Origin of the sequence: Pedobacter sp. P26, from assembly GCF_050632135.1 — a bacterium.
GTDB lineage: Bacteria > Bacteroidota > Bacteroidia > Sphingobacteriales > Sphingobacteriaceae > Pedobacter.
This window is the reverse complement of the sequence record NZ_CP192574.1, coordinates 2,941,248-2,998,918: the sequence shown is the minus strand read 5'-3', so window position 1 is coordinate 2,998,918 and position 57,671 is coordinate 2,941,248. Positions and strand designations below refer to the sequence as shown.

The 57,671-nt window shown below is 38.8% G+C and carries 55 protein-coding genes and 1 pseudogene (2 of these 56 cut by a window edge); 37 read left to right on the top strand and 19 right to left on the bottom strand.

Annotated elements, in window-relative coordinates:
* The 11 genes from ACQ86H_RS13985 to ACQ86H_RS13935 form a co-directional block, all read left to right on the top strand.
* Nucleotides 1-3,145 carry the 3' portion of a SusC/RagA family TonB-linked outer membrane protein gene (locus ACQ86H_RS13985; RefSeq protein WP_431295228.1) on the top strand. Its footprint begins 161 nt before the window's first position, so 3,145 of the gene's 3,306 nt are visible here — the last part of the coding sequence; the start codon falls outside the window, past its left edge; the stop codon is at nt 3,143-3,145.
* Nucleotides 3,145-5,076, top strand: a complete 1,932-nt coding sequence (locus ACQ86H_RS13980; RefSeq protein ID WP_431295227.1) for a RagB/SusD family nutrient uptake outer membrane protein — start codon at nt 3,145-3,147, stop codon at nt 5,074-5,076. The genes ACQ86H_RS13985 and ACQ86H_RS13980 overlap by 1 nt, the downstream gene beginning before the upstream one ends.
* A 17-nt stretch (nt 5,077-5,093) precedes the next feature.
* Complete coding sequence (locus ACQ86H_RS13975; RefSeq protein WP_431295226.1) at nt 5,094-6,044, top strand: DUF4959 domain-containing protein; 951 nt, start codon at nt 5,094-5,096, stop codon at nt 6,042-6,044.
* The gene (locus tag ACQ86H_RS13970; RefSeq protein WP_431295225.1) at nt 5,938-6,330 is read left to right on the top strand and encodes a DUF5000 domain-containing lipoprotein; all 393 of its coding nucleotides are present in this window, start codon (nt 5,938-5,940) and stop codon (nt 6,328-6,330) included. The genes ACQ86H_RS13975 and ACQ86H_RS13970 overlap by 107 nt, the downstream gene beginning before the upstream one ends.
* Nucleotides 6,331-6,363: 33 nt before the next feature.
* Nucleotides 6,364-7,584 (top strand): DUF4998 domain-containing protein, encoded by a 1,221-nt coding sequence (locus tag ACQ86H_RS13965; RefSeq protein WP_138821222.1) that lies wholly within the window; start codon nt 6,364-6,366, stop codon nt 7,582-7,584.
* 227 nt (nt 7,585-7,811) lie between these two features.
* Entirely contained in the window at nt 7,812-8,711 is a 900-nt protein-coding gene (locus ACQ86H_RS13960) for a glycoside hydrolase family 95 protein (protein ID WP_431295224.1), read from the top strand.
* A gap of 11 nt (nt 8,712-8,722) precedes the next feature.
* Complete coding sequence (locus ACQ86H_RS13955; protein WP_431295223.1) at nt 8,723-10,144, top strand: glycosyl hydrolase family 95 catalytic domain-containing protein; 1,422 nt, start codon at nt 8,723-8,725, stop codon at nt 10,142-10,144.
* A gap of 8 nt (nt 10,145-10,152) precedes the next feature.
* Nucleotides 10,153-12,126 (top strand): alpha-galactosidase, encoded by a 1,974-nt coding sequence (locus ACQ86H_RS13950; RefSeq protein WP_431295222.1) that lies wholly within the window; start codon nt 10,153-10,155, stop codon nt 12,124-12,126.
* A gap of 119 nt (nt 12,127-12,245) precedes the next feature.
* Complete coding sequence (locus tag ACQ86H_RS13945) at nt 12,246-12,404, top strand: hypothetical protein (RefSeq protein WP_431295221.1); 159 nt, start codon at nt 12,246-12,248, stop codon at nt 12,402-12,404.
* Nucleotides 12,367-14,454 (top strand): alpha-galactosidase, encoded by a 2,088-nt coding sequence (locus ACQ86H_RS13940; protein ID WP_431295220.1) that lies wholly within the window; start codon nt 12,367-12,369, stop codon nt 14,452-14,454. Before ACQ86H_RS13945 ends, ACQ86H_RS13940 begins: the two co-directional genes overlap by 38 nt.
* A gap of 572 nt (nt 14,455-15,026) precedes the next feature.
* Nucleotides 15,027-15,302, top strand: a complete 276-nt coding sequence (locus ACQ86H_RS13935) for a hypothetical protein (RefSeq protein ID WP_431295219.1) — start codon at nt 15,027-15,029, stop codon at nt 15,300-15,302.
* Nucleotides 15,303-15,640: 338 nt separating this feature from the next.
* Here ACQ86H_RS13935 and ACQ86H_RS13930 read toward each other — a convergent pair whose 3' ends face one another.
* The gene (locus tag ACQ86H_RS13930; protein ID WP_431295218.1) at nt 15,641-16,537 is read right to left on the bottom strand and encodes an HAD-IIA family hydrolase; all 897 of its coding nucleotides are present in this window, start codon (nt 16,535-16,537) and stop codon (nt 15,641-15,643) included.
* 188 nt (nt 16,538-16,725) lie between these two features.
* On the opposite strand from ACQ86H_RS13930, the gene ACQ86H_RS13925 reads away from it, so the two are divergent.
* A complete protein-coding gene (locus ACQ86H_RS13925; RefSeq protein WP_431295217.1) occupies nt 16,726-17,250 on the top strand; it encodes a hypothetical protein in 525 nt (174 codons plus the stop codon).
* Between the two features lie 26 nt (nt 17,251-17,276).
* Here the strand turns inward: ACQ86H_RS13925 and ACQ86H_RS13920 are convergent, their stop codons facing one another.
* The 7 genes from ACQ86H_RS13920 to ACQ86H_RS13890 all read right to left on the bottom strand — a co-directional run bounded on the left by ACQ86H_RS13920 (nt 17,277) and on the right by ACQ86H_RS13890 (nt 22,182).
* Nucleotides 17,277-18,005 carry an esterase family protein gene (locus ACQ86H_RS13920; RefSeq protein ID WP_431295216.1) on the bottom strand — a complete coding sequence of 243 codons (729 nt, stop codon included), beginning with the start codon at nt 18,003-18,005 and terminating at the stop codon, nt 17,277-17,279.
* A gap of 65 nt (nt 18,006-18,070) precedes the next feature.
* Nucleotides 18,071-18,457, bottom strand: coding sequence for a GDSL-type esterase/lipase family protein (locus tag ACQ86H_RS13915; RefSeq protein WP_431295215.1), 387 nt, complete (start codon nt 18,455-18,457; stop codon nt 18,071-18,073).
* On the bottom strand, nt 18,454-18,657 hold the full coding sequence (locus ACQ86H_RS13910) for a hypothetical protein (protein WP_431295214.1): 204 nt from the start codon (nt 18,655-18,657) through the stop codon (nt 18,454-18,456). The genes ACQ86H_RS13915 and ACQ86H_RS13910 overlap by 4 nt, the downstream gene beginning before the upstream one ends.
* A 412-nt stretch (nt 18,658-19,069) precedes the next feature.
* Entirely contained in the window at nt 19,070-19,738 is a 669-nt protein-coding gene (locus ACQ86H_RS13905; RefSeq protein ID WP_431295213.1) for a hypothetical protein, read from the bottom strand.
* 70 nt (nt 19,739-19,808) lie between these two features.
* Nucleotides 19,809-20,393: a Crp/Fnr family transcriptional regulator gene (locus ACQ86H_RS13900; RefSeq protein ID WP_431295212.1), complete on the bottom strand. Its 585-nt coding sequence runs from the start codon at nt 20,391-20,393 to the stop codon at nt 19,809-19,811.
* 206 nt (nt 20,394-20,599) lie between these two features.
* The gene (locus ACQ86H_RS13895; RefSeq protein WP_138821230.1) at nt 20,600-21,679 is read right to left on the bottom strand and encodes a fatty acid desaturase family protein; all 1,080 of its coding nucleotides are present in this window, start codon (nt 21,677-21,679) and stop codon (nt 20,600-20,602) included.
* A 332-nt stretch (nt 21,680-22,011) separates the two neighbouring features.
* On the bottom strand, nt 22,012-22,182 hold the full coding sequence (locus tag ACQ86H_RS13890) for a hypothetical protein (protein ID WP_168202429.1): 171 nt from the start codon (nt 22,180-22,182) through the stop codon (nt 22,012-22,014).
* Between the two features lie 401 nt (nt 22,183-22,583).
* Between ACQ86H_RS13890 and ACQ86H_RS13885 the strand changes: the two genes are divergently transcribed.
* From ACQ86H_RS13885 to ACQ86H_RS13825, 13 genes are all read left to right on the top strand, one after another.
* Nucleotides 22,584-25,100: a DUF7133 domain-containing protein gene (locus ACQ86H_RS13885; RefSeq protein ID WP_431295399.1), complete on the top strand. Its 2,517-nt coding sequence runs from the start codon at nt 22,584-22,586 to the stop codon at nt 25,098-25,100.
* A gap of 834 nt (nt 25,101-25,934) precedes the next feature.
* Entirely contained in the window at nt 25,935-26,747 is an 813-nt protein-coding gene (gene epsC / locus ACQ86H_RS13880) for a serine O-acetyltransferase EpsC (protein WP_431295211.1), read from the top strand.
* A gap of 11 nt (nt 26,748-26,758) precedes the next feature.
* Nucleotides 26,759-27,631, top strand: a complete 873-nt coding sequence (gene cysM, locus ACQ86H_RS13875; protein WP_138821233.1) for a cysteine synthase CysM — start codon at nt 26,759-26,761, stop codon at nt 27,629-27,631.
* Nucleotides 27,632-27,777: 146 nt separating this feature from the next.
* Entirely contained in the window at nt 27,778-29,394 is a 1,617-nt protein-coding gene (locus tag ACQ86H_RS13870; RefSeq protein ID WP_431295210.1) for a Na+/H+ antiporter, read from the top strand.
* Between the two features lie 116 nt (nt 29,395-29,510).
* Nucleotides 29,511-30,584: an ATP-binding protein gene (locus ACQ86H_RS13865; protein ID WP_431295209.1), complete on the top strand. Its 1,074-nt coding sequence runs from the start codon at nt 29,511-29,513 to the stop codon at nt 30,582-30,584.
* Complete coding sequence (locus tag ACQ86H_RS13860) at nt 30,572-30,805, top strand: hypothetical protein (protein ID WP_431295208.1); 234 nt, start codon at nt 30,572-30,574, stop codon at nt 30,803-30,805. The genes ACQ86H_RS13865 and ACQ86H_RS13860 overlap by 13 nt, the downstream gene beginning before the upstream one ends.
* A gap of 147 nt (nt 30,806-30,952) precedes the next feature.
* Entirely contained in the window at nt 30,953-31,714 is a 762-nt protein-coding gene (gene pxpB / locus ACQ86H_RS13855) for a 5-oxoprolinase subunit PxpB (RefSeq protein ID WP_138821236.1), read from the top strand.
* A complete protein-coding gene (locus ACQ86H_RS13850) occupies nt 31,695-32,708 on the top strand; it encodes a biotin-dependent carboxyltransferase family protein (protein WP_138821237.1) in 1,014 nt (337 codons plus the stop codon). Before pxpB ends, ACQ86H_RS13850 begins: the two co-directional genes overlap by 20 nt.
* The gene (locus ACQ86H_RS13845) at nt 32,689-33,450 is read left to right on the top strand and encodes a 5-oxoprolinase subunit PxpA (protein ID WP_431295207.1); all 762 of its coding nucleotides are present in this window, start codon (nt 32,689-32,691) and stop codon (nt 33,448-33,450) included. Before ACQ86H_RS13850 ends, ACQ86H_RS13845 begins: the two co-directional genes overlap by 20 nt.
* Nucleotides 33,447-34,631, top strand: coding sequence for an NRAMP family divalent metal transporter (locus tag ACQ86H_RS13840; RefSeq protein ID WP_431295206.1), 1,185 nt, complete (start codon nt 33,447-33,449; stop codon nt 34,629-34,631). Before ACQ86H_RS13845 ends, ACQ86H_RS13840 begins: the two co-directional genes overlap by 4 nt.
* A 10-nt stretch (nt 34,632-34,641) precedes the next feature.
* Nucleotides 34,642-36,888, top strand: coding sequence for a M1 family metallopeptidase (locus ACQ86H_RS13835; protein ID WP_431295205.1), 2,247 nt, complete (start codon nt 34,642-34,644; stop codon nt 36,886-36,888).
* A gap of 645 nt (nt 36,889-37,533) precedes the next feature.
* Nucleotides 37,534-38,169: a SatD family protein gene (locus ACQ86H_RS13830; RefSeq protein WP_431295204.1), complete on the top strand. Its 636-nt coding sequence runs from the start codon at nt 37,534-37,536 to the stop codon at nt 38,167-38,169.
* Nucleotides 38,166-38,540 carry a hypothetical protein gene (locus ACQ86H_RS13825; RefSeq protein WP_431295203.1) on the top strand — a complete coding sequence of 125 codons (375 nt, stop codon included), beginning with the start codon at nt 38,166-38,168 and terminating at the stop codon, nt 38,538-38,540. Before ACQ86H_RS13830 ends, ACQ86H_RS13825 begins: the two co-directional genes overlap by 4 nt.
* 393 nt (nt 38,541-38,933) lie before the next feature.
* On the opposite strand, the gene ACQ86H_RS13820 is transcribed toward ACQ86H_RS13825, so the two are convergent.
* Nucleotides 38,934-39,068 carry a hypothetical protein gene (locus ACQ86H_RS13820; protein ID WP_256377617.1) on the bottom strand — a complete coding sequence of 45 codons (135 nt, stop codon included), beginning with the start codon at nt 39,066-39,068 and terminating at the stop codon, nt 38,934-38,936.
* A 179-nt stretch (nt 39,069-39,247) separates the two neighbouring features.
* Between ACQ86H_RS13820 and ACQ86H_RS13815 the strand changes: the two genes are divergently transcribed.
* From ACQ86H_RS13815 to ACQ86H_RS13790, 6 genes and pseudogenes are all read left to right on the top strand, one after another.
* Nucleotides 39,248-40,630 carry a mercuric reductase gene (locus ACQ86H_RS13815; RefSeq protein ID WP_138821243.1) on the top strand — a complete coding sequence of 461 codons (1,383 nt, stop codon included), beginning with the start codon at nt 39,248-39,250 and terminating at the stop codon, nt 40,628-40,630.
* 1 nt (nt 40,631) lies between these two features.
* Entirely contained in the window at nt 40,632-40,964 is a 333-nt protein-coding gene (locus tag ACQ86H_RS13810; protein WP_431295202.1) for an ATP-binding cassette domain-containing protein, read from the top strand.
* Complete coding sequence (locus ACQ86H_RS13805) at nt 40,939-41,592, top strand: ATP-binding cassette domain-containing protein (RefSeq protein WP_431295201.1); 654 nt, start codon at nt 40,939-40,941, stop codon at nt 41,590-41,592. The genes ACQ86H_RS13810 and ACQ86H_RS13805 overlap by 26 nt, the downstream gene beginning before the upstream one ends.
* On the top strand, nt 41,585-43,156 hold the full coding sequence (locus ACQ86H_RS13800) for an ABC transporter permease/substrate-binding protein (RefSeq protein ID WP_431295200.1): 1,572 nt from the start codon (nt 41,585-41,587) through the stop codon (nt 43,154-43,156). Before ACQ86H_RS13805 ends, ACQ86H_RS13800 begins: the two co-directional genes overlap by 8 nt.
* Entirely contained in the window at nt 43,156-44,304 is a 1,149-nt protein-coding gene (gene egtB, locus ACQ86H_RS13795; RefSeq protein WP_431295199.1) for an ergothioneine biosynthesis protein EgtB, read from the top strand. The genes ACQ86H_RS13800 and egtB overlap by 1 nt, the downstream gene beginning before the upstream one ends.
* Nucleotides 44,305-44,311: 7 nt before the next feature.
* Nucleotides 44,312-45,285: pseudogene (locus ACQ86H_RS13790) on the top strand (L-histidine N(alpha)-methyltransferase).
* Here the strand turns inward: ACQ86H_RS13790 and ACQ86H_RS13785 are convergent.
* Complete coding sequence (locus ACQ86H_RS13785) at nt 45,282-46,355, bottom strand: aminotransferase class V-fold PLP-dependent enzyme (protein WP_138821248.1); 1,074 nt, start codon at nt 46,353-46,355, stop codon at nt 45,282-45,284. The pseudogene ACQ86H_RS13790 and the gene ACQ86H_RS13785 overlap by 4 nt on opposite strands.
* A gap of 114 nt (nt 46,356-46,469) precedes the next feature.
* Here ACQ86H_RS13785 and ACQ86H_RS13780 point away from each other — a divergent pair, with 114 nt between their 5' ends.
* Together ACQ86H_RS13780 and ACQ86H_RS13775 are read left to right on the top strand one after the other, a co-directional pair.
* Complete coding sequence (locus ACQ86H_RS13780) at nt 46,470-46,946, top strand: DinB family protein (protein WP_138821249.1); 477 nt, start codon at nt 46,470-46,472, stop codon at nt 46,944-46,946.
* 114 nt (nt 46,947-47,060) lie between these two features.
* On the top strand, nt 47,061-47,444 hold the full coding sequence (locus tag ACQ86H_RS13775) for a VOC family protein (protein ID WP_138821250.1): 384 nt from the start codon (nt 47,061-47,063) through the stop codon (nt 47,442-47,444).
* A 179-nt stretch (nt 47,445-47,623) separates the two neighbouring features.
* Here ACQ86H_RS13775 and ACQ86H_RS13770 read toward each other — a convergent pair whose 3' ends face one another.
* The 3 genes from ACQ86H_RS13770 to ACQ86H_RS13760 all read right to left on the bottom strand — a co-directional run bounded on the left by ACQ86H_RS13770 (nt 47,624) and on the right by ACQ86H_RS13760 (nt 51,327).
* On the bottom strand, nt 47,624-48,820 hold the full coding sequence (locus tag ACQ86H_RS13770) for an acetate/propionate family kinase (RefSeq protein ID WP_431295198.1): 1,197 nt from the start codon (nt 48,818-48,820) through the stop codon (nt 47,624-47,626).
* Between the two features lies 1 nt (nt 48,821).
* Nucleotides 48,822-50,789 carry a phosphate acetyltransferase gene (pta, locus tag ACQ86H_RS13765; protein WP_431295398.1) on the bottom strand — a complete coding sequence of 656 codons (1,968 nt, stop codon included), beginning with the start codon at nt 50,787-50,789 and terminating at the stop codon, nt 48,822-48,824.
* Nucleotides 50,790-51,108: 319 nt separating this feature from the next.
* Nucleotides 51,109-51,327, bottom strand: coding sequence for a DUF6965 family protein (locus ACQ86H_RS13760; RefSeq protein WP_029276033.1), 219 nt, complete (start codon nt 51,325-51,327; stop codon nt 51,109-51,111).
* Nucleotides 51,328-51,531: 204 nt separating this feature from the next.
* Between ACQ86H_RS13760 and ACQ86H_RS13755 the strand changes: the two genes are divergently transcribed.
* Nucleotides 51,532-51,795, top strand: a complete 264-nt coding sequence (locus ACQ86H_RS13755) for a hypothetical protein (protein WP_431295197.1) — start codon at nt 51,532-51,534, stop codon at nt 51,793-51,795.
* A 680-nt stretch (nt 51,796-52,475) separates the two neighbouring features.
* On the opposite strand, the gene ACQ86H_RS13750 is transcribed toward ACQ86H_RS13755, so the two are convergent.
* Entirely contained in the window at nt 52,476-53,057 is a 582-nt protein-coding gene (locus ACQ86H_RS13750; protein ID WP_431295196.1) for a DUF4142 domain-containing protein, read from the bottom strand.
* Nucleotides 53,058-53,448: 391 nt separating this feature from the next.
* Nucleotides 53,449-53,649, bottom strand: coding sequence for a hypothetical protein (locus ACQ86H_RS13745; RefSeq protein WP_121285015.1), 201 nt, complete (start codon nt 53,647-53,649; stop codon nt 53,449-53,451).
* A 235-nt stretch (nt 53,650-53,884) separates the two neighbouring features.
* Between ACQ86H_RS13745 and ACQ86H_RS13740 the strand changes: the two genes are divergently transcribed.
* The 3 genes from ACQ86H_RS13740 (at nt 53,885) to ACQ86H_RS13730 (ending at nt 55,127) form a co-directional block, all read left to right on the top strand.
* On the top strand, nt 53,885-54,196 hold the full coding sequence (locus ACQ86H_RS13740) for a Crp/Fnr family transcriptional regulator (RefSeq protein WP_431295195.1): 312 nt from the start codon (nt 53,885-53,887) through the stop codon (nt 54,194-54,196).
* A gap of 32 nt (nt 54,197-54,228) precedes the next feature.
* Entirely contained in the window at nt 54,229-54,528 is a 300-nt protein-coding gene (locus tag ACQ86H_RS13735) for a Crp/Fnr family transcriptional regulator (RefSeq protein WP_431295194.1), read from the top strand.
* Nucleotides 54,529-54,647: 119 nt separating this feature from the next.
* Nucleotides 54,648-55,127 (top strand): NTP transferase domain-containing protein, encoded by a 480-nt coding sequence (locus tag ACQ86H_RS13730; protein WP_431295193.1) that lies wholly within the window; start codon nt 54,648-54,650, stop codon nt 55,125-55,127.
* 302 nt (nt 55,128-55,429) lie between these two features.
* On the opposite strand, the gene ACQ86H_RS13725 is transcribed toward ACQ86H_RS13730, so the two are convergent.
* The 4 genes from ACQ86H_RS13725 to ACQ86H_RS13710 all read right to left on the bottom strand — a co-directional run.
* Nucleotides 55,430-56,128, bottom strand: coding sequence for a rubredoxin (locus tag ACQ86H_RS13725; RefSeq protein ID WP_431295192.1), 699 nt, complete (start codon nt 56,126-56,128; stop codon nt 55,430-55,432).
* A gap of 17 nt (nt 56,129-56,145) precedes the next feature.
* Nucleotides 56,146-56,910 (bottom strand): hypothetical protein, encoded by a 765-nt coding sequence (locus tag ACQ86H_RS13720; RefSeq protein ID WP_431295191.1) that lies wholly within the window; start codon nt 56,908-56,910, stop codon nt 56,146-56,148.
* Between the two features lie 3 nt (nt 56,911-56,913).
* Nucleotides 56,914-57,420 carry a nitrate reductase associated protein gene (locus tag ACQ86H_RS13715; RefSeq protein WP_431295190.1) on the bottom strand — a complete coding sequence of 169 codons (507 nt, stop codon included), beginning with the start codon at nt 57,418-57,420 and terminating at the stop codon, nt 56,914-56,916.
* 193 nt (nt 57,421-57,613) lie between these two features.
* Nucleotides 57,614-57,671, bottom strand: the final stretch of a protein-coding gene (locus ACQ86H_RS13710) for an FAD-dependent oxidoreductase (RefSeq protein ID WP_431295189.1). It continues 1,460 nt past the right edge of the window; only the last 58 of its 1,518 coding nucleotides appear in the window; its start codon lies beyond the right edge, outside the window — the gene reads right to left on this strand; the stop codon is at nt 57,614-57,616.

The window sequence follows — 57,671 nt, the reverse complement described above, 5'->3', positions numbered from 1 at the left end:
TACGCTAGGGGTAGGGCTGCCCGGCGTAACTGTGGCAGTAGTAAACAAGGTTAACGTAGGAACACAAACCGATAATAACGGGAAATTTGTACTTGATGTTGCGCCCGGCGAAATCCTCCGCTTTTCTTATGTAGGCTACCGCGAACAAAGGGCAACGGTTGGAGCAGGTAATATCATCAACATTAAATTAACCGAAGAAAATATGCTTTCGGAAGAGGTGGTGATTACGGCTTTGGGCCAAAAGCAACGTAAAGAGGCTTTGGTAGGTTCGGTTACCACGGTGAAAGTGGGTAACCTTAAAATTCCTTCCAGTAATTTAACCAATGCACTTTCTGGTCAGATAGCGGGTGTAATCGGTTATCAACGCAGCGGACAGCCCGGGCAGGATAACTCGCAGTTTTTTATCCGCGGGGTAACTACTTTCGGTTACAAGCAGGATCCGTTGATTTTGATCGATAACGTAGAGTTAACGAGTTCGGATCTTGCACGCCTTCAGGTAGATGATATCGAGAGTTTTTCGATACTGAAAGATGCGAGTGCTACGGCATTATATGGTGCCAGGGGCGCAAATGGGGTAATTTTAGTGGCTACCAAATCTGGTAAAGAGGGTAAAGCCAAAATCAGTTTCCGGCTGGAGAACTCTTCTTCACAATCTACCCAAAACTTAGAACTTGCCGATCCGATTACCTATATGAGGCTTTTTAATGAGGCTTCTATTGGTAGGGGAATGGATCCGATGTTTACGCCAAACCAGATCATCAACACGCAGGCAACGGTAAATAAAAGTCCGGGGTATAACGAATATGTTTACCCAGCGGTTGATTGGTTAGGCCTATTGTTTAAAAAGAGAACCAGTACGCAACGAGCCAACATGAGTGTGAGCGGTGGGGGTGGCGTGGCCAGGTATTACATTGCTGGTTCCTATAACCTTGATAATGGCGTACTTAATCAGGATGAAAAAAATAACAACGATAACAACGTAAAATTCCGCAATTACCAGTTGCGCTCTAATATCAATATCGATTTAGGCAAAACTACCGAACTGGTGGTGCGTTTATCGGGTAATTTTAGCGAATATAATGGTCCGTTGGCTACCGACGGTGGTTTTTCTACCGATCTTTATAATATTGCGGTACACACCAGTCCGGTTATTTTTCCGGCTTATTTTCCTGCCGATGCGGCCAATCAAAATGCGCAGCACATTTTGTTTGGGAACACAGGTGGCACTGGGGTAAACAGTATTTTGTATAACAACCCTTATGCGGCATTGCTCCGCGGACATAAAAATTCTACTGAATCGCGTATGTCGGCACAATTAGAGTTGAATCAAAAACTGGATTTTTTTACAGAAGGACTTTCGTTTAAATCGATTTTCAGTACCAACAGGTATTCTTACTTCGATTCGTCAATGGCCTATTCTCCATTTTACTATAACGTAGGCTCTTACGACAAAGCAAGCAATACTTATGTGTTAAACTGGTTAAACTCCGCTACCGGAGATCCATCTCAGGTTCCGAACATTGCACAGGAATATTTAAGTTATTACCCTGGCGATCCGAACATCAGCACCTTTCTTTACGGGCAGGCTTCTGTAAATTACGATCATACTTTTGGTAAGAACCATACCGTAAGTGGTGCATTAATTGGTACCGCTCAGCAAAATCTTTATAACAATGCCAAAGATCCGAAAACCAATACCCGGACTTTACAATATTCGCTCCCTTACCGGAATTTAGGCTTGGCAGGACGGTTAACTTATTCGTACAAAAGCCGTTACTTTTTAGAAACCAACTTTGGTTATAATGGCTCGGAAAGGTTTTCGGAAAACCACCGATTTGGTTTCTTCCCAACCATTGGTGCCGGATGGATTGTTTCTAACGAAGAATTCTGGACAGGTGGAATCGCCAACGTGGTTAACCGTTTAAAGCTGAGGGGAAGTTTTGGTTTAGTGGGTAATGATGCCATCGGATCACAACGCTTTTTCTACCAGTCTGACGTAAACTTAAACGGTGGTGGTAACTATGCCCAGTTTGGTTATAATGGTGGGGTTACACGTCCTGGCGTTTACATCAACAGTTACGAAAATACTGATATTACCTGGGAAACTTCGCGCCAAACCAATCTGGCTTTAGAAGCTACGCTTTTCAAAAACATGAACATTATTGCGGAGGTGTACAATAATGACCGTTACAATATTTACATGATTCGTAAAAACGTACCCAGCACGTTAGGGTTAGAGGCAATTGATCCAAACACCGGTGCACCAGATATTGGTGCGAATATTGGTAAAGCGAGATCAAGAGGTATCGATTTATCACTCGATTATAAGTTTAACGTAAATGCATTTTCTTTTGCGGTTCGTTCTAACTTAACCTTTGCCAAAAATAAATACATCAATTACGAAGAGCCACAATGGGCCGAAGCTTACCGTTATGCCACGGGGCAGCCGATCAGTAGAAACTATGGTTACATTGCTGAACGTTTGTTTGTGGATGATAAAGAGGTACAGAACTCTCCAACACAGATTTTCTCAACAGGTGGTAAACCGCCAAGGGCAGGAGATATTAAATATCGCGATTTAAATAACGATGGTAAAATTGACGATGCCGATAAAGCTTACATTGGTTTTCCTCAGTCGCCAGAAGTGGTATATGGTTTCGGTTTCAGTTCTTCGTACAAAGGTTTTGATCTTTCGGCTTTCTTTACCGGACAGGATAGGATGACTTTCTTTATCGATCCAACCAAGGTGAGTCCTTTTGTACCGAGCAATCAGCAGTATATTTATGGTAATACTCAATTGCTAAAAGATTTTGCCGATAACCACTGGTCGCCGGAAAATCAGAATTTGTATGCGCTATATCCAAGGCTTGCCGTAAATGCTACAGATCTTGAAAACAATGCACAAACCAGTACGTGGTGGATGAGAAACGGCCGTTTATTGAGGCTTAAATCAGTTGAATTTGGCTATACGCTTCCGCAGCGCATTTCGAGTAAAATCAAGCTAAATTCTTGCCGCATTTATTTAAATGGTTTAAACCTGATTACCTGGAGTCCATTTAAAATGTGGGATCCTGAGCAGGGTGGAAACGGTTTTGCCTATCCAATCCAAAAGGTATTCAATGTTGGTCTTAACGTAACCTTATAATGAAAACGATAAAAACATATTTTACATACGGCTGCATCATGGTGGTGTTATGCACTTTTATATCCTGCAAAAAGTACCTTGATATCACACCCGATAATTTGGGCACACTTGATTATGCTTTCAGGAACAGAAATGAAGCCGAAAACTATTTATACTCGTGTTATGCTTATCTGCAGCGCATGAACGATGCGGCTTCGAACCCTGGTTTTACCACTTCATCGGAGCTGATTTATTCGAACACACTTGATAATTACCTGAATTTTAATCGTACAGGTTTCAATCTGTTAAGGGGAACACAAACAGCAGCAAACCCTGGTTTAAATGCGTGGGATGGCAGCGAAGGCAGCTATAGCTTGTGGCGTTCGATCAGGATCTGTAATATCATGCTCGAAAATATTGATAAACCGATTGATTTAGGCGCAACTGAAAAACAGCGCTGGATTGCCGAAACAAAATTTTTAAAAGCTTATTATCACTATGTGCTTTTTAAAATGTACGGACCAATTCCGTTAATTAAAACCAATCTGGCCATTAATAGCAGTACCGATGAAGTGCGTGTAAAGAGGGCACCAGTTGATGAAACGGTTGATTATATTATTTCTCTATTAGACGAAGCCATCCCTAATTTACCTCCTGTAATCAGCAGTCAGGCTACCGAATTAGGCAGGATAACAAGTGTAATTGCCTTATCGGTTAAAGCTGATGTTTTGGCCACATCGGCCAGCCCGCTTTTTAATGGCAATCCTGATTATGTCAGTTTTAAAGATAAAGATGGGATAAGTCTTTTTCCGGCAGCTTTTGACGCACAAAAATGGAAAAAAGCAGCTGATGCAGCAAAAGCCGCCATTACAGCTGCAGAAAGTCAGGGTATAAAATTATACACCTTTAGTGCACCAACAACGGTAGGTAAGCTATCCGATTCGTTAAAAAGAGAATTGGATGTGCAGAATGCAGTAACCGAGAAATGGGAGCTGAATTCGGAGATCATCTGGGCTTCCAATCCGGAGTTTAGTTACCAGGGTTTTGCCACACCAAGGCTTACGCCAAAATCGGCAGTGAACAATTTTTCTAATCCTTCTACTTTTTCTGCACCGATAAGCACACAGGAGCTTTTTTATACCGTAAATGGTGTGCCGATCAGTGAGGATAAAACCTGGGATTATGCAGGCAGGAATGCCATTAAAGTGGGGGATAATGCCAGCCGCTATTATATTCAGCAAGGTTACGAAACCATAAAGGGGCATTTTGCACGCGAAACCCGCTTTTATGCCGATATTGCTTTTGATGGGAGTATCTGGTTCGGGAACGGAAGAAATAACCAGGACGATCCGGCCAATCCATTATACTATGTTTCCGCAAGGGGAACCGGTCTTGCCGCGCCGAGTGATAACATCCGATTGAACATTACAGGTTATTGGCCAAAGAAACTGGTGAGTTATGCTTCTGTTTACGATGATGGTTTTCAGCAATCGGCTTTTCGTTTACCATTGATCAGGCTTGCAGGTTTATACCTATTGTATGCTGAAGCATTAAATGAGGTAAGCGGACCCAGCGCAGAAGTGTTTACTTATATCGATAAAGTTAGGCAAAGGGCGGGTTTACAGGGTGTACAGGTATCATGGACAAACTTTTCAAAAAATCCGAATAAATTTAATTCCAAAGATGGTTTAAGGCAGATCATCCACCAGGAAAGAAGGATCGAACTGTGTTTTGAAGGCCAGAGCGGTTGGGATTTAAGAAGGTGGAAAGAACTTCAGGCGGTTTTAACCGCACCGATACAAGGTTGGAGCATCAATAATGCTGAGGCCATTAATTATTACCGTCCAACTACCCAATTTATCCCGGTTTTTGGTTTAAAAGATTATTTATGGCCAATCAGGAGTTACGATCTGGTGGTAAATCCAAACTTAGTTCAAAACCCTTATTGGTAGTTTTAAATATTAAAGATATGAAACGTATTAAAAATAGTATTTACCTCGCCCTTATCGTTTCCCTTGTAGCCAGTATTGCGGCCTGTAAAAAGATGGAAACTTATAACGATCCTGCTTCTTCAGATATGACCAAGCCTGGGGTGGTTACCAATGTTAAAGTAGATAATTTTAATGGGGGTGCTTATATTACCTATTCTCTGCCAAACTCAAAAAACCTCTTGTATGTATTGGCACAGTATAAAATAAACGGCGTAACCACACGCGAAACTAAATCGAGCTATTATTCGGATTCGATTATGGTGGATGGTTTTGCCAAAAAGCAAGGTTATGATGTTACTTTATATGCCGTAAGCAGGGCAGAGGTTAAGTCTGATCCTGTGGTGGTAAAAGTTAATCCCGATACCCCGCCTTATTTGCTGGCCAAACCGACTATTAATGCTGAAGCTGATTTTGGCGGAATCAAAATTACAGGAACAAACCCTGCTAAAAATAATCTGGGGATTATTCTTCTGGGTTTTAGCAATAATAATGTTTCGGATGTCATCGATCAGCATTATGGTAAAACGGAAATAATCAACTATTCGGTAAGGGGCTATGCGCCGGTAGCAAAGAAAATAGGCTATTATGTAACCGATAATTTTGGAAACATTTCCGATACTACTTATACAACTGTTACGCCTTTCTTTGAAACCTTATTGGATAGAAATAAATTTTTCCAGTACAGGCTTCCTACAGATGGCGTGATTGCGTATGGTTGGGATCTTCCTTATTTATGGGATGGCAAAACAGACGGTAACTCAAACGGATGGCATACGGCTCCCGGGCGGTGCAATGCCTGCAATTGCTACATTTGGTTTAGGGGTGAGTGCGAAGTTAAGCCGCTTTATTTTATGGGAAAGACCAGATGGAAGCGACAAGTTTGCCTTTGGACATGGAAACCCGAAAGTATTTTCGGTATGGGGTTCTGATGTGGATGCTCCTCGCGATGCTCAGCTTCCAATCTTGGCACCAGAAGGTACCATTATCGGCGACTGGATCAATATGGGGAACTACAATTACCCAAATCCTCCATCTGGTTTAGCGCCTGTTGCACACACTACTGCTGATAACGATTTTGTAAAGGCAGGGGTAAGTTTCAACTTTCCTTTAACCAACCCGAAAGTACGTTATGTGCGCCTATCAGTAAGCACAACATGGTCTAACGGTACCTTTGCACATGCGATGGAAATGGCCTTTTACGGCGATCCACGGTAGTTAATGATAATATAAAAAGATAAATTTTCAGATATGAAAAGTATATATAAAATTAGCGGTCTGCTGTTATTGCTGGTAACAGTAATTATCAGTTGCACCAAAGATGATCTTGCCTTTAAGGATTATTTAAAAGATGGCGAGATTGTTTATCCGGGCCGTGTAGCTAATATTGTAACCAAACCAGGTAATTTAAGAACTGCACTGTGGTGGAACCCTAGTCCGGATCCGAGTGTGAGTAAATATGTAGTGTACTGGAACAACAGTGCCGATTCGGTGGTGGTTACCTCCACAACCCATAATCCTCTGGATACCATCAAAGTAACCATTCCGAATTTGAAGGAATATACTTATACCTTTACAGTTTATTCTTATGATGCACAGGGGCATAAATCGATTCCGATAGAAGCCAGAAACGTAAGGGTTTTTGGGCCGTTATATCAATCGGGCTTATTAAACAGGCCTTACAACGCCACAAACCCTTATTTGGTGAACAGCAATGGTTCGGTACAATTAAATTTTAAAACACCAGATACCATCAATGTAAATACGGTTGTGAGGTATACCAATACAGCGGGCACAAGTGTAGACAAAATTCTTTTGCCTGCTGATACGGCCATCATACTTCCTGATTATAAAGCCGGAACCAGTATCCTCTATAAATCATCTTATATTCCGGGCAAGGGTTCTTTGGATATATTCACGGTATCTGATTTTTCTACCTTTCCGCAGATTTTTACCTATGTACTTTGCGATAGATCACTTTTTAACGAAGTGCGATTACCAGGCGATGCGCAGACTTACGAATCGGGTACCAGCATCAGTAAATTATGGGATGGAAGCGTTGGTCCGCAGGGCTACCCGAATATTTTTCATAGCGCAGGTAACAGCGGAATGCCACATGTAATTACCTTCGATTTAGGTAAAATATACACCAATTTATCCCGCATCGAAGAAACCGGAAGAGATTGTTGTAATAATCCTGATCGCTTTGAAGTTTGGGGAATAGCCGATCTAAGCAATGCAAACACCAACTTATCGGCTAGCGATAATGGTTGGCCGGCTGAAGCCACCAGCAAAGGGTGGACGCTTTTGAAAGACGTGACCAGAACGGATGATGGCAAAAATGCAATAACGGCTGAACTTGATAACGGAGGTAAACCGATTCGTTATATTCGCATCAGGATCAAACATGTAACTACCGGCGATGGCAATTATAGCAATATGAGCGAAATGAGATTCTGGAATAAGCAGTAAATGTTATTTGATTCGATTAATGTGGTTTGATAAGCCACCGGCGATCGTCATTTCGAGCAGAGTGCAGCGAAGTCGAGAGATCTACCTAGATAGATCTAAATTGACCGGATCCATTCTTTTAACCACAGATGAAAAGGATGCACACAGATATAAAATCCGTGTTTATCTGTGTCCATCTGTGGTTAATGCCTTTTTTAATTATGAGTACAACAACACACAAATGAAAAATGTATAAAAAGCAACTGATCATTATTTTACTCCTCTCGTTTTTTATAGGTGAATATACCTTTGCCCAGCAAAAACCATTGTTGCTCTGGTACGATAAACCTGCCAGAATCTGGGAAGAAACCCTTCCCTTGGGCAATGGTAAACTCGGCATGACACCAGATGGTGGCATTACCAAAGAAAATATTGTGCTGAACGATATTACCTTATGGAGCGGCGGGAAACAGGACGCCAACAATTACGAAGCCTATAAAAGTTTGCCGAAAATCAGGCAACTGATATTGGAAGGTAAAAATGACGAAGCACAGGAACTCGTAAACCGCGATTTTGTTTGCAAAGGGCAGGGATCTGGAGGGGCAACCTGGGGCAAGTACCAAACACTGGGCAATTTGCAACTTGATTATGAGTATCCAGGCGTTAAAGATGTAAAACCAGCGGTTTACAAAAGAACGCTATCGCTGGATAAGGCGGTGGCCACAACCGAATTTACGCTCAGTGGTGTAAAATACAAAAGGGAATATTTCTGCAGTTTTGATGATGACGTAAATATCATCCGAATTACTGCCGATCAGCCTAAAAAACTGAACTGCAACATATCCATCAGCAGGTCAGAAAAAGCAACATTAGCCAGTCAGGGCAATGAACTTTTGATGTTTGGTCAGCTGGATAATGGAACCGATGGAAAGGGCATGAAGTACATAAGCCGCGTAAGTACCAAACTGAAAGATGGTTCGGTTAGGAGCGAAGACAATGTCCTTAAAATAAAAGATGCTACCGAAATTATTATTTATGTAGCCGCAGAAACCGATTTTAAACATGCAGATTTCGAAGCAAGGGTGAAAAATGTGTTGCAGGAAGCAAAAAGAAAACTTATGCGGCAGAACTGGCTAAACACCGTTTAAACTTTGGCAAATTGTTTAACCGTTTAAAAATTAATTTAGGAGAAGGTGAAGCTGCTAAACAGCCAACCGACGTAAGATTGGATCATTTTTATAAAGATTACAAAAATGATGTCTCACTAAGTGCCCTGTTCTTTCAGTTTGGCCGCTATTTAAGCATCAGTAGTACCAGGGTAGGGCTTTTACCTCCAAATCTTCAGGGTTTATGGGCAAATCAGATCAATACTCCCTGGAACGGCGATTACCATTTGGATGTTAATGTGCAGATGAACCACTTTGCCATAGAGCCTGCCAATTTATCGGAATTAAATCTTCCACTAGCCGAACTGGTGAGGAATTTAACCGAACATGGTGCAAAAACCGCAAAGGCTTATTACAATGCAGATGGCTGGATAGCCCACGTCATTACCAATGTTTGGGGCTTTACCGAACCGGGTGAAAGTGCCTCCTGGGGTGCCTCAAATGCAGGTTCGGGCTGGTTATGCAGCAACCTTTGGGATCATTTCGCTTATAGCCGGGATCTAAAATACCTCAAAAGCATTTATCCCATTTTAAAAGGATCGGCTGCATTTTACCAGAGTGCTTTGATCAAAGATCCAAAAACAGGCTGGTTAGTTACCTCGCCATCCGTATCGCCAGAGAATTCTTTTTACATGCCCAACGGAAAAACCGCAAGCATTTCGATGGGACCAACCATCGATAACCAGATTGTGAGAGAACTTTTTAATAACGTAATTACTGCAGCAAAACTGCTTAAAGTTGATGTCTCGTTTAGTGCTTCGCTACAGGAAAAACTAAAATCGATTCCACCAGTGGGGGTAATCAGCAAAGACGGGCGCATACAGGAGTGGCTGGAAGATTACAAGGAAACTGATCCACAGCACCGCCACATTTCTCATCTATACGGCGTTTATCCTGCTGGTTTAATTACTCCAAATTCAACTCCTGCCTTGGCCGAAGCCGCAAAAAAAACACTCGAAGTGAGGGGAGATGATGGACCAAGTTGGTCGATTGCTTATAAACAGTTATTTTGGGCTAGGTTACAGGATGGGAACCGGGCATTTAAATTGTTCAGGGAGATTTTAAAACCCACATTGCGTACCGATATCAATTATGGAGCAGGTGGTGGTGTTTATCCGAATATGTTATCAGCCGGACCACCGTTCCAGATTGATGGCAACTTTGGTGCTGCTGCGGGCATTGCTGAAATGCTGATTCAGAGCCACGATGGTTTTATCGAACTCTTACCTGCCATTCCAGATGCATGGAAAGCTTTTGGCGAAATACAGGGCTTAAAAGCGAGGGGCAATTTTGCGGTTGATATGAACTGGAAGGATGGTAAAATTACCGCCTACAAAATTGCTTCGGCAATGCCGCAGAAGGTAAAAGTTAAAATAAACGGAAAGGTAAGCACCATAACTTCGGTTAAATTTTAGAACAATACATGATTTTTAAATTTTTATTCAAACACCGGGCACTTTTAATATTAAGTATACTGTTCTTTTCCGGCAGATCTGCTTCTGCAATCATAATCGGTTATGGTAAAACCGGAAAAATAGACTATAATCTTGAAACCGGCACTTTTAATGTGTCGGACGGGCCGAAGCAACTGTTGCTAAATGGTTTCTCACAAGCCGAGTACCAGAAAACATTGTTCAGCTCCAAAGATTATAAAGATATTACCTATAGTAAAAAGGCTATTAAAGATGGTTTTGGCAATGGATTTAAACACATTTTACTGTTAAAACAAGTTGGTTTGCCAACCATGCAACAGGTATTTTATACCTATATCCATAAAGATTATTTTATGATCAGCATTATCCTGAAAGGTGCTAATTTATCCATTAATCATATTGTTCCCATAAACGGAAACCTGATCGATCAACAACCTTCGGATACCCCAACGAGTTTATTTGTACCATTTGATAACGATACTTTCATTTCTTACAATACAGTACCCTTAATAGCTAATGTAAGCAATCCAAGTGCTGAAGTTACCGCTTTATACCATGATCAATCACGAAAAGGTTTTGTAATCGGTTCTATCGACCACACCAACTGGAAAACAGGTGTAATTACTGCAATGAATAGCGATAAAAAGATCAGTATACAGGCCATCTGTGGTTATACCGAAGAAAGTATAACCCGCGATAAAATTATACATGGTTATTTAACCGGCAATTCGGTGAGTTCTGCAAAAGTATTTTTCGGAGCTTTTGATGATTGGCGTTTGGGTATGGAAACTTATGCCAAACTGAACAGGATTTCAGAACCTCCCATGGTTTTTAAATGGAATAATGCCACACCGGTAGGCTGGAACAGCTGGGGTGCCATGCAGGAGAAAATCACACTCGAAAAAGCCAATCAGGTAAGCGATTTTTTTGCTGATAGTTTAAAAAGTTTCCGGAGTGGTGACGTCGCATTTATCGATCTCGATTCGTACTGGGATAACCTTTTAAAAGGAGGCTTAACCGGCGATTACTCCAAACTGAAAGCTTTTGCCGATCACGCCAAATCGAAGGGATTAAAACCGGGCATCTACTGGGCACCTTTTGTTGATTGGGGGTTTGCAGGCGGAGGTAACCGCAAAGCCGAAGGAACAGATTATACATTTGGAGAAATGTGGACAAAAGTTGACTCAGGCTATCATGATATTGATGGTGCAAGGGCACTAGATCCCACACACCCGGGTACGCAACAACGCATTGCAACCGTAATCAATAAGTTTAAAGAGTGTGGATTCGAAATGATTAAAATTGATTTTTTAGGTCATGCGGCGATAGAATCCGATCATTTTTACGATCCCAAAATCACCACGGGAATGCAAGCCTATAAAACCGGAATGGAGTTTCTATTAAAACAACTTGATGGTAAAATGCTGGTTTATGCGGCAATTTCACCAAGTATGGCTTCTGGCCGATATGTGCATGTCCGCCGGATTGCCTGTGATGCCTTTAAATCAATAAAAGATACCGAATATACCTTAAACAGTGTGAGCAACGGCTGGTGGCAAACTTACCTTTACGATTATATCGATGCCGACCATGTGGTATTCTCCGATCAGTCAGACGGAGAAAATAAGGCCAGACTTTTATCAGCCATTGTTACGGGCACCTGCATCACCGGCGATGATTTTTCACGTCAGGGAAAATGGACAGGCACAGCCCGGCATTTATTGAGCAATGCCGAAATCTTAAAGATTTTAGAGGATGGAAAAGCATTTGTTCCGGTAGAAGGAAACAGGGGCAAATCTGCCTCACAACTGTTTGTAAAAGAACTTAATGGAGTGAAATATCTGGCTGTATTTAATTATAGCGATGAAACCAAGGACTTCAATATCGACTTCTCCAGGATCGGTTTAAAATTAGATCAGGTGTATGGCACTGAAAATTTAATTAGTAGAAAAAAGAAGCCTTAAAAAACAACCAAATCATCAGGCTTGCAGCAAAAGACGCAGCGATCTTTAAAATTACGCTCAAACCATAAATTAATCAAACCGCTATCTATAAAACATTATCAATTACTATTGAAAGTACAATGAACAGATCACATCAAACAACAGGATACTTCAGGCATGGCGCATTGGCAATGGCAATTTCTCTTTTTGCCATGTCGAATAGCAATGCACAAACCATTATACCCATCGAAACTGCACATAATGCACTCGTTTTACAGACCGACTCAAAAAAGATGTAAACACTATATTTTTTGGAAAAAACTAGCCGATAAACAGGAATATGCTCAGGTTAATAGTCAGTACAAACAAACAGAAGATTATACCGGTCAATTAAATTCGGCTTATACGCCATCCGGAACGAGAAACCTGGTAGAACCTGCTATTAGTGTTACCCATGCCGATGGTAATAATTCCCTCGATCTGAAATATGTCGATCATACTGTTGCCGCAATCGATGACAATGTAAGTCTGTTAAAGATCAGGCTAAAAGATCCGGTGTACAATTTCGAAGTCACGCTGTTTTATAAATGTTTTTATAAACAGGATGTAATAGAGCAGTGGACGGAAATTAAACACAGCGAAAAAAGTAATGTGGTATTGCATAAATATGCTTCGGCCAACCTGCATTTAAAATCGCCACATTTTTGGCTGAACCAGTACCATGGCGATTGGGCAAAGGAAATGCAGCCCGAGCAAAGTGAAATTACCCACGGCATTAAAACTTTGGATAGCAAATTAGGTACCAGGGCCAACCTTTTTCAACCATCTGTTTTTATGATCTCAATGGATAAACCTGCAGAAGAGAACGAGGGCAATGTTTTATATGGTGCTTTGGAGTGGAGCGGTAATTTCAAGGTCGATCTGGAGCTTGATTATCAGGACAACCTGCGCATCATTGCCGGCATGAATAATTATGCTTCGCCTTACAGCTTAAAACCGGGAGAAGTTTTTGCCACTCCTGCATTTTTATATACTTTTTCTGATCAGGGAAAGGGCGATGCCAGCAGAAAATTACAGAATTGGGCACGTAATTATAAAATATTAGATGGTAAGGGCAGTAGACTGACCCTTTTGAACAATTGGGAGGCTACTTATTTCGACTTTAATGAACAGAAACTGGCAGAATTATTAAAAGATACCAAGAAACTAGGCGTCGATTTCTTTTTGTTGGATGACGGCTGGTTCGGGAATAAATACCCACGTAACGACGACCATGCGGCTTTGGGGGACTGGCAGGAAAACAAAAAGAAATTGCCAAATGGCATTGCTTCGCTGGTAAAAGAAGCCGATAATGTTGGAACCAGGTTCGGGATATGGATCGAACCAGAAATGGTGAGTCCGAAGAGCGAATTATACGAAAAACATCCCGATTGGGTGGTTAAACAGCCAAACCGTCCGGAATATTATTTCAGGAACCAGCTGGAACTTGATCTTTCGAACCCAAAAGTGCAGGATTTTGTTTTCGGAGTGGTTGACGATCTGTTTACCAAAAATCCGAAACTGGCCTATATTAAATGGGATTGTAATGCGGTAATTTATAATGCTTATTCGGCACACCAGAAAAATCAGTCGCACTTTTATATTGATTATGTAAAGGGCTTGTACAGCGTGCTGCAGCGCATCCGTGCTAAATATCCAACTGTACCGATGATGTTATGCTCGGGCGGAGGTGGCAGGGTAGATTATGCTGCATTACAGTATTTTACGGAGTTTTGGCCAAGCGATAATACCGACCCATTGGAAAGGATTTTTATGCAATGGGAATACTCTTATTTTTATCCGGCCATCAGCAGTTCTAATCATGTTACCGACTGGGGCAAACAATCCATAAAGTTCCGTACCGATGTAGCCATGATGGGTAAACTGGGTTTCGATATTGTGGTAAGCAAACTGCCTGAAAAGGAACTTCAGTTCTGTCAGGATGCAATCAAGAATTATAATGATGTGAAAGGCATTATCTGGCAAGGTGAACAATATCGTTTGGCCGACCCACGTGCAGGCAGCGTTGCCTCCATATTGTATGTAAATGAGCAGAAAACCGAAGGTGTGATCTTTAACTATCTGGTCAATTACCGTTATGGCCAAGGCAGTAAATATCCGGTAAAACTGAATGGATTGGATGCAGCTAAGAAATATCAGATTAAAGAAATTAATTTATTTCCCGGGACTAAATCACCAATTGATGGCAGCAAAATTTATACAGGCGATTTTTTAATGAAGGTTGGTTTTAATCCTAATTTAAACACCGATAGGACGAGTGTGGTGTTGAAATTTGAGGAGGTGAAATAAATTAACCCGACTCGTCATCTTGACTGTAGCGCAACGAAATGGAGAGATCTAATAATGGTTTCTCCATTTTTTTTAACCCCAAAATTCGCAGAGATGGAACGCAAAGGGAGCAAAGTTGAGTGGTGAATAAATGCGATCGTCAATCTCGCGCAGGCGGTAATATTAAAGCAACCTGCAAGTCTTACTTAAGCATTACGATTATTATTCATGAGTTTCCTTTTTTCAGAGGCATTCATGAGCACTTCGTGGTTCCCAATCAAGTTGGGTTTGACGAAACGCGTAGGATACTCCGTGTTTACCGTGCATTCTTGGCTTCTTTTTAACCACAGAGTATTCCGCTACGCTACAGCTCAGCATGACGATCGCGTGAGGTAAAGCCGTCATTGAATTAGTTCATTATCTGCTGTAGGAATAATTTGCTTCTTTAAGTCGGTCTACACTTAATATTGAATTAAAACTGCACTCTAACTTTAACAATTTCATAATGCTAGCTAATTATCTTAATAATAACATCCGTTCATATTTGTTTAAAAAAGCGAACCAAATAATAAGAAGATTTAAGCATAAATAATATGAGACTGATTTCTTGCGTGGCGCTATTAATGGTTATTCCAGCAATTGGACTTCTAACCAAAGCGAATAAATTTACAGACAAAAAAATGCCTGACATACCAGTACATGAGCAGGTTGTAAATGATTCAGCTTCATTTAGTTTATTTAATCAGGTTGGAACAAGTGCTAAGTTTAGTGGTGCCCCCGTTGTATTTGCAACCGATTATCGCTTAAGTTTTTTTAAGCCAGTATATCTCCACTCAACCCAATTATTTACAATTAGCAAAATAAAGTAATTCAGTTGCTCTAAGAGAATAAATAGAAAGTGGTTCCTGAAAGTCCTTTCGTTCACGAATAATTAGTTAAATTTTTCACTGGTTACTGGTACCGGTCAGCCATCCCTTTTAGAGGAGCTAGTATTTTAATGGCGATTTCACCTTCGATGTTGTCCTGTTGAGCTTATCGAAATACCTTAAAGAGTGTCTAAACAGTCCTTTACCCCAATACAAGTCCCCCAGGATGACATATCTATTTATAATACAAGCTCTTCGTTGAATTTATATATATTATAATTCCATTTTGATTCTTATTTAAGTTTCTAAAACGTTACAGATTAAGCACTACGAACTCACAACTACTTGCTATCCCACCATGTCAATGGAAACTTTATCTCATCAACAGAACTTGCAATCATATCTGGTTTAAAAGCATAATGTCCTAAGGTATCCTTACTTGATATGCCCGAAAGCACCAAAATGGTTTTATAACCCATCTGTACACCACCCTGTATATCAGTTTCCATGGTATCGCCAATAACAGTGGTTTCACTGGTTTCCAATCCCAGGAATTTACGTGCCGAACGCATCATCACCGGACTTGGTTTACCTGTAACAAAGGCTTTTCTACCGGTTGCTTCTTCAATCATGGCAGTAGTTGCAGCTATACCTAAATTATTCCATCCTGGTTTTTTGGGTGATGGATCTCTATTGGTTGTGATAAATTTAGCTCCCGCAAGAATCATATCAACAGCACGCTGAACCATTTCGAGCGTGAAATTCCTGCCTTCTCCCAATACCACAAATTCCGGATCGGTATTTACTAAAGTAATGCCATGATCGTGTAAACTGCTTAATAAACCACCTTCGCCCAATACATAAGCGGTACCATTCGGACTTTGATCAGACAGAAATTTTCCGGTAGCCATAGCGCTGGTATACACATGGCTTTCTTCTACCTTTATACCAAGTCCTTTTAGTTTTCGCACCACCTCTAAAGCAGTTCGTTGACTATTGTTGGTCATAAATGCGAAAGGAATATCCTCATCAATTAAATTTTTAATGAATTTATCAGCGCCAAATATCAATTCTTCCCCGCTATAAATCACCCCATCCATATCTATTAATAATCCTTGTTTCATATATTTTGTAGATTTAATCTGTTTATGTGCAAACTTAATATTTTCCTGTTCAACCAATGTTAAAATAAAGTCTTTTGAAAAGTAGTTTTTTGCCAAATTAATCCCTTTGTGCAATGTTATTAATTTAAGGATAAATCTCAAGAAGTCTTCGACTATGCTCAGACTGACGACAGCGATAATTAACTTAAGCCATTGCACATTATGTTTAAATGGTGTTTTTTCCGGTTCATTTATTTGATAAAAAATAATGCCTGAGCTGTAACATATCCTCGATTTGTGCCGTTTTCATCGAAAATCAAATCATGAAAAATGCCTTTAAAGTAACTTTCGCCTTTTTAATTGCATTAAGCATCTTGAATGCTTGTAAAAAGAAAACAGGTAACCCAATGGATTTTACCATTGACGCGCAAAATCTAACTCCCTGTACTGAAGGAAACTGCCTGTTTGAATATGTTAATTATGCAGCAACGACCGATCAGCAGATGGCACTTACAATTGGCCAACAGCGGATTTTTCTGACTACGAAGAGTAATAACTTCAGCACCACGAGGGTATCTATTCAGGCACCTATGCAGGGTGATAAATTTTTATTAACGGATGATGATATTCTCGCCGGAAAGGTAAAATATCTGTTTTCTTGCGCTTCATGTGATTATTTCAACTTAATTCCAATTGCAGGTAAGGTTAAAGGAATTAAAGTAACGAGCATTAATAGTTCAGCAGAAAAATGGCTGTTGGATGCTCATATTGTTCTAGCTGCCGAAAAATCTAAAAAACCTGTAGATACCATTCACATTAAACAATATTTTAATTTAGCTGTGAAATAAGATGAGGCGCTTGTGTAATGTGATAATTAAATGTACATAGGCGCCATTTTTCGCCAATAGTGGGGGCGGTGTGCGTTACTTTCCCAGGTATGAAACTGATTGGGTACACCTTTTTTCCATAATAAGTTACTTAAATGCTGGTTTCCACTTAAAAATGGATCTGTTTCACCTACGGCCAGAATAATTTCCATATTTCTTACTTCCGAAAGTAATTTATCATCATGAAGGTTGGCGAGGTATTGCGCCGGCATGTTAAAATATACTTTTTCATTATGGAATCCGTTCAGCAGGTCCCTGAAATCGCCTATATTATCCGTAAGATCATATCTTCCGCTAATGCCTACAGCCTTTTTAAATAACCAGGGATATTTCATGGCGAGGTTGATGGCATGGTAAGCACCCATGCTACAGCCAGCAGTTTCTACATAATTAGCATTATTCTTCTGGTAAATAAGCGGCATTACTTCTTCCAAAAGGTATTTTTCGTACTGCAAATGGCGCTCGATCCTAACGGAAGGAAATACATCATCGTTATAAAAACTTTCGCCATCAATACTATCCACACAGTAAAGCTGGAGTTCGCCATTTTCGATCTGGTGGCAAAGAGACGCGATGATTCCCCAGTTTTCATAATCGTAAAATCTCGCCATACGGGTGGGGAAAAAGATAACAGCTCTTCCGCTATGCCCGAAAATCAGCAACTCCATATCCCGTTGCAAATTATGACTAAACCACCTGTGGTATTCCCTGTTCATTTGTTTAAAAACTTTATGGAAAAATAGGGCTCCGATGTTACCAGGATATTAATTAACAGTAATGATTAGCCTAATTTTTCCTTAACCGATTCTGTCCACAGACGGTAGCCTTCTTCGCTTAAATGTAAACCATCGTAATCGTAAAGTGAAGGATTTGGATGCCCCGATTTATCTAGCATTTTCTTAAATACATCAATAAATTTCCAGTTACCATGCAGTTTAATAATTTCGCTCTCGATAAGGTTATTGGTGTACCTAAACTGATCGGCAATATGCCAGCGATGGATACTTGGTTTTAATGAAATAAAATAGCAGGGCAGGTTTCCAAACCTTATGTTAACTTTTACCATCAGTTGCTGGAAAAATATAAAGATTTCTTCAGGATTTCTACCATCACCCAAATCATTATCGCCAGCATAAACCACCAATGCTTTTGGCTTGTAATCTATCATAATCCTTTCAAAAACCATACACAGGCTGCTAAGGTAGATCCTCCAAAACCCAAATTGGTTACTCTGGTGAAATCGAAATCATCATCGAGGCTGTTCCATAAACGTATAGATGAACTTCCATAGAAAATAATCCCAGGATGTTCACGGTCTAAGCGATGCTTTCTTTCTAATTGCTTAACCTCTTCTTCGTACCAATACATATTGCTAAAGATAAAAAGATCTGACTTTTAAAGGAATGGGGGATGTGTTAAGTTTGTGTAAAGAGGGTAGATTGGTTAATCGGCTAACTGGCTCCAAGCACCGAATGACAAACGCTCAACTAAATACACTTCTCAATCGCCATAGACATAATACATTAGTCTGATCATCCTCGACCGGAGCAACTCGAAGTGGAGAGATCTATCTAGACAGATTTTGCTTCGCAGAGCCTTCGGGTTCTCGGCCGCGTTGCACTTCGCTAGAAATGACGGTAACTTGAAAGAATTTTTACGCGTTAATTAATTGCTAGCATTTATATTAACCTTTCTACATTCATTACAGCTCAGAATGACCCTTTATTCAATAATTAACAAATACTGATCATGTAATCGACTTCGGACTAAAAACTCCAGACTAGTCAATCAACTTACTGATCGAAACCAAATGGGAAAACAATACAATAGGTACAATAAGGCCAGGAAGCAAAGTAAATGGAAAGTATAATAATGCAATATTCGGCTGTGAAAAAGCTATTTGTTGTGTCGGAAATGGTGCAGATAATAAGGCTGTGCTCACGATGTTTACTAATAATAACAGGCAAATGATGTTCCATGCTAATAATACCTTTTTATTAAACACATTTTTAACATAACCAAAATAATAAACTAAGGGGGCGGTAATACCACATAAAATATCAAAATTTCTGCCTTCAAAAGTCATTACCTCTGGCACTGCTTTATGAAGGAATAACCAGTAAAGTGTCAATTCAACAGGTATTCTGATAATATGCAATGTCGTTAGTTTTCCAATATCAAGTCTCGCAATAAAGTTCTTTCCATTTTTGGTTAGAAAAGTAATAACAATAAGTATGATAGGGAGTAAAATAAGTAGTATAAATCGGGGAGGCATTAGATTTGTTACCTGATAAAAACCTGAAATGCTCAATATCGATTGAATAATCAACCATAAAGAGAATATGCTGATTAAGCCCTTTGAAAAACCAGCAGCCCTAAAAAATAATATTAAAGTAAGTAGGGCTGTTAATACGAATAAAAGGTAAAGTGATAGAGGTAAATGTTCCATGAGTGAATTGTTTACACAAAAGAACTGCTTTTAACTCGCGTAACTCTTAGCATTTGGCAAGAAATACCCATTAACGCCTTTTGGCAAAGTCTTTTCTGATCCTGCTTAGTGAAGTATCTGTTATACCCAAAAAAGAAGCAATGTTTTTTAAAGGCGCATGCTGAAAAATAACAGGATTTGATTTTAGCAATTCAATGTAGCGCTGTTCAGCCGTTTCGGTAATCATCGACAGCATTCTGCTTTTAAGTTCAGAAAAGCCTTGCACAAGTATCGATCTTCCGAAATCCCTAAACTCAGGTATAGTATGGAAAAGTTCGTTCAGTTGACTAAAAGTAATAAACCAACCCTCACATTCGCTTAATGCATGGATATTTTCTTTTGATTTACCTCGCTTAAAAAAGGACGAAACCTCGAACACCATTTGTCCAGGTGTGTAAAAATTTGTGGTTACTTCGTTACTCTCTGTATCACGTACAAATGCCCGCATATAACCTTTTTCCAGAAAAAAATACTCGTTGCATACTTTTTCTGCCAATAGTTGAAATTCACCTTTAGCTAATTTTTTATAAGTGAAGTGTTCAGCAATTTGCTGGTAGATAACTGGCGAAACGCTATAGCCCTGATTAAAAAAATCGATTAGTCTTCCTTTTGTCATTCCCGATTGCATTTAAGCGAATATAAAAATAATTAAGGTGATTGGTCATTGGTTGATCAAGGCGTCATCTAGACTGGAACGTATTGGAATGGAGAGGTCTATCTTGATAGATTTCTCGACTTCGTTGCACTTCGCTCGAAATGAAGTATTGTGGGGACCGCCACTTTCTTACTTAACAGATTTTTGACCTCGGATTAAACTCTAAATTAAACCGCCCGTCCCATCTTCTTCAATATCCGATAGTGCGAACGTAGTGCCGATAAGAAAGTCGTATTCTCATGATAGGGTAGCCCGAATTCAAGCGCCGTTTGTTTTACAATGCCAGATATTCTTCCATAATGTACATGGCATATTTTAGGAAAAAGGTGGTGTTCTATCTGTCGGTTTAATCCACCGAGAAAAAATGCTGAAATTGGCGATTGAGTTGCAAAATTAGCTGTAGTACGCATCTGGTGTTCGGCCCAGGCTTCTTCCATATTGCCTTCTGCATTGGTTGTTGGAAAAGTTGTTCCTTCTACTACATGAGCCAGTTGGAAAACCAACCCCATGGTTAAACCCTGAGCGACATGTAACACCACAAAGCCGATGGCAACCTGCCACCAGGCAAGCGGCATAATCAGTATCGGCAGACCAATAAAAATGAAGTAATAGAGAAATTTATAGAAAAACAGATTAAAGTATTCGATCTTGGGATGCTTGTTCTGGCAGGCACCCACACTCTTTTGAAAAAACTTTTTATAATCTTTACGAAACACCCAGGAAAGGGAAGCCAGACTGTATAAAGGAAAAGCATACCACTGCTGAAAACGCTGGTGTGGTTTTAATTCATCTTCATTACATATACGGATCAGCCCCGGTGCTACTTCAATATCTTCATCATGACCAGGTATATTGGTATAAGTATGGTGAACCACATTGTGGGTAATGTTCCACACATAAGGATTTGCACCTACCATATTAAACAGAAAACTGAAAAACAAATTGGTGCGTTTAGAACTCGAAAAAGAACCGTGAATGGCATCATGACAAATATTGAAACCAATAAAAGCACAGGTGGCACCGAGTAAAATGGTTAAACTGAAAAGGATTAAGCTATGGACAGGCAAAAGCAATATCGTAAAGTAAAGTGCCAAAAATATGGTAAGGAAAAGACAGGCTTTAAACCACATCAGCTTATTGCCATTTGTGCTTCTGTTGTTTTCTCTAAAGTCGTTGTTTACCCTGCGGCGCACCTCAGTGTAAAAGGAGTTTCCCGATAAAGATGGGAATTTTGCTTTTGATTTCATGATCTTGTGCTCTTATCTACCCCATGTACGAGGTCGATGCTCCAAGTTCATTAAGTTTTTTTTGTTTCCCGGAACAATTTTGTCCCGCTTCTAATACTAACGTAAATCCGCCTGTTTAGTTTTCGACGAAGGTAATAACTTTAGTTATTGATTTACCTACATAAAACGTTAAATAAAAGCCCTGTTTTGTTAAAATAGTTCATGCGCAGCGATAAAGCACTAATTTATGCCTATAGCGGAAGGTGACGGAGGGTTATGAGATTAAAATATAAGACAATATACTTTTAGCCCGCACAATTTTTGCAGGATATATAATTTAATAAAGACACAAGCTACTCGCTGTAATTCCTCTTATCAGCAGCATAAATATGGTACCAGATGTACAGAATCCATATTAACACCACTGTGCTATAAACCAATTCGGGATCAAATGAATCCTTTGTAAGTATCAACGCAATGGAGGAGATCAGGGCAGTCAGGAAGAAATAAAAAATATTTTTCATAACGTACTGATTTAATGAATGTTGTATTTAGTAAAAATAATAAAATATCTGTTGTTTACCAAATAGAAATAGCGATAATTTACTTATTTCTGAAAATTGATTGCTTTCAATCCTTTTTAGTTATTAATTTACTGGGATTATTACTGTATGACCAATTTATTTTGCATCCAGACTACTTTTATATGCAATGCTTGCTGATTCTTAAAATCTTCTAAAGAGTTCCGTCCAATTAACACAAAATTGTGGCAATTAGGAATTTATATTTTTTGTAAGTTTACCCCACACAAACTAACCAGGAACAATAACACACAAATGATTAAATTTTCTTTAAGCTTAATTTCTTTTACGCTAGTTTTTTTTGGATTAAAAAACTTTTTTAGTGAACCAGAGATACAACGTGTATCACCCCCGAGCTAACAATCACCAATTTTGCCGGACCCGATGTTACTCCTAGCCCAGCCTGTTTAGCAGTAGCACCTACCGGAGAAGTATATGTTGGTGTTGATATGATGGGCTCTTTAGGTAAAGATCCTGGTAAAGGACATATCCTTAAATTGATAGATAAGGATAACGATGGTAAAATGGACGAACATATCGATTTTGCCGAAGTGGACAATCCACGAGGCATTATTGTTCAAGGCAGCCAGGTTTATGTATTGCATACTACTTTTTCGAAAGAAACAAAACAAGCTACAGGCATGAATTTAGTTGTTTTTGAAGATAAAGACGGTGATGGAAAAGCCGATGGACCAGAAAAACCGCTTATTGAGCACATCAGTAATGCCAAATATATTCGCGAGCGCGGTACCGATCATGCCACCAATGGTATAAGAATGGGGATTGATGGATGGATTTACATCTCTGTAGGCGATTTTGGTTTTCACGATGCGGTAGACCGCTCGGGTAAAAAACTGACCATGTTAGGTGGTGGTATTTTACGTGTACGCCCGGATGGGACCGAAATGGAAATTTATACCCACGGTACGCGGAATGTTTATGATGTAGCTATTGATCCTTACATGAACGTTTTCACCAGAGAAAATACTAATGATGGTGGAGGATGGAACGTTCGCTTCTCGCACCATATACAATCTGGAGAATATGGTTACCCGGTTTTATTTCAGAATTTTACCGACGAAATTATTCCTGCATTAGCTGATTTGGGCGGAGGATCGGGTACCGGAGCATTGTTTATGGATGAACCTAGCTGGCCAGAGCAATATAATCATGTTCCGATGATGGCAGATTGGGGCAGAAGCATGCTTTATATCCACAGGGTTACAACTGACGGGCCTACTTTTACCCAAAAGGATGAAGAATTTATCAAACTTGCTCAAATTACTGATCTTGATGTAGATGGCTCAGGAAGACTATACCTGTCGGCTTGGGATGGGGCAGGGTATTCTGGCAGTCCGAATAAAGGCTACATTATTCGCGCAGTGCCCAACAATTGGACATACAAAGCTTTTCCTGATGCTAAAAAACTTTCCATTAAAAAATTAACTGAGTTACTTAAATCGAATAGTGCAGTAGGCCGTTTAACTGCTTCGCAGGAATTGGTTTCACGTAACAATAAACAGGCAATTGAAACGGCATTAAAAACTGCTTCCGATCAAAGTTTAGCGCTTGATGTTCGTATCGCTGGCCTGTATACTTATGCTCAGCTGACCAAAGAAAACGGTATTGAAACTTTAATCGGATTTACCAAAGATAACGCCTTAAAAGAGTTTGCCTTAAAAGCACTTGCCGATCGTAAAACCTACGTGAGCAAAGTGCCTGTTGAACCGTTTCTAGAAGGATTAAAAGATGCTTCACCGCGTGTTCAGGCCGCTTCGATTATTGGTTTAAACCGTTTAGGCAGACCAGAAGTTGCCAATGTGCTTTTACAAACCAAGGTGCCCGCTTCATTTACAGCGCCTGCAAAAGGTACTGAAGGTCCGCATGCTACGCCAAATGCAGCCATTATATTGCCACACCTTGCAGTACGTGCTTTAGTTGAGCTCAATGCAGTTGATGCCCTGCTCGCTGCGGTTAAAACAGAAAACTCAACGCTTGCACTTTGGGCATTGCGTTACATGCATGATGAAAAAGTGGTTAATGGCTTAATTGCTAACTACAAACAATCAACAGATGAGAAATTGAAACAGCAGATCCTGGTTACGTTAGGTCGTTTGTATAAAAAAGAAATTGCTTACGACGCGACCTGGTGGTGGGGCACAAGGCCTGATTCGCACGGTCCTTATTTTAAGGCGGTAAGTTGGGAAGGTTCACCTGCGATTGAGAAATTTTTAAAGGAAGAAGCGGCAAAAGCCGGTGCTAATGGCAAACAATTTTATGTTGATTTAAATTCGCGCCAGAGAATGGATATCGCAGAATTTGCCGAAGAAGAAAAAGTAGCTGCCACTGAAGAACCAAAAATTGATCTCGAAAAAATCAAAAATAAAAAAGGTCAGGTTGGTAAATCATCTATTGAAGATGTATTGTTGGCCATTAATAAATTGCAGGGCGATCCTTTAAAAGGAAGAAATATTTTTAACAATCAGGGTTGTATCGCCTGTCATAGTTTAAGCAAAACGGAAAAAATGAAAGGTCCGTTTATGGGACAGATCGGATCGATCATGAACCGCGAACAGATTGCAGAATCGATTTTAAAACCTAGCGCTTCTATATCGCAGGGTTTTGCCACGGTAATGATTACTGCCAAGGGGGACCGTACTTATATGGGATTTATTACCGAAGAAACGGCTGCTAAAGTAGTAATGCGTAATATTGCAGGTGAGGTGTTTACCATCAAAGCAGGTGATATTTTATCACGTAAAGAAATGGAAAACTCAATGATGCCAGAAGGTTTGGCCAACTCTTTGTCTTACGAAGAACTTGCCTCTTTGGTTACCTTTTTATCAGAACAGAAAAAATAATAAGTGTTTGCATTTCCGGTCGTAAAACCGATCGGAAATGCTTTTTTATACAATGGAGATCCTAAACTTGGTTCCTGCGAATAATAACAATTTCCCCGTTAACCAACTGGAAGATATAACTGGAAATACTTACCGACTTAAAAATCGCAATACGGTATACCAGGCCAGACTTTTTATCAAAAGTGATTTCCTCTCCGATATAAATCTTATCTAATTCTTTTATAGTCGTTTCCCCAGTAATCACCATATATTGGTAACATTGCCATTTTGGTCTTGTTTTGAGAAATTAGGTTATTCTTATTCCCTGAAGGAGTAGTCGTTGGTTCATTGGCGATTTGTTCACTAGTCATTAGTTCATTGGTCCGCTGTAGAGGGGGCCTCATCTCGACCGGAGCAACGCGAAGTGGAGAGATCTATCCAGACACATTTAGCTTCGCAGAGCCTTCTGGGTATCGACTGTATTACCGATGTAAAATCGGTACAGGTAGCAATTCTTCTCGAAATAACGGTAACCCGAGGAGATTTTCACGCGTAAATTAATCGTTGTCACTCACATTTATTGTTCAAATCAATCTACTCCAAACGATCTACCAGCCCTTCGACTCCACTCAGGATGACAAACCGAACAAATAGTTAATTATACAAATCGCTCTACACCAAACTCCCAATGCTCCAGGCTAATCAACTTCCGACTCGGGACTTTTTTGTTATTTCCCGGCAATTTTTATAATAAAACTCAACGAGTTGTTTTGGTTTAAAAAAACAAAACCTACATTAGCGATTAAATCTATATATCTAGTCGATGAGCAGATCGGCCAGGCTTGACCACCAGTTATGGATAACCATTTTTTTGAGCAAATATTTAAAAACCCACTTGAGCAGCACAATATACCGCCGAATGAAATAATATCGCAATGGGCAGAGAAACTGATCCAGGTACTTTTTCCTGAAAATGCTGCTAAGGCCTTTTCAACGGTTGAGGAAGTTAAAGAGCAGGTATCGGCTTTAGAACTCGAACTTTATGATATTATTTCGGCAAGTTGTAAATTAAGGAACAGCGAGTGTAAAAATGCAGCAGGTCAGTTTTTTGCAGAGCTGCCATCGCTTTACCGCTTATTAAATACCGATATTCTGGCTATTTATGAAGGTGATCCGGCGGCGCAGAGCAGGTTCGAAGTCATCAGGACTTATCCCGGTTTTTACGCCATCTGTTTCTACAGAATTGCCCACATGCTTTATAATTTCGGTATACCTCTTGTTCCACGAATACTGACCGAATACGCTCATTCTAAAACAGGTATTGATATCCATCCAGCAGCCAGTATTGGCGAATACTTTCATATTGATCACGGAACTGGCATTGTTATCGGAGAAACCAGTACAATAGGCCGTTATGTGAAACTTTATCAAGGGGTAACACTGGGTGCTTTGAGTGTTAAAAAAACATTGGCGGGCAGCAAACGCCATCCAACGGTAGAAGATAGGGTAGTTATCTATTCAGGTGCGACCATACTGGGCGGCGAAACCGTCATCGGGCATGATAGTATCATCGGGGGGAACGTATGGCTTACCGAAAGTATCCCTGCTTTTTCTACTGCTTATCATTCACCGATAGTTACCATTAGAAACCATAAAGACACCAATTAATATATTAAAATATGGCAGGAATAATCGATCTGATTGGAAATACACCAATGGCCGAACTTCAAAAGCTGAATATTAACCCGGCTGTAAGGGTATTTGCCAAATTAGAAGGAAATAATCCGGGCGGTAGTGTTAAAGACAGGGCGTCGCTCAACATGATCAGAAGTGCAATAGAACGCGGTGATGTAGCCCCCGGAACTAAATTGGTGGAGGCCACAAGTGGTAATACCGGAATTGCATTGGCCATGATTGCAAGTTTGTATAATTTAGAAATTGAATTGGTGATGCCGGCAAATTCTACCCGCGAGCGTAAGGTAACCATGGAAGCCTTTGGCGCAAAGGTAACTTTATTGGAAAGTATTGAAGATTGCCGCGATTATGCAGAAGAAAAAGGTTTTTCAAAAGGGTATTTTTTATTAAATCAATTTGCAAATCCAGATAATTATCTGGCTCATTATAAAACAACCGGACCAGAAATATGGAGAGATACCGAAGGGCAGATCACACATTTTGTAAGTTCTATGGGAACAACAGGCACCATTATGGGATGCTCGAGGTTTTTTAAAGAAAAAAATAAGGATATCCGGATCGTAGGCTGTCAACCTACTGAAGGGGCTTCCATTCCAGGGATCAGAAGATGGCCAACAGAATATCTTCCAAAAATATTCGAACCGGAGCGGGTTGACCGTGTGATGGACATTGCGCAGGAAGAAGCCACAATGATGTCGAGGAGATTGGCTAAAGAAGAAGGTTTATTTGCGGGCATGAGCTCGGGAGGTGCCTGTGCGGCTGCCTTGAAGCTTGCCGGTGAATTAGATCAGGGAACCATCGTTTTTATCGCATGCGACCGGGGAGATCGCTACCTGAGCAGCGATCTTTTTGGTTAAGCATAAATCATTAATGTTGCCGCGCTTTCTTTAATAAAAGTATATAACCCTTTGAGTAATGGCTTCCATCTCAAAGGGTTTTTCTATTTAATCTTAATGGTTTGGCATTCACTTCAAATTTGTATTTTAGACCAAGCCCAAAATTTATGCATCAACTCATTATACAATACGCTTTTTTACTTGCAATAATTCTTTTTGTGGTAATGCTGGCGCAAAAAATCCGCATCGCTTATCCCATTTTATTGGTCATCGCAGGTTTAGCCCTGAGTTTCTTGCCGATCCTTCAGGATATTGAAATAGAACCAGAACTCATTTTTGTAATCTTTTTACCGCCTTTATTATACGAAGCTGCCTGGAATACCTCATGGAAAGATTTTTGGAAGTGGCGCAGGGTAATCAGTAGTTTTGCTTTTCCCATTGTTATTTTTACTTCAACAGTTGTTGCCTTAATTTCCCGTAGTTTAATTCCGGGCTTTACCCTGGCCCTGGGCTTTTTGTTAGGTGGGATCATTTCTCCACCAGATGCGGTATCTGCATCGGCCATACTCAAAAATGTTAAGGTACCTAAGAGGCTCACTACTATTTTGGAGGGCGAAAGTTTATTGAATGATGCATCCAGTTTGGTTGTATTCAGGTTTGCATTGGCTGCAGTAATGACTGGAAGTTTTGTCTTTAGCAAAGCTGCCGGCAATTTTGTAGTGGTGATTGTCATGGGGATTTTGGTTGGGATCGCAGTAGCACTTGTTTTTTACGCTTTACACCGATGGTTACCCACTACTACCAATGTAGATATTATCCTTACTTTTTTAACGCCTTACGTGATGTATATGACTGCAGAGGAATTTCATTTTTCCGGCGTATTGGCTGTGGTGAGTGGAGGTTTATTTCTTTCAGCCCGTCGGGATCAAATCCTGACCCATCGAAGCCGGTTGCAAAGCATTAATGTTTGGGAAGCCGTAGCTTTTGTACTGAATGGTTTTGTTTTCTTACTCATCGGTTTAGAATTTCCCGTTATTATCAACGGTTTAGGGAAAAGCGGTCTTTTGCCTGCTATCCGTTATAGTGCCATTATTTGTTTGGTACTAATTCTGGTGCGATTGGCCAGCACCTACGGCGCTTTGTATTTTACACGTTTCATTAGCCGGTATATTACAACGGCCGATCCGAATCCAAGCTGGAAAGCACCCTTACTTTTTGGCTGGGCAGGTATGCGCGGTGTAGTATCTCTGGCTGCAGCACTTTCTATCCCTGTAGCCTTGAAATCTGGCGAAGCTTTCCCTCAGCGCAACCTGATTTTGTTCATTACCTTTAGTGTAATATTGGTAACCTTGGTGTTACAGGGTTTAACATTGCCTGCACTAATTAAATGGGTAGATATGCCAGATCCCGATTATACCGTTTCTTTTGAACAGCAAAAACAGATGGTAAGAAAGAAATTGTCCATGTTATCACTTAAAATTCTTGACGAAAAATACCATGATGCGTTAGAACATAACGATATGATCAGGTCGATCAAAATCCGTATCGAAGCCGAGATGGAATTATTGAGAGATTGGGAAAAAGAAGAGAACATTTCAAGATCTGAGGACTTTTACCACGACTACCGTATCGCATTGGAAGATATTATGTCTGAACAGCGTATTTTGTTAAAAGGGCTAAATAAAAAAGAGCAGATTAATGATGAGTTGATTAGAGAACAATTAGAACTGCTCGATCTGGAAGAAGAAAAACTTCGAAGGCATTTTAGTCAGCGGGATATATAATCAGACTTATTTTATTTCCAAAAATTGGCCATTTAATGCGATGTAGATAATTCGTTATAGCTAACATCCAAAATGATTAAAATATAATGATATATTTGCTAATTAATTTAGTAAACATGTCGGTAAAGGTTAATATCACTTCAAAGGGAATACAAAAGGTACTTAAAAACTACAATGAAAGGCAGGCCATTGCTGAGTACATCTGGAATGGTTTCGATGCTAATGCGGATACTATTCGCATAGATTATGCAGCCAATTCGCTTGGTCTTTTAGAGCAGTTAACTATTGCCGATAATGGTTATGGAATTAATTTCGACCGCTTACAACAAAAGTTCGATCCGTTTTTCGAATCTGAAAAATCTATTCAGATTATAGCGCCAAAGCATACCTCCAAAATGCATGGTCGTAATGGCGTAGGTCGGCTTACCTTTTTTACCTTTGCGCATGATGCCCTTTGGAAAACCACTTACCAATCAGAACAAGGGTTTTGTTATGGAGAAATACACATTAATACAGGTGGTTTAAACAGTTATAGCCACGATTTTTCCACCGTTCCGGGCAATACCGGCGAGACTGGAACAACTGTTTCTTTTACTAATCTGAGGATCAGTCAACAAGATATAGAAACAACAGTACTTCCTTTTTTGATAAACGAATTCTGTTGGTTTATAGAGTTGAATAAGCATAAAAATTATTCAATTATTGTAAATGGCGCAGCATTGGATTTTAGCAGCAATATTAAAAGCATAGAAGAGTTTAATCTTTTTTATCCCGATACCGCTGTTACTTTTAAGATTAAGTATGTTCATTGGAAAGAAAACCTGCACAAAGAACTCTCTAAGTACTATTTTTTGGCCGGTGGAGAAGAAATTTATAAAGATTACACTACTTTAAATAAAAAAAGCGACGATTATTTTCATAGTGTTTATATCGACAGTGATTTTTTTCGTGATTTCGATTTTAAGAGTTTCGAAAATGAAGGGCAGGTGGCCATATTTGGTGCAGCTAAATCTTCACCTGAATATAGATTTTTGATTAAATCATTAACCGAATATCTTAAAAGTAAACGTAAACCATTTTTAAAAGAATATGCCAACAGCCTGGTTGAAAGTTACGAACAAGATGAGATATTTCCGGTTTATGCCAGTGAGATAGAAAAAAGTCAAGAAAACCCGCATTGGTTAATTTAATTAAGGCATTATATGAAATAGAGCCTAAACTGTTTAGTAGCTTAAATACCGACCAGAAGAAAACCATTGTACGCCTGATCGATCTTTTAATGCGTTCTAACCTCCGTGATGAAATTTTTGAAATGTTCAATGGCATGATCGAATTAGAAACCGAAGAGCAGGATGAGTTATTACAATTGATTAAAGGCCTTGAACTAACGGAAAAATTATCAATGATTTAGTAATTTGATGCTGATAAATTCAGCTTTAGGTATCCTATTATTCAAATCTTTGCTATTTTGATAATATATTTTCATTTTTATAGCGGCAGTTTAGCTGTCAGGCCCGTATGATGAAGAATATTTATTAATAAATCTTACTGTTTTTGTATGAATGAGCAGTTAGGATATTTTGGGACAAAAATCCCCTTAAAAATTTATGGGTTGAGCGAAAAATCGGTTACAATAACATTCGGAACAGCAATTGATAACGATCTATTGAGCCTGATTAACGATTTTAATCAATTGCTTTTGCAAAATCCCTTTTCTGGTTTAATTACCACAGTTCCTGCCTATACTACCTTAACTGTTTTTTTTGATCCCCTATGTGTAATGCTGTCAGATCTTCCTGGAGAGGTTTGTTTCGAAAAGGTATCAGCACATTTAAATAAAATTGCACAAATAGAAAGAGAAAAATCGAATGCAATAGCTAGTCAACTGGTTATTCCGGTGTGTTATGGAGGCGATTTTGGCCCGGATCTTTTAACAGTGACCCGTGCCAGCAACCTTACCAAGACTGAGGTAATCGATATCCATACCGCAGGGCAATATACTATCTTTATGATCGGCTTTGTGCCAGGGTTTGCTTATATGGGCGGAATGGATACCAGATTATCAACTCCTAGAAAAGAGGTTCCTAATGCTAAAATTCCCGCCGGATCTGTAGGTATTGCAGGCAACCAAACCGGTGTTTATCCTATGGAAACACCAGGTGGATGGCAGATTATTGGAAGAACGCCATTAAAGATGTTTGATGTAAACCGGTCACAGCCATCACTTTTAAAAGGAGGTGATCGCATTACTTTTAAAGCTATTAACAGGAGTGAGTTTAATGCCTATGTTGAATATAAGTATGAAAATCAGCATCATTAAGCCGGGTTTATTAAGTACCATACAAGATATGGGACGATATCGGTATCTTTCGCAAGCTGTACCTGTTTCGGGTGCAATGGATGAATTGGCTCACCGTTTAGCCAATAAAGCTGTTGGCAATGATGATAATGATGCGACCATTGAATTTACCTATGCTGATGCTTCATTTAAAGCTGAAACACCAATTCTAATTTCATATTCCGGCGATGGCGCATTTTTAGTTTACAATAATGAGTTAATGCCTGCAGAAAAGCCGCTGTTTTTCTCAAAAGGTTCCGTTATAAAGTTGATGAATAACTCCATTGGGGTGCGTACTTATTTAGCTGTTGCCGGTGGATGGGATGTACCTGATGTAATGGAAAGCAAAAGCACTTACCTTACCGCTGCTTTTGGAGGCTTTAAAGGGAGGGCATTGCAAAAAGCAGATGTTTTAGTTAGTGGTCCCGTACTTAGCGAAATATCAAATAGAATATTGAGTCAATTGATCAAACGATCGTCAACCTATCCAAATTGGCGCATTTCGCGTGAAAGTTTACTGCCGGAGAAGAGGCAAAAGATTAGGGTTATTCTTGCTAATGAGATCAGTTGGTTCGACGCAACATCCATTATTTCGTTTTTAACCAATACCTATACTATTGATTTAAGGAGTAACCGTATGGGCTATCATTTATCTGGAAAGCCTTTGGTAAAGAAGGTTAAAAAAGAATTGCTCAGCACAGCAGTAACTCCGGGGATTATCCAGGTAACGGGGAGTGGCCATTTGGTTATACTCCTGGCCGACTGTCAAACAACAGGTGGTTATCCACGCATTGCCCATGTTGCAGCGGTCGATTTGCCTTTATGTGCCCAGCTAAAACCTGGCGATGAAATTCAGTTTTCTGAAATTTCGAGAGATGAGGCAGAAGGACTTTACCTTGAACGTGAACGTGATTTATCATTGATTACCATGGCGATAAGCCTTAAATATACTAAATATGAAGATGATCGATCTTAATTGTGATATGGGAGAAGCTTATGGAAGTTACCCCATGCCCAATGATGAAAAACTGATGGATTATATTTCATCAGCAAATATTGCCTGCGGTTTCCATGCAGGCGATCCTGCTGTAATGCAGAAAACCGTTGCTTTAGCTATCAAAAAAGGGGTGGCTATTGGAGCACATCCCGGCTTGCCCGATCTACAAGGGTTTGGGCGTAGGGAAATGAAGATTACCGCAAATGAAGCCTATCAGCTCACCTTATATCAAATTGGCGCTTTAAATGCTTTTGTAAACGCCGCTGGTGGTAAATTACATCATGTTAAACCCCATGGTGCATTGTATAACATGGCTGCAAAAGATCCAGTTTTAGCGAAAGCGATTGTTCAGGCTGTTTACGATTTTGATCCGAATTTAATCTTATATGCCCTAGCAGGAAGCAAGATGATAGTTGAAGCTGAAAAAAACGGACTTGCAACTGCATCAGAAGTTTTTGCCGACCGCAGTTATCAGGATGATGGCTTGCTTACCCCGCGCTCAGCAGATAATGCTATAGTTGCCAATAAAGAAGATGCTGTAAATCAGGTTTTGGGATTTTCTTTAAAGCAGGAAGTAAAAAGTGTAAATGGAAATCGTATTGCAGTGAGGGCGGAAACGGTTTGTTTGCATGGCGATGGCGTACAAGCTGTTGCTTTTGCTAAGCTAATAGCTGAGCGATTAAAAAATGAAGGTATAGTAATTAAAGCCCCGGCAATATGAAGCCAAAACAAAACTGGAGTGTACTTTTAGGTGCAGCTTTTTTAATGGCCTCCTCGGCAATCGGACCGGGATTTTTAACACAAACAGCCGTTTTTACCCAGCAGTTGGGTGCAAGTTTTGCATTTGTAATATTGCTATCGATCATATTAGATGCCATTGCACAGCTGAATATCTGGCGGATTATTGCCGTTGCCGATAAACCCGCTCAGGATATTGCCAACAAGGTATTCCCGGGTTTAGGTTATTTCATTTCCTTCCTGGTTTTTCTGGGTGGCCTGGCTTTTAATATTGGCAATATTGCAGGTGCAGGTTTAGGTTTAAATGTGCTTTTTGGCATAAGTGTAGGGCAGGGAGCGGTAATCAGCGCCATTATGGCTATTGGGATTTTTATCTATAAAGAAGCAGGTAAGGCCATGGATGTTTTTGCCAAAACCATGGGGTTGATTAAAATTGTACTCGCTTTAATTATAGCTTACACCAGCGCTCCGCCATTGGCAGAAGCAGCATTAAGGGCTGTGAATCCTACACAGTTTAGTTTTACCGCCGTATTAACCATAGTTGGTGGAACTGTTGGCGGTTATATTACTTTTTCCGGCGCCCATCGCTTATTGGATGCCAGAGAAACAGGAATACAGAATTTGAGCGCTGTAAATAAAGGTGCACTAAGTGCCATCGGAATCGCATCAGTGATGCGCTTATTGTTGTTTATTGCTGCCTTGGGGGTAGTGAGTAAAGGTTTTACTTTAGATCCTTCCAACCCGGCAGCATCGGTATTTAAACTGGCCAGTGGAGAAATCGGTTATAAGATTTTTGGTGTAGTGATCTGGGCGGCAGGAATATCTTCGGTAGTAGGTTCGGCTTATACTTCTATCTCGTTTATCAAAAGTTTCCATCCAATCATTTTAAAATTCAACCGGGAAATCATTATTGCCTTTATATCCATTTCCTGCATTATTTTTATCCTGATTGGTAAGCCCGTTAAAATATTACTTGCCGTTGGTGCAATCAACGGTTTTATTTTACCAATTGCCTTGGGGATAATGCTTATTGCAGCATACAGAACAAAAATAATTGCGAATTACAGGCAGCCTATCTGGTTAACGCTAACTGGCCTGGCTGTGGTAATTACCATGGTTTGGATGAGTTACGGAACCATTTTACAAATGATTAACGGAGAATAAACATTATACAATGAACAGCATCACAAAATATTTTAGCCTTTTCTTTCTTTTAAGCTCTACCTGTTATGCGCAGCAGGCAGGGCAAAAAATAGCAGTTGAGCCAGGGGTTTCTATTGCACTGGCAAATGCCCGAAGTAGCAGCATCAGTAACATTCAGTATCAGCTTCACTTTATTATTCCTGCTGAACAAACAGCTCCAATTTATTCAACAGAAAGTATTGATTTTAAGTTGACTAAATCAAATCATTTACAAATTGACTTTAAGCAAAATGCTGATCATTTGAAATCGATTACTGTTAATGGGAAAGCCATAACCATCGATTTTAAAAACGAGCATATCCTCGTAGATCAAAAGTATTTAAAACCTGGTAACAATCGTATCGAAATTGGTTTTATCGCTGGCAATGAGTCGCTGAACAGGAATAAGGATTTCTTGTATGCACTTTTTGTGCCCGATCATGCCAGAACAGTATTCCCTTGTTTTGATCAGCCCGATTTAAAGGCTAAATTTTTACTTTCGTTAACCGTTCCAACTAACTGGAAAGTAATGGGTAATGCAATTCAGAAAGATTCGATTGTGCAGGATAAAGTTACAACTTACCATTTTAAAAATTCGGATAAATTACCAACTTACTTATTTTCCTTTACGGCTGGAAAATATACTTACCTGAATAAGAAAATGAAAGACCGTGAAATGGAATTTCTTCACCGCGAAACCGATTCTGCCAAAATCAAACTTAGTGTCGATTCTATTTTCATAGCCCACCGCGAGGCCATCGATTTTCTGGAAGACTGGACCGCAATCAAATATCCCTTTCAGAAAATAGGCTTTGTCAGCATTCCTGATTTTCAGTTTGGCGGTATGGAGCACCCTGGTGAAGTGCAATATAAAGCATCATCATTGTTTTTAGATCAGGGTGCAACTAAAGATCAATTCATTTCGCGTTCCAATCTGATTTCTCATGAAACAGCACATATATGGTTTGGCGATCTGGTTACCATGAAATGGTTTAATGATGTTTGGATGAAAGAGGTATTTGCCAATTTTATGGCCGATAAAGTAACCGAAAAGCTGATGGGCAAAAGCACTTTCGACCTTAAGTTTTTACAAGATCACTATCCGGCAGCCTATGGAGTGGATAGAACATTGGGTGCTAATCCCATCCGCCAGCAATTGGATAACTTACAGGAAGCCGGATCGATGTATGGAAATATCATCTACCATAAAGCACCTATCATGATGCGTCAGTTGGAATTGTTAATGGGCAAAGTGAACTTTCAAAAAGGAATCAGGGAATACCTGAAAAAATACGCCTGTAGTAATGCTACATGGAACGATCTGATTGCCATTTTAAGCAAATACACTAAAACTGATTTGTATAGTTGGAACAAAGTTTGGGTAAATGAGGCTGGCAGACCAGCTTTTACTTATGAAATTAAATATGAAGGAGATAAAATTAGTGATTTAAGCCTAAGTCAAACCAGTGAAGTGGGTGGGCAAAGGGTATGGCCGCAATCTTTTTCGTTGAAGCTGGTTTATCCTACATATAGCAAATTTTTGACCGTTAATGCGATGGGAGCAAAAACGATTGTTGCAGAAGCAAGAGGTCTTGCAAAACCTCAATATATCTTATTTAATGCGAACGGGGCAGGCTATGGTCTCTTTCCCGTCGATAAAAGGATGGCGGCTGATGTTTATAATATTGCCGACCCTTTGGAACGGGCATCTGCTTATATCAATACTTATGAAAATATGCTTTTGGGCAAAGGTTTTAAGCCTTATGAACTCCTGGTGATATTGCTTAAAGGAATTACGGTGGAGAAAAACGAAATGAATCTGCGTTTACTTACAGGTTATATGACCAATATTTACTGGACATTCCTGAAGGCAGATAAGCGGGAATTAATTAATGTTTTGATGGAGAAAACCATTTGGAATGCCTTAACAGAAGAGCCTCTTGCAAATAATAAGAAAATACTCTTCAATGCTTACCAGAACATTTACCAAAGCCCTGAAGCAGGAAAACGTTTATATGATATCTGGCTGAAACAATCAGCGCCGGCGGGCGTGAAACTTCAGGAAGATGATTACAGTTCGCTGGCTTTAACTTTAGTGCTTAAAACCGATACGGTTAATACCATCCTGAAAGAACAGTTATCGCGGACAAAAAATGAAGACCGTAAAAACCGGTTAATTTATTTAATGCCTGCATTATCTTTAGATGTTAAGGAAAGGGATCTTTTTTTAATGGTTTAAAAGACCGGAAAAACAGACAAAAAGAAGCATGGGTAACTACGGCTTTGGCTTATCTGCATCATCCTGTCAGGCAAAAAACCTCAATTCATTACCTGAAAGAGAGCTTAGATTTATTAGTAGAAATACAGAAAACAGGAGATATATTTTTTCCGCAGTCGTGGTTAGCCGCTACCTTCTCTGGTTATAACAGCAAAGAAGCAAATGCAGTTGTTATGGACTTCTTAAAATCACATCCTGCTTACAACCCCAAATTAAAGGATAAAATTTTGCAGACCACCGATAACCTTCGACGGGCACAGAACATCATGCATTAACACCTAATTAAATAAGTTTGTTACATATAGGTTTAAGAAGAATTTATACTTTTGTCGCGAGAGCGTTAATTTAGATTGAAAGGGGTAAACATGAATTTGTTTGCCCTTTTTTTGAGGAATTAGAATTGCTTGCCATACATTAATCTTCTTTTCTAATATTACGAATCTTTTTTAGATTGGATTTTTCTATTGAATTCTCTTTCCCTTATAATTCCTCTAAAATTACTTTATCAATCAATACTTTTTAAAGCAATTTAATACTTATTTCATTAATACTGAAATAAATTTAGATATTTCAGTATATTTGATATAGTATTTATATAAAAATAATATGAAAGACTATTTTATATTAATGGCAGATATAGTCGATAGCAGAAGAAGCGATCAGAATAAGCTAATGAGTAACTTTAAAAAAGTAATAAGCGAGACTAATCACGAAAATGAAAAGCTAATGCTATCTCCATTGACAATCACTTTGGGAGACGAATTTCAAGGTATAGTTAATAATGCTAAGGCAGCTGTGAAATTGATGTTTTTTATTGAGGAAAAAATTATTCGTCTTAATGCTGGATTTAAATTAAGATTTGTATTGGTTGAAGGAGTAATTGATACACCAATTAATAAAAAAATTGCTTATGAAATGCTCGGTGATGGATTAACTCAAGCCCGTGAAGCATTGACAACACACAAAAACTCTAACGTTAGGTATTGTTTTAATCTTAAAAATGAACCTAAAAGTGAAGCATTAGTAAATAGTATGTTTTTATATCAAAGTATTGTTGATGATTGGAAAGTCAGTAAGGATTATGATCTGATTACCAAATTTATTAAATTAAGGGATTATAAGCTTGTTGCGGAAGAATTGGGAAAAACGCGTTCTCAGATATGGAAAAGAGAAAAAAGTCTTAAAATAGAGGAGTACTTTTCAATTAAATCCGTAATAAATTACATATCAGAATTACCATGATCTTAATTTTAACTATAGCCATACTTATAATAGTATGCGAGCTCATTCTTGCTTTTTTGTTTTCGCTAATTGCCCAGCAGTATTATAAAAAGTCAGAAATAGATATGAAATCCATTAGTAAAGGATCCATTGAACGTCTCTTTCTGACAATTTTTATGTTTAATGGTATTCCTCATGCATTAACTTTTTTTAGCGCATTGAAGCTGGCAACGAGGTTAAAACATGATGATAAAACAGGGGAGACAGAAAAGTTTAATAGTTATTATTTAATTGGTAATATGGTTTCTGTAACAGTTTCTCTATTTTACGTCTATATCTGGAATCATGCAGCAGATATTGAAAATGGGTTAGATCATTTCTTAAATAAATAAGTAATTGGAAAAATTAAATTAATTTGTTTTTACTAATTCAATTAACTAAAGTGGTCATTTTTCTTATCTAAACTATTCAAATTTTCATTTGATATTATCCAAAATATTGGTACGCTTTTAAGGATCCTAATTGCTTATAAAAGATTGCCTAAAGGCTGTTAAAACCCTTTAGTAAACCAACTAAAATCTTTTTCAAAGGAAAGACACAAACATTAATTTGTCTGCTCTTCTCTTTTTTAATCTCATTTGGATGCTTTTTACACGATCGAATTGGAAGTTACCGTCATCTCGACGGAAACGCAGTGGAATGGAGAGATCTATCTAGACAGATTTCGCGACCGCGTTGCACTCCGCTCAAAATGACGACACGTGGGAGGTAATTGAGGAACGGTACTAATTAAAAGACTCAGTTTGGTTATTCAAATCATCCAATAAACTGGTTAAAACCATTTCTCTCTTATCTTCAATAGAAGTATCATCCTGAATAAAAACGGTAAGGTTTGTATTTTCTGTTGTTTGAGTTTGCATGAATTAGGGATTTATGTTTGTCAATTTAATATCTACAATTATTCAACGTAGATTTTTGAATATAGTTTGTAACTTTTTTATTTAAAATTTAATAATATTCCAGTTAAAGAATAAATTATTCCTGGTCAAACATTGATCTGCTTATTCAGGTTATTATTACAACAAAACAAATCCTATCCATGAAACATTACGACGCGATAATTATCGGAGCGGGGCAGGCGGGCACACCATTAGCCAAAAAAATTGCCGAAGCGGGCAAAAAGACAGCTATTATCGAAAAAAGATTGGTTGGCGGCACCTGTATAAACGATGGCTGTACCCCAACAAAAGCCATGGTTGCTTCTGCCAGGGCCATCTATCAGGCTAAAAAGGCATCAGCATTAGGTGTTGAGATTGGATCGGTCAAAATTGATTTCAAGAAAATAAAACAGCGTAAAGATGATATTGTAGAACAGTTTAGAGCATCATCAGAAAAGGGAATAAATCATACCAAAGGACTCCGGCTCATTTTCGGATCGGCAAAATTCAGCGCTGAAAAAGAATTAACCATTACCCTTAACGATGGTGGTGAAGAAAAAGTAACTGCTGATTTGATTTTTATCAATACCGGAGCAAAAACTGCCATACCAGATATAGAAGGAATGGATCAGATTGATTATCTTACATCGACAACAATTTTAGATATAGAAACGGTTCCAGAGCATTTGGTGGTTATTGGTGGCAATTATATTGGGCTGGAGTTTGGGCAAATGTTTAACCGTTTTGGTAGTAACATAACCATTTTGGAAAAATCATCAGCCATATTAGCTAAAGAAGACCAGGATATTTCGTCGGCCCTTAAGGAAATCTTAACCGATGAAAAGATCGAAATTATTACGGATGTGAAGATTGATAAAATCAGTCAGGATAAAAAACAACTTCATCTTTCAATCCAATCAGGTAAGACAAAGAAGAAAATTACGGCAAGTCATGTATTAATCGCAGCCGGACGCATACCACAAACCGCTGATTTAGGCCTCGAAAATTGTGGAGTAAAACTCGATGACAAAGGCTATGTGCTTGTAAATGAAAAGCTGGAAACCAATATCAAAGGAATTTATGCATTGGGTGATGTAAAAGGTGGTCCTGCCTTTACCCATATTGCCTATAATGACTATACCATTGTTTACCGTAACCTGATTGAAGGGACAAAATATTCCATTCAGGACCGCCCCATGCCATATTGCATGTTTACCGACCCTCAACTGGGACGGATAGGTATTTCAGAAAAAGAGGCAAAAGAGAAGAAATTGAATTATAAAGTTGCCGTTCTGCCAATGTCGAATGTTGCGCGCGGTATCGAAACAAACGAAACATTGGGGCTTATGAAAGCAATTGTAGATGCCGACAGCAAAAAGATACTAGGTGCTGCTATCCTGGCTTCAGAAGGCGGAGAAATTATGTCTGTTCTGCAAATGGCAATGGAGGGTGGTATTACTTACGACAGGATCAGGTATTGTGTTTTTGCGCACCCTACCTATACCGAATCGCTGAATAACTTATTTATGAAACTCGAGAAATAATATGATCGAATTAAAAGGGATAAGCAAGAAATTTGGAGATATTGACGCTGTAAAGCAAGTCTCTTTTAGTGTGGCCGAAAAGGAAACGTTGGTATTGTTGGGTACCAGTGGCTGCGGTAAGACCACTACTTTAAAAATGATCAACCGCTTAATTGAGCCCGATGGAGGCCAGATTTTTATTAATGATAAAAATATCACCGATCAGGATCCTGATGTATTGCGCAAGGGGATAGGTTATGTGATGCAGAATATTGGTCTTTTTCCGCATTATACCATTGCGGAGAACATTGCGCTTGTACCTAAACTTTTTGAAATGGGACAAGGAAAAAATTAAAAGCCGTATTCGGGAGCTGATTCAAAAACTTCATCTGCCGGAAAATACCCTGGTAATGTATCCGCATGAGTTAAGTGGCGGACAGCAGCAGCGTGTAGGACTGGCCCGTGCGTTGGTTACCGATCCATCAGTATTGTTAATGGATGAGCCCTTTGGAGCATTAGATAACGTTACCCGCACCAGTATCCAAAAAGAATTTAAAGCACTTGAAGAGTTGAAAAGAAAAACCATTGTGATGGTAACACACGATGTTCAGGAAGCTTTTGAACTGGCAGACAGGATTTGCTTAATGGATAAGGGAGAGGTAGTTCAGATCGGAACACCCAAAGAATTATTATATCGGCCAATAAACGATTTCGCACAGAACTTCCTCGCTGGGCAAAGGCTGGCATTAGAGTTTAAAATAATTAATATTCAGGATATTTGGCCTTATTTACCTAACGAAACCATTCATGAAGAGGAAAGTAAATCTGCTGATTTAAGTATATGGGAAGCCATGGAATTATTAAGGAATAACGACCGGTCTGAGCTTTTCGTTTCGGGCGCTGATCGAGCAATCAAATCGATCAATTTCGAGCAGTTAACCAAAGGATTTAACCAATACCAAAACGCACAGCTGCATGAATGAGCAACAGCAAACCCTATGGCAATTTATGTCAGGGCAGTCTGATAAACTGCTCAGTCAAACTTTACAGCATGTAGGTTTAACCTTTATTTCTTTAATCCTGGCTATTGCCATCGGTTTACCCTTAGGTATATTAATTGCCAGAAAGCGAAAACTTTCGGGAACGGTTTTGGGCATTGCAGGTGTGTTGCAAACCATACCAAGTATCGCTTTATTGGGTTTTATGATCCCGGTTTTAGGGATCGGTGCCAAACCGGCTATTGTTGCACTGCTTATTTATGCCTTGTTACCGATTATCCGAAATACTTATACCGGTATTATTGGTATCGATCATCATGTTAAAGAAGCTGCCAGAGCCATGGGGATGAGTAAAGGCCAGATTTTATTAAAAGTAGAATTGCCGCTTGCTATGCCTGTTATTTTAGCTGGTATCCGTACCGCAACAGTAATTAATGTAGGTGTGGCCACTTTAGCCTCATTTATTGCAGCAGGCGGCCTGGGTGAGTTTATTTTTGGCGGTATATCGCTCAATAATACCAATATGATTTTGGCTGGAGCTATTCCTGCTGCGTTATTGGCCATTATACTAGATGCTTTACTTTCCTTGATCCAAAAAATGGATTTTAAAAAGTTAAGGAAAGCATTGTACGTTTTCCCTGTTGTGATTTTGATTTTGGGCGGTTTTTATGCGTTACCAACCGCTTATGGCGCTACATTAACAGCCGGATTTACTCCCGAATTTATGGGCAGGCAGGATGGCGATCTTGGATTAAAATCAACTTATGGTTTAAAAATCCATACCATCGTGATCAGCGATGCGGTGATGTACAAAGCCGCTTTTTCAAAGGAACTGGACGTAATCAGCGGCTATTCTACTGATGGCCGTTTAAAAGCTTTTGACCTGAAAATCTTAAAAGACGATAAGAATATTTTTCCGCCCTATTATGCTGCACCAATTGTTCGTGATGAAGCTTTAAAACAATTCCCCGAATTGGAAGAAGCCCTGAATTTACTCTCCGGGAAAATTACAGATTCGATTATGACCGATCTGAATTATAGAACAGATCACCTTCATCAGCAGCCGGAGCGGGTGGCGAAGGATTTCCTGATCAGCAATGGCTTGTACAAAGCGCCTAAAAATGGCCATAACGGTACCGTGCGTATAGGTTCGAAGATTTTTGGCGAACAATATATTCTTGCCGAAATGTACAGCATGCTGATTAAAGGAAATACAGATTACGATGTAGCGACTAAAACCGGATTGGGCGGAACGAAAATCTGTTTTGATGCACTCATGAACGACCAGATCGACTTTTACCCCGAGTATACAGGAACAGGTCTTCTCGTTTTGTTGCAGCCAAATCCAAAAATTGCAAAGGAAATGGCGCACGATAAAGAGAAAACGTACAACTATGTAAGTGCTGAATTTGAGAAAAAGTTTAAAATCAAATGGCTCAAACCAATCGGTTTTAACAATTCTTATGCTTTAATGATGCGGCAAAAACAATCAAAAGAACTACATGTTAATAGCATCACAGACCTCAAAAATTATTTAGATAAAAATTAATGACACTGCTAGAAGAATACTTACAGATTCGGAAATATTCCGAGCAGATTTGTGAACCTTTACAAACTGAAGATTATGTGGTGCAGCCTGTTGTAGATGTAAGTCCACCTAAATGGCATTTGGGACATACCACCTGGTTCTTCGAAACCTTTATATTGAAGCCGTTTTCGGGTAACTATCAGACATATAACGATGATTATAATTTCGTGTTTAATAGTTATTATGAAACCGTTGGCAATCGGGTAATCCGTACCGACCGGGGCAATTTAAGCCGCCCAAGCGTAAATGAAATTTACCAATACCGGGCTTATGTGGATGAAGCCATGACAATTTTTTTAACAGCACCCTTAAAAGATGAAGTTAAGGAATTGTTGGTTTTAGGCTTTAACCACGAGCAGCAGCATCAGGAATTGTTATTAACCGATATTAAATATATCCTGGGCAATAATCCATTATTTCCTGTTTACACTAAAGACAAAAAAGAAGTACTAGCAGGTGAAAATGAATCTGGTTTGATCGATATCTCAGCCGGAATTTACGAAATCGGTTATGAAGGAAAGGGTTTTAGCTTTGACAATGAACTGAACAGACATCAAGTTTACCTGCATGATTTTGCCATCAGTAAAACATTAGTCAGCAATGCCGGATTTTTAGAATTTATCAAAGCAGGCGGATATGAAAATTTTAATTATTGGCATGCAGAAGGCTGGGATTGGGTAAAAACCAACCACATCACATCACCCACGTACTGGCACTTAATTGATGAAGAATGGTTTAATTACACTCTGGGCGGACTTTTACCAATCGATCCTGAAGCGCCGGTAAGTCATATCAGTTATTACGAAGCTTATGCCTATGCCAGCTGGCGAGGCATGCGTTTGCCTACCGAATTTGAATGGGAAGTGGCGGCAAAAAGCTTTAATTGGGGCGAAAGGTGGGAGTGGACTGAAAGTGCTTACCTCCCTTATCCTGGTTTTAGTAAAGCACCAGGGGCCATTGGTGAATATAACGGCAAATTTATGGTCAATCAAAAAGTACTTCGCGGGGCATCCATAGCTACTCCGCAAAATCATTCACGCATTACTTATCGAAATTTCTTTCATCCGCAATTAAGATGGCAATATACGGGCATACGCCTGGCAAAATAAAATCAACATGAACACCACTACTATTGAAATAACAACCGACAACAAAACGCAATTTCTTCAGGAAACCTTAACAGGACTAAAATCTGAGCCAAAATTTATGCTTTCCAAGTATTTTTATGATGCTATCGGAGACCGCATATTTCAGCAGATTATGGAAATGGAAGAATATTATCTAACCAATGCAGAAATGGAAATTCTCCAGTATCAGTCTGCGCAACTTTCGCAGGCCATATCTGCAGATGGTACTGCCTTCGATCTGATCGAATTGGGTGCCGGTGATGCTACCAAGTCCATTCATCTGTTAAAATCACTGCTGGACGATCAGATGGAATTTAGTTATTTTCCTATTGATATTTCAGCGCATGTAATTTCGGATCTGGAAGAAAATCTGCCTAAAAAACTTCCTTCTTTAGATGTTAAAGGACTCAATGGCGATTATTTTGACATGCTGAAAAAGGCGACTGAACTGTCTGACCGTAGAAAAGTAGTATTGTTTATGGGTGCAAATATTGGTAACATGACAATTGCTGATGCTGAAAGTTTCTGTTTGTCATTAAAGCAATTACTTGCTCCAAATGACCTGTTAATTATCGGTTTCGATCTCAAAAAAATCCACAACAAATTCTTGCTGCGTACAATGATAAAGAAGGAATTACCAGATCTTTCAACCTCAATCTGCTACAACGCATCAATAAAGAACTCGATGGTGATTTTAAAATTGATCAATTTGAACATTACGCGAGTTACGATCCGGCATCAGGTGCCTGTAAAAGTTACCTCATCAGTTTAAAAAACCAGATTGTAAATATTGGTGAACATGCCATTCATTTCGTCGAAAATGAACATATTTTTATGGAAATCTCACAAAAATATTCCTTAGGCGATATTGATCAATTGGCAGCGAAAACAGGCTTTAAACCGCTTCAACGTTTTTTTGATCATAATCAATATTTTGTAGATGCCATTTGGAGGGTAGATTAGTTTTTGCCATCCAAAACTTGTAATAAGTGGTTTAAATCTTCTTTCGTATTATAAAAATGAAAGGAAATCCTTGTGCCTGATCCTCTTGGTGAGCAGAGTATTTTGGCAGTAACAAGTTTATCTACTGTTTTTTGATCCAACGGCATACTCATAATTGTCGATTGATACTTTCTTTCGAGCATCCAGTCCGGCACTAATCCTCTTGAATTTAATTCTAATCTTGCCTGATTACTGAGCATTTGCGTGTTTTTTTCAATCCAATCGAAACCAAATGAACCAAGATAATTTAAACTCTCGTTTAACGTGCCGAAGTTTAAGGTATCCAGATGCCCGGGTTCGAAAGACATGGATAAATGATCTTTGCCTTTTAAAAATGGCGCAGTAGGCAGGTTGGCTAATTTATTTTTTGCGTATATCGCATCTTTCATCTGATCGGAAAGAAAGGCATATCCGTTTCCATATCCAGCTAAAAGCCACTTGTAGCCACTACCAATTAATGCATCTAAGCCCGATTTTTCAAAATTAAAGACAGTAGTCCCTAAGAACTGAGTTCCATCTCCAACTAATAACAGATCAGGGTAGCTTGTTTTTAATTTCCGGATAAAATCCTCATCCATTCTGAGGCCACTAATGTATTGTACCATACTAAAAGCCAGTATGGTAGGTCTAAATTTTTCGATGGCATTGATGATGTTTTCTTCTAGTTTTTCGTCGATTGGTATACTATGATAATCAAAACCCATGCTCATTACTGGGTAACTTACCGATGGGTATTCTTCTTCTAAAAGCAAAAAACGATGACTTTTATCCATTCCGCTCAATAAAATATTGAAGCCCACCGAAAAATTCTGAACGAAATAGGTTTTCTCTGATTTTGAATTGAAAAGTTTAGCAATGTTATTTCTGAGGTCAGTAATAATGGGCAGATTCTCCATCCTGAAAATGCTCCCACCTGCCATAAATTCCAGGTCATGTTTAGTTCTCCATTCAGCCAAATTAGTCGATAAAATGCCCGAATTGGCAGTATTGAGGTAAGTGTATTCTTTGAGGATCGGAAAAGATAGGTTCATAATCAAAATTAAAAGAATTATGCATTAAAAAATAAATGCTGCCCCCAAAATTGATTTTTATACAAACCTATGAGAATCATGTTTGTTAGGTTAATACAATCTGCTCATATTATTATGGAAAATCAAACATCAATATTGGTTACAGAACTTAAAAAATTATTAAATGGGGGTGGAGCACATGTGGGATTTGAAGATGCTGTAGCTAATCTACCTTTTAATCTTTTGGGCGAAAGGCCTTATAACTTACCTTATAGTATATGGCAATTGGCCGAACATATTAAAATCGCTCAATGGGATATGCTCCAATTTAGCAAAGATGGATCACATCAATCGCCTAAATGGCCAGATGAATATTGGCCTGAAGAAGTGGCACCTAAAGATGAAAATGCCTGGAACAATACACTAAAACAGATTGATGCTGATTTGAAAGAATTTAATGCTTTGTTAGATTGTTCGGATTTATATGTGCCGATTCCGCATGGCGATGGACAAAATATATTACGCGAAGCCCTGCAAATTGCCGATCATAATGCCTACCATATTGCTGAAATTGTTGTCATCAGACGTTTATTGGATGACTGGAAAAGCTAAATGAAATTGTCTTGTTTGGACCTGCACTTTGGAGCTTATACAGCCCGTTACTATGGTTTTAATCCGCTAAATTTAACTGTCCGTTCTCATGAAAATTAATTAAAAAAAAGATTTATGTTACAAAACTCAAAAGCATTCAGCTCATTTTCTGTAGACGATATACAGCAAGCGAAAGATTTTTATCAGGGAGTATTGGGTATCGAGGTTAAAGATAATCCAATGGGCGTAATTGAATTGGTTATTTCCGGATCGGCAGATGTATTACTTTATCCAAAACCAAATCATGTTCCGGCAACTTTTACGGTACTTAATTTTCCGGTTGAAAATATAGATCAGGCTGCCGACGAACTTATTGCCAGGGGAGTAAAGTTCGAGATTTACAATGAGGAGCATCTTAAAACGGACAGCAAAGGTATCTCACGGGGAAACGGTGGCCCAAACATTGCCTGGTTTAGAGATCCTGCCGGCAATATTTTGTCTATTTTGGAGACTAACTAAGTTTAGCCAGACTTTCGAAGTTTGCAAAGCGAAAAAGACATAGCACAAACTTCGAAAGTCTTTTCTCAGTCTTTGGTTGGTAGCTCACCAACCATGATTTAATTCAGGCCTAAGCTTAGATAGACTTCTGAAGTTGGCAAAACGCAAAGGCCATAGCGCAAACTTCGGAAGCTTTGCAACTAGCCTGTAAGCCCAAAACATTGGTGGGCAATTTCGTATTCTTCATTAGTTGAAATAACCAATATCTTAACCTTTGAATCGGATGTGTTAATCTCTTTTAGTTTACCATCATAGGCTGTATTTTGAGACGGATCTAATTCAATACCAAGATAATTCAGCTTTGAGCATACTGCCTCACGCATGTTGCTATCGTTTTCACCAACACCTGCGGTGAATATAATGGCATCTATGCCGTTTAGTATCGCTGCATAAGCGCCAATAAACTTCTTAATGCGGTAAGCATATAACTCAAGAGCTAAAATCGCGGCAGCATTTCCCTCGTTTACCAGTTTTCTGATGTCGCGCATATCACTTGAGCTACCTACTCCCAATAATCCTGACTGTTTGTTAAGCAAAGTACTCAATTGGTCCAGAGTATATCCAGAATGTTCCATTAAATGAAAAATAACCGATGGATCGATATCTCCGGAACGTGTACCCATCATTAACCCACTTAAAGGACCAAACCCCATACTGGTATCTATTGATTTGCCATCTTTAATAGCCGTTATACTGCAGCCGTTACCTAAGTGGATGCTGATTATTTTACTGGCTTTTTTGTCTAACCAATTAATCGCCTGCTCACTTACATATTTATGGCTGGTACCATGAAATCCATATACCCTGATGCCATATTCTTTATAATACGATTCTGGAATGGCATAACGGTAAGCCTGTTCTGGTATAGTTTGATGAAAAGCAGTATCGAATACTGCGATTTGTTTCGCATTTACAAAGGTCTGTTCGGCCACTTCAATGCATTTATAATTAACAGGATTATGTAAAGGAGCAAGCGAGAAAAGTTTTTTGATCTGATGTTTTACCTCGTCAGTAATAATGGTCGGGCCTGAAAAATGTTCACCGCCATGTACTACACGATGGCCAACAGCTGCAATATCATCCGGGCTGGCTATTACCGCATATTCTCCCTCTGTTAGTATTGCTAAAACCTGTTTTAATGCTTCACCATGGCTGGCTATAAAGCCTGACTCTTCAATACTATATTTTTCACCATCGCTATAAACCGTATGTTTTATAAAAGAGCCTTCAATGCCAATCCGCTCTACCAACCCACTGCAAACAGGCGCTTTTTCCGGCATTTTAAAAAGTTGGTATTTTAAGGAACTACTTCCCGAATTAATTACTAAAATGTTCATATTAAATATCCTGGCATTGAATTGCTGTAATTACAACGGTGTTAAAAATATCATCTACCGTACAGCCACGGCTTAAATCGTTTATTGGTTTGTTTAGTCCCTGCAACATCGGACCAATTGCTAATGCACCTGTTTCGCGTTGTACCGCCTTATATGTATTGTTGCCTGTATTTAAATCGGGGAAAATCAGTACACTTGCTCTACCCGCTACTTCAGATCCAGGGAGTTTTTGTTTGCCCACAAGTGGATCTACAGCAGCATCATATTGTATGGGTCCTTCAATTTTTAATTCCGGATGCCGCGCTTTAACTATGGCAGTGGCTTCTCTTACCCGTTCTACATCTTCACCTTCGCCTGATGTGCCAGAAGAATAAGACAGCATGGCAATACGTGGTTCAATGCCGAATTTGGCACTGCTTTCTGCCGAAGAAATTGCGATCTCAGCTAATTGCTGCGCTGTAGGATTGGGATTAACCGCACAATCGCCAAATATGGCCACCCGTTCTGGCAGGCACATAAAGAAAATGGATGAAACCACCGATACACCGGGCTTTGTTTTAACAAATTGTAAAGCAGGCCTGATGGTATGCTGTGTGGTATGTACAGCACCCGAAACCATTCCATCGGCATCACCTTTGTAAACCATCATGGTTCCGAAGTAAGATACATCGGTCATCATATCTCTGGCCATTTCGAGGTTTACATTTTTGGTTTTGCGTAATTCATGTAAGGTATTTACGTAATCATTGTAATGCGACGAATGTCCTGGATTGTGGATTTTTAAGGCATTGGTATCTAAATTTAATCCAAGTCTCTTAATGCTATTGGTAATTTCAACCGGATCGCCCAAGAGTGTAATGTCTACAATATCCTGTGTAATGAGTTTTTCTACTGCCTTTAAAATACGCTCATCATTACCTTCTGGTAAAACGATGTGTTTTTTATCGCGTTTGGCCCATTTAACCAATTGATACTGGAACATGTGAGGAGTAATACCCTGATAACTAAAAGTGATGATTTTATCATCCAGTGCTTTTATATCCACATATTTTTCGAAAAGCTCTATTGCCAATGCAATTTTTTTCTTGTTTTCGATTGTGATCTTTGAGTGAATACTGCCAATAGTTGTTGTAGTTTCAAAAGTTCCCTTCTTTACCGCTATAATTGGGATAATGGTCTGTAAACCTTCAATTAATTTGATAATCGGCTCATCAGGTAAACTCCCGGCAGTTAAAACAATACCTGCAATTTTAGGATAATTGGCTGATAAATTGGCCTGAAGTGCACCAATAATAATATCGCCGCGGTCGCCTGGAGTAACAATAAGCAGGTTATCTTTAATATGCCTTAAAAAATTAGGTAACATCATGGCGCCTGTTACGAAATTATCAACCTGATTATCCATCAGTTCAGTACCGAAAAGTACCTCGCCACCTAACGCCAATGTGATTTCTTGCATGGTTGGACTTTGCAGACCTGTCTCGGTAGGAATAACAGCGATAAGTAATTCGGCAGGCAATTGATTGCTTAAAGCTTGTTTAATACGGTCTGCTTCTTCCGGATTCACCATATTGGCCACCACACCTAATACCTGTACATCGCGCAACAGAAAGTTACGGTAAATATTGATGGCCGATTTAAAAAGCTGACTTGCCGTTTTGTTCTTTCCCGATACCACTATTAAAACCGGCGCCCCTAAGTTTTTGGCCATTAAGGCATTCGATTCGAATTCAAATGCCATGCCTTCGCCTAAAAAATCGCTTCCTTCAATTACGGTGAAATCGTAGTTATCTTCTAGTTTTTTATATTTACTGATAATGGTATTGATAATTGCGCCACTATCTTCTGCCTGGTGCAGCATTTCTTGCCTGGTAAAAGCAAAAGCATCCTCATAGTTAACAGGAAGCGAAAAATAGTTTAACATCGCTTCTACATGTTCATCCTTTTTATTCGGATCGTCTTGCGCAATAATTGGTTTAAAATAGCCTACTTTTTGGGTTTTGCCAGTAACATATTGATCATCCCGAAAGCAATTACTGATTTTCCGGTATAAGGTTCGGCCGAAGCAATGAATATATTTTTAGTCATAATAATGAGCAATTTTATTGGAATAACCAATTAAGCCCAATATAGTTGGAAATATTTATTTTAAAAACTAAAGTAGGTTAAGTTTTAAAAGGTTACACAAAGCCGTTATTAAATGGGTTTCAGAAGGATGTTTAAGGACCAGATAAAAAACCGGATTAATATGGCTTTACCGGTGGATTAAACCATTCTTAAGCTGTTCTTTACGCATTTGACTCAATTAATAACTTTAACATTTTTAGCCTGTGTATGAGTGGCAGGTTCACTTTTGCATCAGGATTAAGCTTTAAAGGCATAAAATGGCTTTCCAGGAAATGGGCATAATCGGTGATTACGGTAGCCTGATTCAGATAAATTGGAACCTCTTGCTTACCGGCTTGGGTAAAAAAATCTTCCAGCTGTTGTATTTCTTGGATAGTCATGCTACAAAGTTATCATTATGTAATGAGTCGGGATAAACAAAATGAAGCATTGATAAGTATCTCTCTCATGTTCAATCTAAAATAAATTTTTAGCTGCTGTTGTAAATATCCGAAATCTAATTTTAGCACTAAAAATTTTAGTTTAAATTTGTGCTTCCCTAATGAATGTTTTTATGGTGTGGACAGAGAATGGATAATAGTGAAATGAAAAAAGATATCCTTCATTCTGATATAATTCAGGATGTTTCATTAATTAAAAAAGAATATTACCGAAAAGAAACCGTGTGGCACCGGGACTGGAAGCTGGCTTTTCCATTGTCGTTTAGAGAGGTTGCCTTTTATGATGCTGCCAATTCCGATATTCACCGGGCCGATATATTTACGCCGTCAGGTTATACCATCGAGTTTCAAAATTCGCCAATAACACTTGCCGAACTTAATAGCAGGGAGGCTTTTACCCAAATTTGATATGGGTATTAAATGGTAAAAAATTTAAGGGCTTTAAAATATTGAAACATTTGCCTGATGTAGATGATCCGAAACTAAAGGATTATGAGTTCTGTCATTCCGATCATCTTTCGATGATTAGGAAAGCTGAGAGTAATACAAAGAATAACCAATCCAAAAATACTTAATTTTTACCATCCTGAACTACAGGGGATTAAATTCACCTCCAACTTATATTCTTTTTGCTGGAAACAACCGCATAGTGTATGGTATTCAGCTACCGCTAAAATTATTGTTGATTTAGGGGGACATTTTTTGTATGAGCTAAAACAGCGTAAGCAATTAAATGGAAATTATCCATACTTAAAAATGTTGAAGAGAAAAACATTTATCGATTGGCATACCCCTCCAGAAGTTTAAAACAAAATATAAGCTAAAAATGCATCTGAGATTTCGATACAGATAGGGGAAAGGAATAAAAGGAGGCTGTATCAAAGTAAATCTAGCAGTTAAGGCCATAATTTTATTTCGTTTCTCGTCATTCTCGCGCAGGCGGGAACCACGCAGTGCTCAGCGAAGCTAATCATAAAGCGTGCTTCAATAGCAATAGGATCCCCAATCAAATTGGAATGACGAAGTATCAAAATATAATTTGCTTAGTGAGCCAGCGTAAATCCTTTTGATACAGCCTCTCAGCAATGTTACTTCATGCTGTCGTTTATTTTATTGATCATCACTAAATGGCTTTGAACAATTGGTGCAGTTTTAGTTGCAAAAGATTTAAGATCTGCATCTTTTCCATCTTTTGATTCATCTTCCATTAATTTTAAGGTAGATTTATGTCCGTCAACCATGGCGCTAACATAAGCCTTATCAAAATCTACACCTGTTTTTTTGCTCAGGTCATCCATTTTTTTCTTGTGCTCATCATCTACTGTACTTGGAAGCGTAATGTTTTTTTGTTTTGCTATCGCCATTAATTCGGTATTTGCCATACCATGGTCTTTAACCATCATGGTTGCAAATTCTTTAACCTGCGGATTACTGCTTTTTTCGAGTGCCATTTTTCCCAATTCTACTTCGGCCATACCGCCTACAGCGGCCTGTGTAGTAAATTTGGCATCAGCTTCTTCAACTGCAATTCCGCCCGTGGCTGCAACGTTAGAGGTGGTGTCTTTTGCACTGTTTAAACTATCGGCACTTTCTTTGGCATCTTTATTTCCTCCATTACAAGCCTGAAAGGCTAGGGCAAAAATGGCCATTACATAAATTAACTTTTTCATATACATTGTTTTTGTTGTATATGGATAACATGTTTTGACGCAAAAGGGTTTTAAGCTTTTTGAATAGTTGTAAAATCAGATAACAATCAGTTTAGTCAGAATACTAAATAAGTTAACAGGGATAGGTTGATATTCTGCTAAAAGCCCCTGACATGAATTATCCCCTTCGAACCCGGTTGACTTCTTAGCATTCAGCTTCATTAAATGTGGGGGCAATGATAAAAGAAAGAACCTGTATCATAACTATAGAATCATCCTGAACTCATTAATAACCTTTCTTAAATGTCTTAAAAAGCGTTTCGATACTTCGTCAAGCTCAGTACAGGTTAGGCTCAACGTGACAAATTCGATTGAATACAATTTATGATACAGCTCTCTTTTGTTTAAATTTTTACAATTTTACCCTTTTAGCTTTTGGTTCTGGTTTTTCAGGTAATTGTATCGATAAAATCAAATCAATGCTTTCCGAATTGGTTTCATAATCGGCTGCAATTTTTTCCCATCTTTTTAATTCTGCCTGTAAGGTTTCAATTTCCTTACCTAAGGATTCGATCTTATTCTGGATTGATTTTCTAACGTTAGTATTTGCCATAACACAAAATTATGATTTGATGGCATATCTTCGAACTTCTTTTTGCCAGTTGTGCTAATAAAAATTGCTAAGTGTTCTATTTCAATGGGTTTTATTCTTATAAAATTTTCAACAATGGTTAAGAACAGTAGAATTTGCGACCGTAATATAAAATTGTATAATCATTTGCTATTTTTACCCAACATCCCTAAAGAATATGAAGAAAAATAGTAGCTGCGATCTTAATACGTGTTTTATGTGCCAATTCACATTAAAAGAGTGGCATCCTGCTATTGAGAGCCATAAACGAAATTTGGTTGTCAAAAAAGGGGAGGTGATTATCAACGAAGGAGATCCTGTTAGTGGTGTATATTTTGTAACTTCTGGCAATGTGAAAGTGCATAAACAATGGGGCGATAAGGAACTAATTTTACGCTTTGCAAATGATGGTGCCATAATCGGACATCGGGGAATTAGCAGCACCATTTCTACTTACCCGATTTCTGCAACTGCATTAGAAACCACTAAACTTTGTTTTGTTGATATCGAATTTTTAAATCAACGATAAAAGTAAACCAGGAATTTGCCTATGGTTTATTGATGTTTTATGCCGATGAACTGCATGCTTCAGAAAAGAAAATGCGTAATTTGGCTTTAATGTCGGTAAAAGGAAGACTTGCAGTAGCCATTTTAGGATTGAGAGATCAATTTGGCTTAAATGAAGAAGGTTTTCTAAATCTGGCATTGAGCCGTCAGGATCTGGCTGCATTTACCGGTGCAACTTATGAAACCGTTTTTAGAACAATGAATGAGCTGCTCGCTGAAAAATTAATTATAGTTGATGGAAAAAACATCGGTATTTTAAATGAACCCGGATTAATTGATTTGGGTAATAAGTAATTACAATTTAAGCTTTTTATTTTTACCCCGCTATTGTCATACTGAGCGTATTTGAAGAGTCTTTTCAAATATTCATTTGCACAGTTTCACTGTAAGTTTTTTTGCATTAAATCTTATATATGTTGGGAATCGTTTTATGTGGTGGACAAAGTTTGCGCATGGGCACTGATAAAGGTTTGCTTAGCCATCAGGATAAACTCTGGGCGAAGGTGGCAGCTGATAAACTGATATCGCTAAACCTCCCCGTAAAATTTTCGGTCAATCCACTGCAGCAACCAACTTATGCGCATTATTTCGACGATCAGCAGCTGATTTCAGATAATCCTTCTCTTGATGTGAGAGGACCATTGCTGGGGATGCTTTCCGCACATTTATCGGATACTGAAGAAGATTTGTTTTTATTGGCTTGCGATATCTTGTTGATGGAATCCAGGTTGCTGAAAAAACTTATCCATTCAGCCAAAGCTGATGATTCTTTCGATGCCTACATCTTTACCAAGGACGGGCAACAAGAGCCCTTATGTGGAATTTATAAATCGGAAGGGTTAAAAAAATCATCTTTATGCTTCAAAATAATGCGCTGGTTAAACATAGTATGAAATATATATTGGGCAATTTACGGGTCAGCGAAATCGCTGTTAAGGAACATGATTATCGTTATTTTCTTAACTTTAACTCCCATGCTGAAATAAACGGTTTATAACCGGAGCTCAACAGGTGAGTTGTAAAGGTTGAATATCTTAGGTTTATTCTTAAATCTCATCGTCATGCTGAACTTTTTTCGGCACCTTTTTTCGGCAGGAAAGACCCTGACCACGGAGTAGCTATTAGGCCTTTAATAATATAAATACTGCTAATAAAATAAATTCAGGGGTGTTAAAATATGTCATTAAATTCAGCTTTACAAAAGCTGTAATACTGATTGATCAATTTTAGTAAAATTATCTTTCTCCCCATCGCATAGGGTACAGCAATAATCATCTGGTAAATCTTTAAATGCCGTGCCCGGAGTAATGTTATTTTCAATTTCCCCGATCTGCTCGTTGTATACAGTTAAACAATTATTACATTGGTATAAAAATATGCCATCTTTTATTGCAGCTTCTTCTATTTGGAAGTTTTGTTTTTGCTTACCTGTTTTAATCGAGTCTAAACGGTATTTGTAAAACTTAAATACAGCGCGTCTCAGTTGTTCTGGTAACAAAAAACGAGGATTGCTTCGGCTAAAAATTTCGCCGGTTCTCTCATTGGGGTTAAAATCTTTCGCACACAAAATATCATAAACAGGGAATAGTTTTATACCCAGAAAATTAATAACATGACGTTTTTGGATCAGGATACTACTAAAAACCTCACTTTTTTTACGGGTTTTAATGCCAAAGCATATCCCAAATGTCCGGGTATCATCAATGCTTAAATGTTTAACCAGAAAGCTTTTTAAGGCTAAACCTTCGTTACAGTTATCCTCTACCTGAAAATTTAGCTCATTAGCCGCATGTCGCATATTAATTTCAAATTCTTCCAGTAGAGCATTCCAACGATTTTTATCTTTTTCATCAATCCCTTTTATAATGATGCTTTTCCAGGAAGTACAGCACAATTGACCGAGTTTGGTATCTAAACAGAGCTGGCAGATTTTTTTAAAAATGCAATGTTGAATAGCTCATCTCGCCTGTAAATACCCAGCCAATATTTATTATTATAGCGGTTTAAACCTTCATAGTACGGCAGGTTAAATGAAGATAGCGATACTGTATTTTCTGCTGGTTTAAGAATGAAGCTTTCCGTATCTAATCGTGCAAAAAGATCTTCGCCATTAGCTAAAACATTATCAACAAAACATGTTGCATTATTTGTAATAATAGTTTCTAATACTTTGGTTACCTGTGCGATATGGTTAGTATAACATAGCTGATTCCACTCGTAGGTTACATTAGTTTTAGGAAAGCGAATGATCAAATGCCAATAGTGTTCTGATTGTGAAGAGGCAATCCAGTTAATATTTCCCGTTAGCATGGGTGTGAAACTCTGGTCGCTGTCGCAGATATTTACTTTTATGCAAGGTTTAAAATCAATATCATCCAAAATATCTTTATATACACCTTCGGTAAGCCAGGTTTTGCGGATGAAAATTTCTTCAGCCGGGTATGAACTGATGATGTTTGGGAAATTATTGCTGTCTACTTCATAGTCAATCCCAAGTTTATCCATTTCACCCGTAAAGATGTCAATATTGTAGCTCGTCGTATCAAGCAACAACTGTTGGCGAAGACCGAAACGAACATACTGAATCCTTGCCTTGGTTGCCGCAACCAGAATGTTGTACAAATTGCCCGGTGATATGATTCCTCCCGGAAAATTAATGATAATGGTTTGATACATAACTTAACTGTTTAGAAGACCAAATTCAGCTATTGCTTTTGGGAAATTCTTGTTTTCGTGACCTGGCCGGCATAATTTTAAAAGTGCAAATCTTTGTATGTTAGTAAGTTTTCGCCATTGACTTATGGAAAACAGTAACTGTAATCCGGCCGACTTTTCTTTAAGCATTGCCGGGATCTGATGTAAATTTGCCCAATCGGGCAAGGGATCGATAGCCAGTGTAGTGGCCTGGTTACCGGTATATTTAGTAATGAGGCCAATAAGGAACTGATGGTATTTATCTGTTTGTTCCTGGGTTGAAACCGGAAGTAGTGCCAGTTGAATTCTTTCGGATGGATGAAATTTACTCCATTCTGCCAATTTTAACTTTATTCCTGCTGCATCCATTTTAAAACGCACGACCATAGGGATGCAACGCACATTTTCTTCAATAAAATCTTCTTCGAACTTAAAATATTCAATCGCTTTTAGATTTTTAAATTCTGAAGGACCTGGTTTTACTTTCATCATTTTGTTAAATTTTAAATATTCTTCAGCAATCTATCATCATTCCCGCGCACTCGGGAATCGTAATGCGACCTACGAAACCTACCGAAGCATTACGATTCCAAATCAAGTTGGGAATGACGATATGTCGCACCCTATCACCTCAACTTCCATGTTTTTTCAAAATTAATTTCTCAGGATGACGGACTGCCAAAACTTATAATCTATCTGCTAAAACCGGCTTAGACTCTGTTTTTAAAACATTTACAAACGAA

What these genes read in the sequence shown, in the direction of transcription:
- ACQ86H_RS13745 (WP_121285015.1), bottom strand. Translation starts at nt 53,649, where the DNA reads ATGGCAAATACTAACGTTAGAAAATCAATCCAGAATAAGATCGAATCC.
- ACQ86H_RS13750 (WP_431295196.1), bottom strand. Translation starts at nt 53,057, where the DNA reads ATGAAAAAGTTAATTTATGTAATGGCCATTTTTGCCCTAGCCTTTCAG.
- ACQ86H_RS13740 (WP_431295195.1), top strand. Translation starts at nt 53,885, where the DNA reads ATGTGCCAATTCACATTAAAAGAGTGGCATCCTGCTATTGAGAGCCAT.
- ACQ86H_RS13980 (WP_431295227.1), top strand. Translation starts at nt 3,145, where the DNA reads ATGAAAACGATAAAAACATATTTTACATACGGCTGCATCATGGTGGTG.
- ACQ86H_RS13800 (WP_431295200.1), top strand. Translation starts at nt 41,585, where the DNA reads ATGAATGAGCAACAGCAAACCCTATGGCAATTTATGTCAGGGCAGTCT.
- ACQ86H_RS13895 (WP_138821230.1), bottom strand. Translation starts at nt 21,679, where the DNA reads ATGAAATCAAAAGCAAAATTCCCATCTTTATCGGGAAACTCCTTTTAC.
- ACQ86H_RS13835 (WP_431295205.1), top strand. Translation starts at nt 34,642, where the DNA reads ATGAACAGCATCACAAAATATTTTAGCCTTTTCTTTCTTTTAAGCTCT.
- ACQ86H_RS13865 (WP_431295209.1), top strand. Translation starts at nt 29,511, where the DNA reads ATGTCGGTAAAGGTTAATATCACTTCAAAGGGAATACAAAAGGTACTT.
- ACQ86H_RS13920 (WP_431295216.1), bottom strand. Translation starts at nt 18,005, where the DNA reads ATGAACAGGGAATACCACAGGTGGTTTAGTCATAATTTGCAACGGGAT.
- ACQ86H_RS13760 (WP_029276033.1), bottom strand. Translation starts at nt 51,327, where the DNA reads ATGACTATCCAAGAAATACAACAGCTGGAAGATTTTTTTACCCAAGCC.
- ACQ86H_RS13820 (WP_256377617.1), bottom strand. Translation starts at nt 39,068, where the DNA reads ATGCAAACTCAAACAACAGAAAATACAAACCTTACCGTTTTTATTCAG.
- ACQ86H_RS13950 (WP_431295222.1), top strand. Translation starts at nt 10,153, where the DNA reads ATGATTTTTAAATTTTTATTCAAACACCGGGCACTTTTAATATTAAGT.
- ACQ86H_RS13825 (WP_431295203.1), top strand. Translation starts at nt 38,166, where the DNA reads ATGATCTTAATTTTAACTATAGCCATACTTATAATAGTATGCGAGCTC.
- ACQ86H_RS13915 (WP_431295215.1), bottom strand. Translation starts at nt 18,457, where the DNA reads ATGATAGATTACAAGCCAAAAGCATTGGTGGTTTATGCTGGCGATAAT.
- ACQ86H_RS13925 (WP_431295217.1), top strand. Translation starts at nt 16,726, where the DNA reads ATGAAAAATGCCTTTAAAGTAACTTTCGCCTTTTTAATTGCATTAAGC.
- ACQ86H_RS13775 (WP_138821250.1), top strand. Translation starts at nt 47,061, where the DNA reads ATGTTACAAAACTCAAAAGCATTCAGCTCATTTTCTGTAGACGATATA.
- ACQ86H_RS13715 (WP_431295190.1), bottom strand. Translation starts at nt 57,420, where the DNA reads ATGATGAAAGTAAAACCAGGTCCTTCAGAATTTAAAAATCTAAAAGCG.
- ACQ86H_RS13810 (WP_431295202.1), top strand. Translation starts at nt 40,632, where the DNA reads ATGATCGAATTAAAAGGGATAAGCAAGAAATTTGGAGATATTGACGCT.
- ACQ86H_RS13785 (WP_138821248.1), bottom strand. Translation starts at nt 46,355, where the DNA reads ATGAACCTATCTTTTCCGATCCTCAAAGAATACACTTACCTCAATACT.
- epsC (WP_431295211.1), top strand. Translation starts at nt 25,935, where the DNA reads ATGGATAACCATTTTTTTGAGCAAATATTTAAAAACCCACTTGAGCAG.
- ACQ86H_RS13965 (WP_138821222.1), top strand. Translation starts at nt 6,364, where the DNA reads ATGAAAAGTATATATAAAATTAGCGGTCTGCTGTTATTGCTGGTAACA.
- ACQ86H_RS13945 (WP_431295221.1), top strand. Translation starts at nt 12,246, where the DNA reads ATGAACAGATCACATCAAACAACAGGATACTTCAGGCATGGCGCATTG.
- pxpB (WP_138821236.1), top strand. Translation starts at nt 30,953, where the DNA reads ATGAATGAGCAGTTAGGATATTTTGGGACAAAAATCCCCTTAAAAATT.
- egtB (WP_431295199.1), top strand. Translation starts at nt 43,156, where the DNA reads ATGACACTGCTAGAAGAATACTTACAGATTCGGAAATATTCCGAGCAG.
- ACQ86H_RS13935 (WP_431295219.1), top strand. Translation starts at nt 15,027, where the DNA reads ATGAGACTGATTTCTTGCGTGGCGCTATTAATGGTTATTCCAGCAATT.
- ACQ86H_RS13735 (WP_431295194.1), top strand. Translation starts at nt 54,229, where the DNA reads ATGTTTTATGCCGATGAACTGCATGCTTCAGAAAAGAAAATGCGTAAT.
- ACQ86H_RS13840 (WP_431295206.1), top strand. Translation starts at nt 33,447, where the DNA reads ATGAAGCCAAAACAAAACTGGAGTGTACTTTTAGGTGCAGCTTTTTTA.
- ACQ86H_RS13730 (WP_431295193.1), top strand. Translation starts at nt 54,648, where the DNA reads ATGTTGGGAATCGTTTTATGTGGTGGACAAAGTTTGCGCATGGGCACT.
- ACQ86H_RS13975 (WP_431295226.1), top strand. Translation starts at nt 5,094, where the DNA reads ATGAAACGTATTAAAAATAGTATTTACCTCGCCCTTATCGTTTCCCTT.
- ACQ86H_RS13890 (WP_168202429.1), bottom strand. Translation starts at nt 22,182, where the DNA reads ATGAAAAATATTTTTTATTTCTTCCTGACTGCCCTGATCTCCTCCATT.
- ACQ86H_RS13870 (WP_431295210.1), top strand. Translation starts at nt 27,778, where the DNA reads ATGCATCAACTCATTATACAATACGCTTTTTTACTTGCAATAATTCTT.
- ACQ86H_RS13845 (WP_431295207.1), top strand. Translation starts at nt 32,689, where the DNA reads ATGAAGATGATCGATCTTAATTGTGATATGGGAGAAGCTTATGGAAGT.
- ACQ86H_RS13900 (WP_431295212.1), bottom strand. Translation starts at nt 20,393, where the DNA reads ATGACAAAAGGAAGACTAATCGATTTTTTTAATCAGGGCTATAGCGTT.
- ACQ86H_RS13720 (WP_431295191.1), bottom strand. Translation starts at nt 56,910, where the DNA reads ATGTATCAAACCATTATCATTAATTTTCCGGGAGGAATCATATCACCG.
- ACQ86H_RS13770 (WP_431295198.1), bottom strand. Translation starts at nt 48,820, where the DNA reads ATGAACATTTTAGTAATTAATTCGGGAAGTAGTTCCTTAAAATACCAA.
- ACQ86H_RS13815 (WP_138821243.1), top strand. Translation starts at nt 39,248, where the DNA reads ATGAAACATTACGACGCGATAATTATCGGAGCGGGGCAGGCGGGCACA.
- ACQ86H_RS13755 (WP_431295197.1), top strand. Translation starts at nt 51,532, where the DNA reads ATGAAAAAAGATATCCTTCATTCTGATATAATTCAGGATGTTTCATTA.
- ACQ86H_RS13910 (WP_431295214.1), bottom strand. Translation starts at nt 18,657, where the DNA reads ATGTATTGGTACGAAGAAGAGGTTAAGCAATTAGAAAGAAAGCATCGC.
- ACQ86H_RS13850 (WP_138821237.1), top strand. Translation starts at nt 31,695, where the DNA reads ATGAAAATCAGCATCATTAAGCCGGGTTTATTAAGTACCATACAAGAT.
- cysM (WP_138821233.1), top strand. Translation starts at nt 26,759, where the DNA reads ATGGCAGGAATAATCGATCTGATTGGAAATACACCAATGGCCGAACTT.
- ACQ86H_RS13940 (WP_431295220.1), top strand. Translation starts at nt 12,367, where the DNA reads ATGCACTCGTTTTACAGACCGACTCAAAAAAGATGTAAACACTATATT.
- ACQ86H_RS13960 (WP_431295224.1), top strand. Translation starts at nt 7,812, where the DNA reads ATGTATAAAAAGCAACTGATCATTATTTTACTCCTCTCGTTTTTTATA.
- ACQ86H_RS13830 (WP_431295204.1), top strand. Translation starts at nt 37,534, where the DNA reads ATGAAAGACTATTTTATATTAATGGCAGATATAGTCGATAGCAGAAGA.
- ACQ86H_RS13905 (WP_431295213.1), bottom strand. Translation starts at nt 19,738, where the DNA reads ATGGAACATTTACCTCTATCACTTTACCTTTTATTCGTATTAACAGCC.
- ACQ86H_RS13780 (WP_138821249.1), top strand. Translation starts at nt 46,470, where the DNA reads ATGGAAAATCAAACATCAATATTGGTTACAGAACTTAAAAAATTATTA.